This is a genomic window from Phaeodactylibacter xiamenensis, assembly GCF_965229835.1.
In the GTDB taxonomy this organism is placed as follows: domain Bacteria; phylum Bacteroidota; class Bacteroidia; order Chitinophagales; family Saprospiraceae; genus Phaeodactylibacter; species Phaeodactylibacter xiamenensis.
The window spans coordinates 2,018,498-2,076,168 of the sequence record NZ_OZ245931.1 but is presented as its reverse complement, the minus strand read 5'-3'; the positions used below and the strand labels follow the sequence as shown (position 1 = coordinate 2,076,168).

General features: G+C 51.0%; 44 protein-coding genes (1 of these 44 cut by a window edge). 33 read left to right on the top strand and 11 right to left on the bottom strand.

Going from position 1 to position 57,671, the window contains the following annotated elements; translation table 11 throughout:
- The first annotated feature begins 564 nt into the window (after positions 1 to 564).
- From ACO08I_RS07645 to ACO08I_RS07575, 15 genes are all read left to right on the top strand, one after another.
- Complete coding sequence (locus ACO08I_RS07645; protein ID WP_421948970.1) at positions 565 to 990, top strand: hypothetical protein; 426 nt, start codon at positions 565 to 567, stop codon at positions 988 to 990.
- A gap of 25 nt (positions 991 to 1,015) precedes the next feature.
- Positions 1,016 to 1,648, top strand: coding sequence for a hypothetical protein (locus tag ACO08I_RS07640; RefSeq protein ID WP_421948969.1), 633 nt, complete (start codon positions 1,016 to 1,018; stop codon positions 1,646 to 1,648).
- Positions 1,649 to 1,654: 6 nt separating this feature from the next.
- Positions 1,655 to 2,164: a T9SS type A sorting domain-containing protein gene (locus ACO08I_RS07635; RefSeq protein ID WP_421948968.1), complete on the top strand. Its 510-nt coding sequence runs from the start codon at positions 1,655 to 1,657 to the stop codon at positions 2,162 to 2,164.
- Positions 2,165 to 3,092: 928 nt separating this feature from the next.
- Positions 3,093 to 4,244, top strand: coding sequence for a T9SS type A sorting domain-containing protein (locus ACO08I_RS07630; protein WP_282784322.1), 1,152 nt, complete (start codon positions 3,093 to 3,095; stop codon positions 4,242 to 4,244).
- A 76-nt stretch (positions 4,245 to 4,320) separates the two neighbouring features.
- Positions 4,321 to 5,454: a M43 family zinc metalloprotease gene (locus tag ACO08I_RS07625; RefSeq protein ID WP_282784321.1), complete on the top strand. Its 1,134-nt coding sequence runs from the start codon at positions 4,321 to 4,323 to the stop codon at positions 5,452 to 5,454.
- A 12-nt stretch (positions 5,455 to 5,466) separates the two neighbouring features.
- On the top strand, positions 5,467 to 7,560 hold the full coding sequence (locus ACO08I_RS07620; protein WP_282784320.1) for a gliding motility-associated C-terminal domain-containing protein: 2,094 nt from the start codon (positions 5,467 to 5,469) through the stop codon (positions 7,558 to 7,560).
- Positions 7,561 to 7,883: 323 nt separating this feature from the next.
- Positions 7,884 to 8,111, top strand: a complete 228-nt coding sequence (locus ACO08I_RS07615; protein ID WP_044220747.1) for a hypothetical protein — start codon at positions 7,884 to 7,886, stop codon at positions 8,109 to 8,111.
- Positions 8,108 to 9,103 (top strand): UPF0236 family transposase-like protein, encoded by a 996-nt coding sequence (locus tag ACO08I_RS07610; RefSeq protein ID WP_081969018.1) that lies wholly within the window; start codon positions 8,108 to 8,110, stop codon positions 9,101 to 9,103. The genes ACO08I_RS07615 and ACO08I_RS07610 overlap by 4 nt, the downstream gene beginning before the upstream one ends.
- 82 nt (positions 9,104 to 9,185) lie before the next feature.
- Entirely contained in the window at positions 9,186 to 10,763 is a 1,578-nt protein-coding gene (locus tag ACO08I_RS07605) for a T9SS type A sorting domain-containing protein (protein ID WP_421948967.1), read from the top strand.
- Positions 10,764 to 11,099: 336 nt separating this feature from the next.
- Positions 11,100 to 12,392, top strand: coding sequence for a T9SS type A sorting domain-containing protein (locus tag ACO08I_RS07600; RefSeq protein ID WP_421948966.1), 1,293 nt, complete (start codon positions 11,100 to 11,102; stop codon positions 12,390 to 12,392).
- Between the two features lie 256 nt (positions 12,393 to 12,648).
- Positions 12,649 to 13,788: a transposase gene (locus tag ACO08I_RS07595; protein ID WP_421948965.1), complete on the top strand. Its 1,140-nt coding sequence runs from the start codon at positions 12,649 to 12,651 to the stop codon at positions 13,786 to 13,788.
- A gap of 459 nt (positions 13,789 to 14,247) precedes the next feature.
- Complete coding sequence (locus ACO08I_RS07590; RefSeq protein WP_421948964.1) at positions 14,248 to 15,072, top strand: hypothetical protein; 825 nt, start codon at positions 14,248 to 14,250, stop codon at positions 15,070 to 15,072.
- Between the two features lie 96 nt (positions 15,073 to 15,168).
- Positions 15,169 to 16,056 (top strand): hypothetical protein, encoded by an 888-nt coding sequence (locus ACO08I_RS07585; protein ID WP_421948963.1) that lies wholly within the window; start codon positions 15,169 to 15,171, stop codon positions 16,054 to 16,056.
- Complete coding sequence (locus ACO08I_RS07580; protein ID WP_044229623.1) at positions 16,053 to 17,312, top strand: hypothetical protein; 1,260 nt, start codon at positions 16,053 to 16,055, stop codon at positions 17,310 to 17,312. The genes ACO08I_RS07585 and ACO08I_RS07580 overlap by 4 nt, the downstream gene beginning before the upstream one ends.
- Before the next feature lie 103 nt (positions 17,313 to 17,415).
- The gene (locus ACO08I_RS07575; RefSeq protein ID WP_421948962.1) at positions 17,416 to 18,756 is read left to right on the top strand and encodes a hypothetical protein; all 1,341 of its coding nucleotides are present in this window, start codon (positions 17,416 to 17,418) and stop codon (positions 18,754 to 18,756) included.
- Positions 18,757 to 18,806: 50 nt separating this feature from the next.
- Here ACO08I_RS07575 and ACO08I_RS07570 read toward each other — a convergent pair whose 3' ends face one another.
- Positions 18,807 to 19,565: a hypothetical protein gene (locus tag ACO08I_RS07570; protein WP_152605289.1), complete on the bottom strand. Its 759-nt coding sequence runs from the start codon at positions 19,563 to 19,565 to the stop codon at positions 18,807 to 18,809.
- Here ACO08I_RS07570 and ACO08I_RS07565 point away from each other — a divergent pair.
- The gene (locus ACO08I_RS07565) at positions 19,555 to 20,325 is read left to right on the top strand and encodes an SGNH/GDSL hydrolase family protein (protein WP_421948961.1); all 771 of its coding nucleotides are present in this window, start codon (positions 19,555 to 19,557) and stop codon (positions 20,323 to 20,325) included. The genes ACO08I_RS07570 and ACO08I_RS07565 overlap by 11 nt on opposite strands.
- Before the next feature lie 33 nt (positions 20,326 to 20,358).
- On the opposite strand, the gene ACO08I_RS07560 is transcribed toward ACO08I_RS07565, so the two are convergent.
- On the bottom strand, positions 20,359 to 21,432 hold the full coding sequence (locus ACO08I_RS07560; protein WP_421948960.1) for an Rpn family recombination-promoting nuclease/putative transposase: 1,074 nt from the start codon (positions 21,430 to 21,432) through the stop codon (positions 20,359 to 20,361).
- 84 nt (positions 21,433 to 21,516) lie between these two features.
- The gene (locus tag ACO08I_RS07555; protein WP_421948959.1) at positions 21,517 to 22,617 is read right to left on the bottom strand and encodes a Gfo/Idh/MocA family protein; all 1,101 of its coding nucleotides are present in this window, start codon (positions 22,615 to 22,617) and stop codon (positions 21,517 to 21,519) included.
- Between the two features lie 375 nt (positions 22,618 to 22,992).
- On the opposite strand from ACO08I_RS07555, the gene ACO08I_RS07550 reads away from it, so the two are divergent.
- The 5 genes from ACO08I_RS07550 (at position 22,993) to ACO08I_RS07530 (ending at position 28,736) form a co-directional block, all read left to right on the top strand.
- Complete coding sequence (locus tag ACO08I_RS07550; protein WP_421948958.1) at positions 22,993 to 24,426, top strand: sulfatase; 1,434 nt, start codon at positions 22,993 to 22,995, stop codon at positions 24,424 to 24,426.
- An 11-nt stretch (positions 24,427 to 24,437) separates the two neighbouring features.
- A complete protein-coding gene (locus ACO08I_RS07545) occupies positions 24,438 to 26,045 on the top strand; it encodes an alpha-L-fucosidase (protein WP_421948957.1) in 1,608 nt (535 codons plus the stop codon).
- 26 nt (positions 26,046 to 26,071) lie between these two features.
- Positions 26,072 to 27,520 (top strand): sulfatase-like hydrolase/transferase, encoded by a 1,449-nt coding sequence (locus tag ACO08I_RS07540; protein WP_421948956.1) that lies wholly within the window; start codon positions 26,072 to 26,074, stop codon positions 27,518 to 27,520.
- Between the two features lie 163 nt (positions 27,521 to 27,683).
- Positions 27,684 to 28,154, top strand: a complete 471-nt coding sequence (locus ACO08I_RS07535; RefSeq protein ID WP_282782332.1) for a DinB family protein — start codon at positions 27,684 to 27,686, stop codon at positions 28,152 to 28,154.
- Between the two features lie 84 nt (positions 28,155 to 28,238).
- Positions 28,239 to 28,736, top strand: a complete 498-nt coding sequence (locus ACO08I_RS07530; protein ID WP_421948955.1) for a hypothetical protein — start codon at positions 28,239 to 28,241, stop codon at positions 28,734 to 28,736.
- A 9-nt stretch (positions 28,737 to 28,745) separates the two neighbouring features.
- Here ACO08I_RS07530 and ACO08I_RS07525 read toward each other — a convergent pair whose 3' ends face one another.
- From ACO08I_RS07525 to ACO08I_RS07515, 3 genes are all read right to left on the bottom strand, one after another.
- Positions 28,746 to 29,963 carry a serine hydrolase domain-containing protein gene (locus ACO08I_RS07525; RefSeq protein ID WP_282782336.1) on the bottom strand — a complete coding sequence of 406 codons (1,218 nt, stop codon included), beginning with the start codon at positions 29,961 to 29,963 and terminating at the stop codon, positions 28,746 to 28,748.
- Positions 29,964 to 30,035: 72 nt separating this feature from the next.
- The gene (locus tag ACO08I_RS07520; protein WP_421948954.1) at positions 30,036 to 30,890 is read right to left on the bottom strand and encodes an SDR family oxidoreductase; all 855 of its coding nucleotides are present in this window, start codon (positions 30,888 to 30,890) and stop codon (positions 30,036 to 30,038) included.
- 108 nt (positions 30,891 to 30,998) lie between these two features.
- A complete protein-coding gene (locus tag ACO08I_RS07515; RefSeq protein ID WP_421948953.1) occupies positions 30,999 to 32,759 on the bottom strand; it encodes a helix-turn-helix domain-containing protein in 1,761 nt (586 codons plus the stop codon).
- 223 nt (positions 32,760 to 32,982) lie between these two features.
- Between ACO08I_RS07515 and ACO08I_RS07510 the strand changes: the two genes are divergently transcribed.
- A complete protein-coding gene (locus tag ACO08I_RS07510; protein WP_421948952.1) occupies positions 32,983 to 34,866 on the top strand; it encodes a DUF4914 family protein in 1,884 nt (627 codons plus the stop codon).
- Between the two features lie 149 nt (positions 34,867 to 35,015).
- Here the strand turns inward: ACO08I_RS07510 and ACO08I_RS07505 are convergent, their stop codons facing one another.
- Together ACO08I_RS07505 and ACO08I_RS07500 are read right to left on the bottom strand one after the other, a co-directional pair.
- On the bottom strand, positions 35,016 to 36,632 hold the full coding sequence (locus ACO08I_RS07505; RefSeq protein WP_044229595.1) for a family 16 glycosylhydrolase: 1,617 nt from the start codon (positions 36,630 to 36,632) through the stop codon (positions 35,016 to 35,018).
- Between the two features lie 130 nt (positions 36,633 to 36,762).
- On the bottom strand, positions 36,763 to 37,800 hold the full coding sequence (locus ACO08I_RS07500; protein WP_421948951.1) for a hypothetical protein: 1,038 nt from the start codon (positions 37,798 to 37,800) through the stop codon (positions 36,763 to 36,765).
- Positions 37,801 to 38,004: 204 nt separating this feature from the next.
- Between ACO08I_RS07500 and ACO08I_RS07495 the strand changes: the two genes are divergently transcribed.
- Together ACO08I_RS07495 and ACO08I_RS07490 are read left to right on the top strand one after the other, a co-directional pair.
- Positions 38,005 to 39,519, top strand: a complete 1,515-nt coding sequence (locus ACO08I_RS07495; RefSeq protein WP_421948950.1) for a T9SS type A sorting domain-containing protein — start codon at positions 38,005 to 38,007, stop codon at positions 39,517 to 39,519.
- Positions 39,520 to 39,688: 169 nt separating this feature from the next.
- A complete protein-coding gene (locus tag ACO08I_RS07490) occupies positions 39,689 to 40,792 on the top strand; it encodes a DUF6544 family protein (protein WP_421948949.1) in 1,104 nt (367 codons plus the stop codon).
- On the opposite strand, the gene ACO08I_RS07485 is transcribed toward ACO08I_RS07490, so the two are convergent.
- Complete coding sequence (locus ACO08I_RS07485; protein WP_421948948.1) at positions 40,784 to 41,227, bottom strand: energy transducer TonB; 444 nt, start codon at positions 41,225 to 41,227, stop codon at positions 40,784 to 40,786. The two genes, ACO08I_RS07490 and ACO08I_RS07485, sit on opposite strands and share 9 nt — an antisense overlap.
- Positions 41,228 to 41,534: 307 nt before the next feature.
- Here ACO08I_RS07485 and ACO08I_RS07480 point away from each other — a divergent pair, with 307 nt between their 5' ends.
- From ACO08I_RS07480 to ACO08I_RS07445, 8 genes are all read left to right on the top strand, one after another.
- A complete protein-coding gene (locus tag ACO08I_RS07480; RefSeq protein WP_421948947.1) occupies positions 41,535 to 48,578 on the top strand; it encodes an SdrD B-like domain-containing protein in 7,044 nt (2,347 codons plus the stop codon).
- Between the two features lie 470 nt (positions 48,579 to 49,048).
- Positions 49,049 to 49,549 carry a hypothetical protein gene (locus ACO08I_RS07475; RefSeq protein ID WP_282782352.1) on the top strand — a complete coding sequence of 167 codons (501 nt, stop codon included), beginning with the start codon at positions 49,049 to 49,051 and terminating at the stop codon, positions 49,547 to 49,549.
- A 1,731-nt stretch (positions 49,550 to 51,280) separates the two neighbouring features.
- Positions 51,281 to 51,625 carry a hypothetical protein gene (locus ACO08I_RS07470; RefSeq protein WP_421948946.1) on the top strand — a complete coding sequence of 115 codons (345 nt, stop codon included), beginning with the start codon at positions 51,281 to 51,283 and terminating at the stop codon, positions 51,623 to 51,625.
- A 228-nt stretch (positions 51,626 to 51,853) separates the two neighbouring features.
- Positions 51,854 to 54,010, top strand: coding sequence for a T9SS type A sorting domain-containing protein (locus tag ACO08I_RS07465; protein ID WP_421948945.1), 2,157 nt, complete (start codon positions 51,854 to 51,856; stop codon positions 54,008 to 54,010).
- A gap of 40 nt (positions 54,011 to 54,050) precedes the next feature.
- Positions 54,051 to 54,620 (top strand): TetR/AcrR family transcriptional regulator, encoded by a 570-nt coding sequence (locus ACO08I_RS07460; RefSeq protein WP_421948944.1) that lies wholly within the window; start codon positions 54,051 to 54,053, stop codon positions 54,618 to 54,620.
- A 65-nt stretch (positions 54,621 to 54,685) separates the two neighbouring features.
- The gene (locus ACO08I_RS07455; protein WP_421948943.1) at positions 54,686 to 55,132 is read left to right on the top strand and encodes a hypothetical protein; all 447 of its coding nucleotides are present in this window, start codon (positions 54,686 to 54,688) and stop codon (positions 55,130 to 55,132) included.
- A 98-nt stretch (positions 55,133 to 55,230) separates the two neighbouring features.
- Positions 55,231 to 55,821 carry a hypothetical protein gene (locus ACO08I_RS07450; RefSeq protein WP_282779716.1) on the top strand — a complete coding sequence of 197 codons (591 nt, stop codon included), beginning with the start codon at positions 55,231 to 55,233 and terminating at the stop codon, positions 55,819 to 55,821.
- 39 nt (positions 55,822 to 55,860) lie between these two features.
- Complete coding sequence (locus ACO08I_RS07445) at positions 55,861 to 56,208, top strand: hypothetical protein (RefSeq protein WP_421948942.1); 348 nt, start codon at positions 55,861 to 55,863, stop codon at positions 56,206 to 56,208.
- Positions 56,209 to 56,323: 115 nt separating this feature from the next.
- On the opposite strand, the gene ACO08I_RS07440 is transcribed toward ACO08I_RS07445, so the two are convergent.
- Positions 56,324 to 56,674: a hypothetical protein gene (locus ACO08I_RS07440; protein ID WP_421948941.1), complete on the bottom strand. Its 351-nt coding sequence runs from the start codon at positions 56,672 to 56,674 to the stop codon at positions 56,324 to 56,326.
- 89 nt (positions 56,675 to 56,763) lie between these two features.
- Here ACO08I_RS07440 and ACO08I_RS07435 point away from each other — a divergent pair, with 89 nt between their 5' ends.
- Positions 56,764 to 57,315: a hypothetical protein gene (locus ACO08I_RS07435; RefSeq protein ID WP_282779723.1), complete on the top strand. Its 552-nt coding sequence runs from the start codon at positions 56,764 to 56,766 to the stop codon at positions 57,313 to 57,315.
- A gap of 41 nt (positions 57,316 to 57,356) precedes the next feature.
- Here the strand turns inward: ACO08I_RS07435 and ACO08I_RS07430 are convergent, their stop codons facing one another.
- Positions 57,357 to 57,671, bottom strand: the 3' portion of a protein-coding gene (locus ACO08I_RS07430; protein WP_282779725.1) for a hypothetical protein. 363 nt of this gene lie beyond the right edge of the window; 315 of the gene's 678 nt are visible here — the last part of the coding sequence; the start codon falls outside the window, past its right edge; it ends in the stop codon at positions 57,357 to 57,359.

Here is a 57,671-nt window from a genome sequence, read left to right as displayed (position 1 = left end):
TATAAACTGTTGACCTTTAACTGGTTTTGCTCCGATTAGGCCGTTTGGGAAAATATTGCCTGTGGCGGCGATTTTTTTGTGTGCAGAGAGATGGAAAGTCGTATTTCTACCTGATTTCAGGTAGAGCGTTGCCTGAGCAGCCAAGCCCTTTCTGCAACGTTGGGGCAGCCTTGAATTAAAATCGCTTATTCTGTTTTTTAGAGCAGCTTTTCTATTTTCTTTTGCCCGGGAGAGTAAATCTCGTGCAAGTTTTACAAGCTTGATGTTTTGTTACTTGAATCCACGAACCAAAATATCATGTAGTATGAAAAAATCACTGTTGAATTTGCTCTACCTTCGTTTCGCATGCCAAAAGATTTTGTGCGGATTTTGCATGGTAGGTCTCGTGTTGCTGGCCACTTCCCAAAAAGGTTACACTCAGGCAGTGTATACCCTAATCTTTTAACCGCCAATTTGAATAGCGCTAATTCGACTCTATCCATATCCGGGATAAGTTGTGAACCTTGCCGGGTTGGAGTTGGCGAGAACCGCAACAGATGCATCTGCAGGGAGGATTGTAAGCGCATGATTCCCCTGGAAACTGTTATTGATGAAATACAAAATGATTGTATCGAAGATTGTGCAGATGAGTTCCCTAATGATCCTAATTCATATCACCATTGTTTAGGTTATTGTGATGAATTGCCTTTTCAGGATTATTATGACTGTTTATCAGACTGTGGTAACTATAGTCAGTTGAGGCGCCCTGTAGAATATGAATACGCAATAGGTATATGGTACACCACAGGATTTGTACCTTCATTTACTGGGAATCCTGACGAAATATTTCAAAGTGAAAATAACGGCGCTCCTCCGGAAACAATAAGTGTATCTTTGATGAATACCCCATCAGGAAGCTATAGCTATTGTTACTTCACAGACTTAATAGTCTCCTACGACGATGGCACCTGCTGTCGTTTCATCAATGCAGAGTGCGTATCTATTGGTTAATTTGCTAATTTAAAACCCACAAAACATGAAAAAGATAACACTTTTGGCAGCACTCGCCATACTGATGCTTGCCGCTTGTGAAAAGGACACCGTGAGCACTGATGGGAACAGTTCCAACGGTGAACTGGCAAACCTGACGATCGGCATCGTGAGAGATTACCTGCCGTTGGATTTGGTCAGGCAAAACAGCACTGTAGTCTTTAAGAATGCCGATGGAGAAGAAAAAAAGCTTCAGATTCACTTGCTGGAAGAAGAAAAGGAGAAGGCATACGGCAACCGTACTTACGAATCAGAGCATATCGAGATTAGGTATTTGGACGAAAGTGACCGGACCTACCAATTGAAAACCATTGCATCAGCAAACTATACGGAAGGCGGACCTAATGAATTTGTCAATATCTCTTTACTAACGACCGTTAATGAAGGTTATATGCCAACCATACCTATTTTTGCTGATAAGTCTCCAGTTTTTAGTGAGTTGTTATTACCAATGATTGATATTTTAGGCGAGACCTTCGAAAATGTCTACACCAACCTTCCAGGCAACTTGGAAACTGTCACCTCTTTTTCCCGGCTATACTACACGATAGAGCTGGGTGTCGTAGGCTTCGAAGGCTGGGAGGGAGAAATGTGGGTGCTGGACCGTTTTGAGGAATAGAAACTGATGAAAACCCTCAAGGAGGTTGATATCGCCCGGATCAGTCAGGGCAAAGGGTGGCATGAACTGGGCGAAGCAGAGCTGAAAGCCCTGGAAGACATCGCGTATTACGGGAGCACCGGGGCAGGAGTCCGCGCCCAGAACATCCTGAATGCCTTTTACGGGGCGGGGCAATACCACGAGCCCATCCTCCCCACTGGCCTACAAGCCCTATCCAAACCGGGCAGCAACCGGGCTGAAACCACGAAAGCACCCAAAGTGCCGGCTCAGGTACAGGCATTCCCCAACCCGGCCCGGCAGTCGGTCACCTTCCGGTGTACTTTGCCGGAAGGCACGGAGCAGGCGGAGCTTAGCATACAAGACGTAAACGGGCAGACAATAGCCGTGCTGCCCATCGTGCCGGGCCAGGCGACGGCCTCCTGGGACAGCCGGCCTTACCCCGCCGGGCTGTACTTTTATACCCTTCACCTGCCCAATCATCGTTTAGCGACCCAAAAATTGGTTATCTTACGGTAGGTTGAAGCATCCCCCGGCGCACTCTCCGTCCGACGTAGTTTAAACGTAGTCGGGCCCTTCGCCGGGGTGCTATTGCCTGGCAAAGGCAATCAGTTGCAAGGTACTTACTTTGTGCGCTGCCCGAGCTCTTCAAAGCCTTGCTGGTGTAGAGCTTAATCCAGGACCCATGCTAAGGGCTCTGCCCCAGCTTTACCTTGGCAAACCTGCCGGATCCCGAGAAAGACCGGGAGGAAGAGCTCCCCGACAGGAGCTCTTGGCTTGCTGGTGTAGAGCTTCAGCCAGGTCATTTCCAGGAGCTCTGCCCCAGCTTCCTGTTGGAGAACCTGCCGGATCCCGGTAAAACCCGGGACCCGACAGGAGCCCTTGCCCAGAGGTAGCCTACCTGCAAAATGTTAACCAGCCGCTCCCCCGGGCCGTGCTCAGTAGCCCCGCACCTTTTGCGCAGCCACAGCAAACCCATTGTAACCCGCGCCCCTGAATCACCAAGCTTTGTACTACTTACAATGTTTTTTTTGAAAAAGACGCACAAAAATTTGGAAATATCGCGGGGGGGGGTAAATTTGATCATCGCTCAAATATAAAAGCACATAATAAAACGGGAATTGGATTTTTTGCAGTATTTGTGTTGCTTGCAGCACGCTCTGTTGTTCGGGCGCTCCGTTCATTTCGATTAATTGCACCAGGTTTTTTAAATCTTCTCTTGAGTTAAGATTTTGAGACGTAATCCGCATAAGGTACAGGCTTGCTGGACTATCAGTTTTGTTATGCATCTGATGGTGATACCCTAATCCCAATTGGTATTGGTAGGGGGATATCAAAGTGCGGAAACATGATAAGGGCAGCTCTGATGATGGGGGCTTGCCGCTGTCCAGTCAATTCTATTTAGCTTAATTAATCATAATTTTTTAACTTTCTTAACCTCTTTACCATGTCATTTTTCTACAATTTACTCAATTTAATGGGCAAACTTAGAGTGCCCATATTCACTTTAATAGTCTTTACACTAGGCTTCAATCCTGCTGAGGCATACATCTGGGAGTTAAACCATACCTCCTGCAACAGCTTACGGGTGGAATCTTCTTTTGTGTTACCCGCACCCAGGATCATCAACCAGGCTAGTATAGTCAGCTGCGATGGCACTAAATTCAGATCAATTGGGAATCTGCCAAGTATCAACCGGTTTACATATAGATTGTACAAGAAGAATTCTAATGGTGGCTGGAATTTAATAAAGACGACGAGTACTGATGCTGTTGCACAAAATTATACCGGACTGCAAGATGGGACATACTATGTGCGGATTGATGTTAATGGCTCGGACAACGTAGATGTATGGCCTTACAATGATCCCTGTGGAGGTTCTCCTCCTTTAGGGAAAAGGTTCAATAGCAATATCAGTGACTGGTATATTACGTCAGAGGCTACTATTGGAGATCCACAGGTTGGGTATATTTTGGCAGACAACAACTTCAATAATATTTTTTGTAAAGACGATATTTCAAATGCAGGAGGCATCTTCATGCTAACGGATTTATCTCCATCCATTCCAAATGCTGACCTCACTACAGGAGAGACTCATTACAGAATCGATATTTGTAGAATAGGAGTCGGCGGTTGTTCACATTGGACCTCAACTTATTGGCAACAAGGAAAAGTTCCCGATGTTGTTAATCTTCTGACCGATGTTTGGCAACTTCATCATAACTGGACTTTTTGGGGAGGAGATTACAGAGTGACATTAGCAATAAGGCAAGAAAATTGTGTGTCATATAGAAGCTTGACAACTACGTTTTATGTGAGGGATGACAATTGTCGTGAAGGAAAAACTAACTTGGAAAAGTTAGAACTGACTGTTTATCCGAATCCTTCTATGGATGAGATCTTTTTTAAGGGGCTTCCCTCTCATTTAACTGCGATACATTATCGAATTCTAGATATTTCAGGACGAGCAGTTTCATCTGGAATTCTTCCAGCATTCAACGCTTCTGTGAATGTTCATAACCTTCAACCGGGTATGTATGTCATTGGACTGGAAATCGATGGCAAAATGAACACCTTGCGTTTTGTGGTTGCCCAATAAGTAAAAACTTAATTTAAAAGTTCCTGCTCAGGTTCCTCCGGAGTGGGAACTTTGTTTATCTAAAATCTGGATAACTTTGCGTTTCCAATTTTTTTTGTTGATGCTTGTCTTTTTCAACCTGAAGGCTCAGCCAAGACAATGTCTTTATGATGCGTCTTTTGTACCTGTTATCGATTTGCATCGTGAGGCGCTGACTTTCCGTAGCCTTGTTACCGTTCCAGTAGTCGTTCACGTCATTAGTACAACTGAGACTGAAGTAAGTGATTTTCAAATCCATGCTCAAATTCACGCCTTAAACAGAGATTTTAGGAAAAGAGGAAAAGAATGGCTGCTTATGCCGCAGCCATTTAGAGAATTAGCGGCTGATGCTTATATTGAGTTCGAATTAGCCTCAGTAGCCCCCGATGGCTTGCCTACTTTAGGGATTAATCGTAAAAAAATAAATGGAAATAATGCCGTGCTTCATGATGACATCTTTTACGCTGAAAGAGGCGGAATTGATGCATGGGATACGAATCGCTATCTGAATATTTGGGTCGTTGAAATGCATGAAGCTTTACTTGGATATGCCTCCTCACCCAATGATGCCGGGCTGCCAACGGATGGAGTGGTTATCAATATCAACTATTTTGGCACAAGCAGAGCTGAAAGTACTTACCAACTTGGTCGTACTTTGGTGCATGAGGTAGGTCATTATCTTGGGTTGTCCCATCCATGGGGGGATATCAAAAATGAATGCGAGGAAGATGATGGATTGGAAGACACACCGATTTTGAGAGGGCCTCATTACAGTTGTCCTCCGAGAGATGTTCAAAGTTGTAATGGAATACCCTATTATTGGAACTTCATGGATTATACCCCTGACTGCTGCATGGCTATGTTCACCCACGGGCAAGCGGCTCAAATGCAAGCAACATTATCGTATTACAGACCTCAGCTCAGTATAGCTAGTTTTGATGCACCACTTCAGGCAGGTCAGTTTGCCGTAGCACCAAATCCTGCTAAATCCGCAGTAGCAATTTCCTGGGAGGATCCCATCAAATCGATTGAGGTCTACACTTCTGATGGCCGAATGATCAGGACTTTTCATCCGGATTCAAGTGACCGATACTGGAGTTTATGCCTGAGTGACTACCCAAAAGGTATGCTAATATTTGTTTTTCATAGCAATGACGGCCTTCGCACTGTACAAAAATTACTTCATTTGTAAAGCCTTTCAGTCATGAATAGACTTCCTGCCACGCTCTGTAAAAATCCAATCTGCCTCAGGCTACTATTGCCTCTGCTATGTCTTTCTTCGGTTCTATCCGCCCAGTCCATACCCTGTGACGGCCGGTTAATGATAATCAACGGCTATGGCAATGCCAACGTCTATCCCATTGTGATTGACCGGGAAAATGGAGTAAGTGGAGTGGGGCAGCCAATCGTGGAGCGGGAGACGCCATTGCAGACCTGGAATCCGGAATCTTATGGTTATCGCTGGAAGGATAGTACTTTCTATGGTACGATTTTATTTCAAGGAATAGAATATATCGATTTATTCAGTCTCAATATCAATGGGGCATTTTCGAATATTGATGTATCCTCACCTAATTTGGAGGACGGCTCAAAAATATTATCAGGGTGTTTGTCAAATGATCAAAGGTACCTTGTTATCATTGAAAATAGGAGCTTGCCACCTACTCAGGGTGGGGGCTATGACCCCACTCTACCTGCTCTTTTACATAAGATCAATTTGGAAACCGGAAGTTATGCATTTGACGAAACTATAATGCTTTACGGTAGCGCTGATTCTGATACGCTAGGGGTTTTTATCCGAGATATTGCCATGGACCCGGTATCTGGATTGGGATATTCTTATGATAGCTATACCGGAAAAATGATCACTATTGATTTGGAGACAGGTGTCGTAGATAACGTGAGTTATCCCCAATTAGACTTTAGTCCTTATGGAGGGATTACGCCCAATGGATTATTCTTTGATGCCTTCAACCGGCTATATGGCATAGCCCATGATATGTACTATCAATTTGAGGGCAGTTATTTATACGAATTCGACAAGAGCAACGGTACCATTGCCCACGCTTACCCCTTCACTCCGCCCAGCGATACTTCCAAAATTTATGATGGCTGCTCCTGCCCCATGACAGTAGCTATTGAGAAGGCACTCGGCCAGGAGGAACTCAGGCCCTGTCAAACAACAGAGGCCGTGATAAAAATCGCTTTTATGAACCAGGCAGTCTTAGCAAATCCAGCCAGCCTGCGGGACAGTTTCCCAATTGGGGTCGAAATACAGGAAGTACTCTACAACCCCTATGGCGGACAAGTCACCGGAATCGGAACGAATATGCTGGACATTCAGGGCCTTCAGCCCAAATTTGGCGTGGACAGCATCATTGTGCGGCTCTCTGTCGCTGAACAGATGCCCGGTGGAGCATATACCTGTCAGGCCAGCCTCTATGATATCAACCTAAGCGAAATGGGGGACAGCCGTACCTCGATTTACTCTGATTACCTGCCCAGCCCGGCTTACAATGATGCCACACCTTTCTCGGTCACCCCGTTTGAGGAACTTGAGCCCCGGTTATCTTTTCAGAAATGTGAGGGCCTGCCAGTTGTGCTGCGCCTCTTTGAAAATACCAACGGCTTGAGCTTTCATTGGGAAGACGGCTCAACGGCTGATACGCTCTCGGTCAGTGTATCGGGGCTTTATGATGTATCCGTCAATACGGGCTGCGAAGAGCTGAACTACACGATAGAGGTGACAGATAACATCCTGCAGGTCAATCTTGGGCCAGACCAGCAACTGCACTTTGGGGAGGTGCTAACGGTAATGCCGGACTTGCAAAACTCCAGCCCGATTAGTAGCTATTTATGGTCTTCAACCGATACTGCTGCACTCTCCTGCCTTGTTTGTCCCATAGCAGAGGTGCTGCCCATACAAACTACAGCCACCCTATCCCTTCTTGTAACTGATGAAAACGGCTGCACGGTCGAAGACAAGATGGCCATTACGGTAGAGCGTCCAGTTTATGCACCCACTGCCTTCAGCCCAAATGGCGATGGCAGTAATGACTACTTCACCTTGCTCACTCCTGTAGACGTAGAACTGGTTTCCTTCAGGGTGTTTGACCGCTGGGGCGGGCTGTTATGGGAGCAAAAGAATGGGGCGACAAATAGGACATCTCATAGTTGGGATGGCCGGTCGCCAAACGGTGAACAGATACCTTCCGGGCTCTACCTATGGTCGGCCAGGCTGGAATATCCGGATGGTTTTATGCAGGAGTTGTCGGGCGAGGTAAGTTTGATGAGGTAAGGTACGCCAGTCGTCTAACTCGGTTTCCTGTTCGTATTTGCAAGCAGGCACCGGACTTGAAATACAAGGACCTTAGGGCTGTACTTTTATACCCTTCACCTGCCCAATCATCGTTTAGCGACCCAAAAATTGGTTATCTTACGGTAGGTTAGAGCATCCCCCCGGCGCAAGCACTGTCCGACATAGTTATACAACGCCAGTACTGGCCCGTATGGGAAGTCAGTACTTTCGCCGGGGGTACTCTGGTTTGACAAATGCAATCTGCTGTACATATTCATCACATGTGTGTATAACAAATTGCACAAGTTAGCTATCTTTAAAGTATGAAGAAGCCAACCCCCACCCCGAGCGAGCTAGAACAAGTTGCCGACGAGATACTAAGTGGCATGCGTGCCGAGCTACTCGACTTTCTGCAATCTCAAGCCAACGCGACCTCATCGTCAGCTTATGAGAATAGCGTTTTAGATTTAGCCCGCCAATTTGCCCAAAAGGTAGCTACCCAACAAGATGGGCCACTGCCAAAGAGCCGCAACGCTAAAAAAAAGTCTTGACAAGTTTTGGGCAGCTTACGCTGTCTAAAAACCACGTGCTATGCCAAGGCACAAAACGCTTTGCCCTCAGTGAGCGCCTGCGGGAGCTGTGCTGCCTGCTAGGACAGGGCAGTGTTTACGAGCAGGCTAGCGAGACACTGGAAGAACTGCTTAGGCTAGACTTATCTGGTATGCAAATACAGCGTGTCTGTATGCACTATGGCAGTTTAGTAGGCCCATTGGTCAGCGCGGATGCGGAAGGGGCCATACCCAGTTTAGAAATTACTGATGAGCAAGCGCCTACTTATGTGATGATGGATGGCATGATGCTCCCTACACGAGAGGAAAAGAGCTGGAAAGAAATTAAGCTCGGCCGCATATTTCAACACCAAGATGTGGTACAACTGTCGGCCAAGCGCAGACAAATACGCCAATCCGTCTATGTGTCCCATTTTGGCAGTGTCGACCAGTTTTTCCCTAAACTGGAGCGCCATCTAGTACCCTATCAAAAAAAGGTCATTTTGGGAGATGGAGCCCCATGGATATGGCGTTGGGCCGAGGACAACTTCCCTGGGGCTCGTCAAATATTAGACTTCTATCACGCCAAAGAAAAACTGGTGCTCTTTGCAAAACATCAGTTTAGAGTAGATGAAAAACGCAAAGCCTGGGTGGCTGGCCAGTGTGAAGTACTCTCAGCCAATAGAGTGCACGAGGTAGTGGATAACGTAAGCTGCCTCAGAGCGAGAAATCACGAAGCCCGGGAAGCTAAGGCGAAACTGCTATCTTATTACGAAGAGCATGAAGACCGTATGCAGTACAAAACCTACAGGGATGAAGGGCTGCTCATCGGCTCTGGACCAGTAGAGGCCGCTCATCGTAGTGTCTTGCAGCAGCGGCTCAAATTATCCGGCCAACGCTGGACGGTTGATGGGGCGCAAGCCATCGCGGATTTGCGGTGCTATCGTAAAAGTGGAGCGTGGAGTACGATCCAGCAACTTGTCGCAGCGGCATAGCTGTGCAATTTGTTATATACACTCATCACATTGTCAGGCACTCAAAGCCCTCAATGTTCATTATTTTGCTAAAAATTACCCTATGCCACTAAGAATACTCCTGATTTTATTGGTCCTCAGCAGCGCTTCCTTGCTGCCTGCACAGGAGGAGTCTTTCAATAAGCGCTATTACTTTGGTTATGCTGCGGCCATTATCAATGGGGTCTACCCTACAGACAGCTGCATTTACATCACGGGGCTGGCCGCTGATACTATACCGCCCTTTTATCCTTCAGGCTTATTTTTTGCTAAGCTGGACCTGAATGGGGAAGTCGAACATACAGCTTTTGCCCATCCGGAAGGGCAGATTATTACAAATTGGGGAGGAGGTTTAAAGCCATATGGAGATGGCTTCCTCACTAGTGCAATGAAGCGGGATACTGGTGCGAGGGCTTCATTGCTTTTCCTGGATTCGATGGGGTATATTGACCATACGATTGAACTTCACAGTTTTTTCCCACCTCACGAGCAGTCCTTCCTGACTACTTACGAGCCCATCGTCGGGCCAAATGGCATGATATTGCTGCCCACCCGCGACCGGAACGCTCAGGGTATTAACAATACAGAAACTGTACTGCAGTTATTTAGTGCAAGCGGTGAACTACTGTGGCGGAAAAACTTTGGTATCTTTGATTTTTGGGACGCGCCAGAGAGCGTACAATCTGTTGGGGATCATTTCATTATAGGCGGCTCCCGGACCAACTCCAATCGTGTTAGAAAGAACTATACTGGCCAACACCACATCTACGCCATCGACACCCTCGGCAACGTCCAATGGAGCTACCTCAGCCCCATAGACCAACTGCTGAGCAAAGGCGTTTCAATATACGCGGAGCCGGATGGCAGCGTCATTGCCGCTGGCTTTAAAGGCGAAGAGTTCTCCGTAAATGCGGTTTCGGGGGCGATCAACTGGAGCCCGGCCTACATCTACAAGCTCAACCCGCAGCATCAGTTGGAGTGGGAAGTGGAGTTTCATGAGCCTTACCCGACAATGGGCTACAGTGACCTCAATAAGGTTCTAGCCCCGACAGATGGAAGCGGGTATGTAATAGGCGGGCATATTTCGATATTAGAGGAGGGGGAAGCAGATGTCGTTGGTTGGCTCGCCAAAGTGTCCCTAGCTGGAGAAAAGCTTTGGAACCGCAAAATAAGATATCTGGAAGTCCCTGATGTACTTGAGACGCACGAGATATTCGACCTAAAAGAAATGCCCGGCGGCGGCTACCTCATGGGCGGGCAGACCATATACGGCAATGAGCCTACCGGGCCCATACAGCGCGGCTGGCTGCTGCGGCTGGATGAAGAAGGCTGCCTTGTGCCCGGCTGCCACCTGGTCAGTACGGAGGAGGAGGCTGCCCCGGCCCTGTCGCTCCACCTCTATCCCAACCCGGCGCAGGAGTACCTCTATGTGCTGCTGCGGGATGCGGGCATTGCCCGCCGCCGGGGCGCTGCCCTGCAATTGCTGGACCTGCAGGGGCGCATCTTGCAGTCGCACCCCGCCGGCCGCATCGATGAGGTGACCAGCATACTGCCGGTTCGGGGCCTACCTGCCGGTGCCTACGTCCTCCGCTATGTGGCGGACGGGCAGGTTTTGGCGGCGGAGCGGGTGGTGGTGCGGTGAAGTATCCCCCGGCGCACTCTCCGTCCGACGTAGTTTAAACGTAGTCGAGCCCTTCGCCGGGGGTGCTATTGCCTGGCAAAGGCAATCAGTTGCAAGGTACTTACTTTGTGCGCTGCCCGAGCTCTTCAAAGCCTTGCTGGTGTAGAGCTTGCGCCAGGTACTACCGATGGGCTCTGCTCCAGCTTCTTCACAAGAACCTATCGGATCCCGGGAGAAACCGGCCCCCCCGAAAGGGGCAACGCCGCTGCTGCTGGTGCGGTGATGAAAACTACACCTGATGAGTTGGTCGTACGATTGGTTTACAGAATCTATATTTTTATACCATAATGTAAGGAAATGAAAAAGTATATCATCACCCTCTTTTGCGCAACCCTCTTCTTCTCCCCCGCCCACAGCCAATGGGAAGTCAAATACGTGGATACTGATTTCCCGGGTAGCCTCCACGTCATTAAAGCCATCAATGACTCCACGCTCTTTGCTATGGGGGACTCGTCGGCTTGCTTCCGGTCTTTTGATGCCGGGGAGTCCTGGGAGGGATTTGACACCGGCCTGGATATGGATTTTCTGGATATTGAGCGGCTTGGGGATTCGGTGCTCCTTGCTGTGGGAAGGGAGCAGATGGTAAGGTCCACAGACCTTGGAGAGTCATGGTCTGTGGTGTACTCCGATGAAGCCGAAGCGTTTCATGCCATAGCCGCCGTTAGCGACGCTGTCGTTCTGGTCGCGGGCTATGCCGGTATTTACAAATCCCCAGATCAGGGGCAATCCTGGCAAACGGCATGGTCTTTGGAAGGGGCGGGCTACGAAACAGGAGAAATCAGCAGTTTACACTTTGCGGATCAGCAGGTGGGGCTGGCAGCAGGTTATGGATATGCGGAGGACATCCCCGGAGGTTTGGACCGCTTCATTTTGAGAACTACGGATCAGGGGACATCCTGGGTGGCGGGTACCGACCTGGGGGCTGATTTTCTGTTTGCACCCGGCTTGGATTTTACCGACACCCAAACGGGATACCTCCATCTGGACAATGGGCAGTTGTTCAAGACTACAGATCAGGGCATAAGCTGGGACCTGCAGGGCGGAAATTATGGTGATGTTACGGATTTGAATTTTATTTCCCCGGACCGGGCTTTTTCAACCTGTGCGCACCTGGTATTTACAGGCAACTCCGGGCCTGAAGGCACTATTTTGAGTACTGCAGATCAGGGCGTGAGCTGGGAGGTCTTACCTACTCCGGGCATTCCCTTGTTTGATGTTGATTTTCAAAACGATTCGACCGGGTTTGTCGTGGGCAAATATGCCCTGATCATGAAGTACAATGCCGATATTGAAGGCATAGCTGGCGCGTACCCGGACTTTCCTTCCTCCAGTTCTCATCCGGAGGCCAGGGGCTTTAGTATTGAGGTCCTGCAAAACCCGTTTCAGGATTTCATTCAGTTGAGTACGGAGCAGGAAGGCACCCCTGATATCCAGATTGCGCTATTTGATGCGACCGGGCGCAAAGTCATGGCGCAGCAGATGAGCGTGAGGGCCTTGCAAATCCCCGCTGCGCACTTGCCGAAAGGGCCGTATTTCCTGTATGCCCGGAGTGCCGATGGGGCTAAGGTGGTGCCGTTGATCAAAATGTGAGATTAAGATTAAGGAGGGCGTTTAAGCGCCTTTTAATGGAGCTTTAGGTGGAGTAGGTTTCTAAGGGTAAAATATTTATCAGGTCACACCGAACAATAGTCCGTGGGGAAAATGACGCATAGGCATAAAAAAGGGGAAAGTTGTAATTTGGGAGTTCCTACACACTCAAACCAACTTTGCCCCTATGAGCGTCAAAGCACTCACGGAACAAATATTACGAAAAATTTCTACAAATAACCGTTGGCAATACCGATTTATGCTGCACTTGTTTCCATTATGGCTAGCCGTGCGAGGCCGGTACAACTTCACTAACCTTTCACGCTGGGGCGAATACGGGGAAGATACCTACCGGCAGAACTTCGCCCGCCCCTTTAGCTGGCTGGAGTTCAATGCTGAGCTGGCTTCGCAACAGCTTGGGCAGCACTTGGCTATTGCTTTTGACCCTTGCTTTGTACCAAAGAGCGGCAAGCATACAGCGGGTATAGGCTACTTCTACTCTGGCTGCGCCGGCCGCGAGCTGCGCGGCCTGGAGTTTTCGGGTATAGCTGCTGTGGACCTGGCGGACAAAGCAGCCCTCCATCTCGAAGCCGTCCAGACAGTAGGCCTGAAAGAGGGGGAATCGCAGCTTGCTTTCTATGCCCGTATCCTTTGTGAGCGCAAAGAAGCCCTGTTGAGGCTTTCCAAGTATGTCACTGCGGATGCCTATTTCGCCAGGGAGCCTTTCGTGGATACGCTGCTTGGCGAAGGTTTCCAACTGATCACCCGCCTGCGCAAGGATGCAAGGCTGCGCTACCTTTATAATGGGCCAAGGCTGAAAAGAAGAAGGGGGCGCCCTAAAACATATGACGGCCGGATCAATCCTTATGCCCTTCGCGAAGACCATTTCACGCCATGCGCACAAGCAGAAGACGGTTCGTGGGTTGCTTACCAGGCCACTGTAAATGTACAGTCTTGGAAGCGCAACGCTAAAGTTGTCATCGTACATCACTTGGACGATCAGGGGCAAGTAAAATCCGCGAAGATTTATGCCTGCACCGATACGGGCATGGATGGCGCAGAGGTACTGCACGCTTATCAGTGCCGCTTTCAGATTGAGTTCCTGTACAGGGATGGCAAGCAACATGCAGGGCTGGCCCACTGCCAGGCACGCAGTCCGCAAAAGCTGCACTTCCATATCAACACGGCCCTCACAGCCGTATCGCTTGCTAAAGCAGCATACTACCTCAGCGCCCCGCCGCAGGAACGCAAAGCGTTTTCTATGGCAGACGTTAAAACCCAGTATGCCAACGATTTATTGCTGGACCGATTTATTGCCACGTTCGGCATCGGCGCACAGCTTTCAAAAATTAATTCCATCCGCGAGCGCTTCAGGGCTATCGGCAAAATTGCCGCCTGATTTGCCACGGACTATTGACCGAATGATTTGATGTTTTTTACGCTTAGGGGCTCTTCCGTGTCTGGTCTTTAATAATCAGTCGTTTACAGATAAATTTAGTAGCGTGATTCTTGTTCGATCCGTTTCCCTGTTAGAGCGGTGTAAAGTTCTTTTAGGGGCTGTATGTGGGTAATCTTCAATCTGCAAACGTCACTCCCTGCGCCGTAGGTGCAGAATGTGTCTCTTTACAAAGGCTTTAAGCCAAGCCCGATCCGCAAGTGGAAGTTTCGAAGGCGTATCGTCTTAACGAGGTCGGTAGCTTACATTCCGCACCTAACGGCGCGGAACCAGTTCAGTGCTTTAGGGTTACCAATATTTTGCCCCTGACGGGGCAAGGGCTCTGCATCGTTCAGCTCCAGAAAAGCCCCATTTACCAGTTGCCAATTTTTCCTGTACTTTTGCGCCATATTCAATCGAGTTATGGCAGTACCTGAGATCGTTTTCCACGTTGGCCTGGGCAAGGTCGCTTCCACTTATTTGCAGCACCGCTTTTTCCCGAAGCTGCAAAAAATCCACTATATCCCCACTAACCGTTACCGGCAGGTGCCGGACATCATCAAAAAGGGGAAGTACGGGCGGTACTTCGTCTCCCGGGAGTTTGATCAGCAAATGGAGCGGGAGGTCAGCTGGTTTGCATCCTACTATCCGGAGGTAAAGCCTATTATTATTTTCCGGCGGCACGATGGCTGGGCGGCTTCTCAGTACCGGCGTTATGTGAAGAACGGCGGGCACCTGCCCTTTACCGGTTTTTTGGATGTGGAAGGGGACACAGGCCTGTGGAAGGTCAATGATTTCATTTTTTACAACCACATTGAGCAGCTCGAAAAGCACTTTACCCATAAGCCGCTTGTGCTGTTTTATGAAGAGCTTCGTACGACCCCCTGGGCGTTCTTCGATAAGATTGCGGCCTACGCTGATGCAGCATACGATCAAAAAGATATTTCTCTGGCCAAGGTGCACACTTCCTACAAGGAGAAGGAGCTGAAGGTCATGCGTAAGATGGGCAAATACATTTTTGGAGAAGAGCTGACTCCTACCAACTCAAGATCCCTCAGTGGATGGCTGCACCGCCGCGGGCAGATGCTGGCCAGCTATGCAGTGCTCTACCCCTCCAAGCTCTTGCCTAAACGCTTTGTTGACCCTGCCCCGCTCATCCCACCGAAGGAACTGGAAAAGGTGCGCGACTTTTTTGCGGAGGATTGGGCTAAGGTCAAGGCTTATGCAGAGAAATCCGCTACGGTGTAGCACGTTACAGGTGTCGCAGCCCGGACGTCGGGCCCATTTTATGAAAGCTAAAAATGAGGCTTCGACGTTAAAGGCACAGATCAAAACGATAGAACCATGAAGTATTTCCTTACCCCGGTATTGTTGCTGTTTGTGGTGTATGTGGCCTTTGCCCAACCTGAGCAGGGGCAGTCCATCATACAAACCTATACCCCTTCCCGCCTTTTGCCGAAGGGGAGCTGGGAAGCCAAGCTTTTCAATAATTTATACACGGAAACCCGCGGCGCTAATGAGAATGGGGAGGTGAGTGACCGCCCCCGTGCGACCTTCCTGACCAATATCCTGGAGGGCTTCGTGGGAGTGTCGCCCAATGCGCGGGTCAATGCTGGTGTGATTGTCAATTTCCGGTCCTCCCTCATCTCTTCCGCAGAAATGGAGCACCCGGCCCTTGATGCGCTGCGGTACGCCAATAATGAGGAGTTTGCGAGAAGCGGAGTGTCCTATGTTGCTCCTTCTGTGCGGTTCACGCCCTTTAGGAGCCTGCCGCGCCTGTCCTTTCAGTCCTCACTAATGCTGCCTGTGTTTGAGGAGGAGTCTGTTAATGGGGTGTTTTTTGCAGAACGCAGTACCATTTGGGCCAACAAAGTCTACTACGACCACTCCTTTGCGAATGGAGACTGGCAGTTGTTTACGGAGCTGAGTTTTGATTACCTGTTCGGGCCGGATGAAGAGAGCTATGCCAACGACAGCGGCTTTATGCCTGTATCTGTATTTTTAAGCTACTTTCCCAGTTCCAACCTTACCTTTTATGTCAATGCGCAGCATGCCCGGCGAATTGACCTGGGCAACAACTTCAGTCAGCACTTTACGCTGGCCGGGGCGGGCGCGAAGTATCAGCTCACGGATGCCCTGAATCTGGAGATTTCGCATGCACAGTTCCTGTTTGGAAATAGCTCGGGCCTGGGCGCAACCTATAATATCGGCTTCCGTTATGTAAATTTATGATGCGGCTGATTTTTTCTCTTTCATTATTCCTGTTGAGCCTGCCTGCCCTGCGTGCGCAAGGCATGGTTTTGCAATCCGTGGAAACAGAAGGGCTAAAGCGTACCCATCCCGGGTTTTTCTACGGCATTGCCGGGGCCTCGCCCGGAGATACGGTCACCTGGGAAGCCCTGGAGGAAATGCGGCGATGGCTGGTATTGCAACCGGCTTTCAACGCTGTGGCCTACCACCTGGATACCACGGACAGCGGGCTTCACCTGCGTTGGGAGACCGATGAAGCCAAAACGGTGCTGCCTTACGCAGGGTTGTGGTCTTCCAATGACATCACCACGGTCATTGGCGGGCTTTCTGAGTTCAATTTCCTGGGGCGGGGCATTAGTGTGGGGGCTTACTATCAGTACAACCTTCGGCATAGCCTTGGGCTGTTCTACCGGCACCCGTTTTTGGTGGGGAAGTTGGGGGCGGAAGTGTCCTATACGCTTTGGAATTCCTATGAGCCGCTTTATAAAGGGCCCGCTACGGCCTGGTACGACTATTCTAACTCCAGCCTGAATGCGACTGCCTTTTTTACGCCTACCCGGCGGCAGGAGTATCAGGTGGGCATCAGCCTCTTTCAGGAAGGTTATCGGTTGGGTACGGTAGCGGAGGAAGACCGCCCGCTCTTTCCGCGTGAACTGGATATTGGAAAACTCGGTATCCGGGCCAACCACTTCTACCGGGGAGCCGTGCCCCACTATTTCTACTGGTCAGGCCTGTCGGTGGATACCTACTCGCAAGTGGTGCTTGATGAACTGGGCTCCGAGCCGTTCTACATCATCCGGCAAGCCTGGAAGTACTACCGGCGCACTGGAAAGCGTGGGAATTGGGCGCTGCGCTTCATCTGGGGGCTGAGCACCAATGTCAATACGCCCTTTGCCCCCTTCGCACTGGATAATCACATCTCTATACGCGGCGTTGGCGATCGCATCGACCGGGGCACCGGTATGCTGACCCTTAACACAGAGTACCGGTATACCCTTCTGGAAAACAGGCAAATCGGCCTGCAGGCAGTGGGCTTTGTGGATGCCGGAAGCTGGCGCCTGCCCGGTGGTACTTTTAGTGATTTTGCCGACCCGGAAATCATACGGCTGCACGGTGGGGTAGGAGGGCGGTTCATCCTAAAGCAGTTTTACAACACTGTCTTTTCCGCAGACTACGGGCACTCCCTGCTGGGCACCGGGGTGGGAGGGTTTGTGCTGGGGCTGGGGCAGTATTTTTGAATTAGCCCATAACATTTACGGACGGGGTGAGCGCAGTTTGCATCAGGTTTTTCATATCGCAGATTTTTCGTAAAATTAAAGCCTGAATCTAAAAGCTTAACCTTTGGCGCATCAAAACGAGCCTTCCAAGAATAGTCCGGAACAGGAAACACCTGCCTGGCTCCTTCGTGTACAGGAGCAAAGCTGGGAACCGGAAATCCTGGTTTCCGGTATTGTGCTGTATGGGCTTTTCCAGTTGCCGGCATTGCTGGAGCAACTGCAACACTTTCTTAGCCATTTTTCTTTTGAGGTTTTTTCCAGTGGTACGGCCGATGAGAGCATAATTGCCGTGCTCAAGGTCGCTAACGTATGGCTCATCGGAGGTTTTATGGTACACCTGCTACTGCGCAGTATCTGGGTGGCTCTGGTGGGGTTGAGCTATGTATACAAAAATGGCGTGGATGTTTCCAGACTGAAAATGGGCGAATCTTACAATCGTTTGATTTTCAAAGATGCACAGTATACCCGAAATATAGTTCGTCTGGAAGAGATTTGCAGTACCACTTTTGCAGTCAGTTTTTTGCTGTTTATGCTGCTCCTTGGAGGATGTTTTTTTCTCGGTGTAGTAGTGGCTCTACTCGCAGCTTGGTTGTACTTTTTCCCGGATCGGGCAGAGCAGCTAACTACGCTAGACCCTATACTCGGCATCATTGGGGGGATTTACGTACTTGATTTTTTAACCCTGGGGCTGTTGAAGCGTATTCCTTATTTCTCAAAGTTTTATATGCCTATCTACCGGGTCATGAGCTGGCTGACACTCTCTCCTTTGTACCGGAAAATCTACTACGGACTTGTAAGTAACCACGCAAAATGGAAGTCGGTACTGGCTATTCTGATTTTTATGAGTGTTACGGTATTGCTGTACAGTGGGTTCCGATTGAAAAACAATCCGGCTGATGCGCTTACCTTGCGCCTCCCGGATACTGCAGAGCAGCTGATGTATCCGGGCCACTACGCGAATTGGGCGGGTGATAAGCCCTCAGGTTTGATACAGATTCCTTCTGATGTGATCGAGAGCAATGTCCTAAGCGTGTTCGTGGTCCACAAGTCGAGCTACGAAGACCGGTACATCAAACCTTTATGCAACTACAGTGCCCGGCAGGATTCCGTAGATCAGGACAGCCTGGTGATGGATTGCCTCTCCCGCTTTTATAACCTACAGCTTGATGGTGAGCCTGTAGAAGCTGAGTATCTGTTTACACGAAAGCAGGAGCCACTTCAGGTAGGCTTGCAAACGTACCTTGACATTAGTCATTTAGAAAAAGGGCTGCATTACCTTGAGCTATCCTTCCAATTCCAGCGGGAAGATGGATCGGTCCGGCCACAGCAGGTGGCCAAAGTGGAGTTTTATAAAACACAGCATGCAGAGCGGGTTCCTGTATTCACTCCGGAAATGGGGGAATAGCTATCAACGAAGGAATCAAAAGTACTCCATGCCTTATAGGGATACTTAGGTTACTGCCCCACACCAATTCCCAGCCGGAGCCCCAGGGTTAGAGAAGGGCGTAGGCTCCAGCCTTCCCGCTTTGACTCAATACTGATCAGCCACTCCTCAGCCGGGTTGTCGAACCGAAGTATCTGTCCGGAAACATCCTGATACTGAAGGTGCTGCAGTCTTAGGCCCACACCAACAAACAGGTCAATATGCACCTTACTATAAATGCGTTGTGTACCATATTTTAAATGCACAGCCAGTTGCCTTCTGAGGCGGGTGGCCTCGTCAAAGCTGTACTGCTCACCATCGGTAGCTTCATAGGCATCGCCTTCAATACGCAATGGGAAGTGGCTAAGGGCCAGTTCAAGCCCCCAGTAATCGGAAGTATAAAGCCCACCGCTGTTTATCTCCGGGCGGGAGGTAATAAAACGGCGTATTTCCGGACGGATTGCAAGGTAGGAAAACCCTTTTCGATAATTGGAGCCACCCCAAAAAGAAGGAAAGTTGGCGTAGGAAACATCAAGTAGATAGCTATACCGTTCGCTCATATATTGCGTCCCCACTCTAAACCGTGGATAATAATTGACCAGGCTGGTTGGGGTGATATGGACTCCCCACTTTTTAGGGGCAGGCTGGTCTTGCGCACTTAGAACCTGAGCGAAGGTGCAGAAGATCAAAAGGAGCGTCAATCGGGGTTTCATATTGTAAGCGATTTGCGTAGAGGTATAACGTGCGAAGTAGCCAATATGCTGTATCTTCCCCGGAAAAATGGAGGACATAAAGTACATTTTATCTGGTTTACTGGTTGCTCCATTGTTGCCATTGATGGCTATACAGGGGAAACGCATTCGGGCATCGGTGCCAAAGTTGCCTCCTGCAAAAGGCGCTTCAGGTTACATCGGTACCGGTAAAGGACAGGTACTGCGGTTAATCACTATTGGGGAGAGCACGATTGCCGGTATTGGAGTGGAAACCCACGAGGAAGGCTTCAGTGGCACATTAGCCCGTGCTTTGGCCAATCAGTTGGGGAAGCCGGTTGTGTGGAAGGTTTATGCCAGGAGTGGGTATACTGCTAAGCGGGTGACGGAAAAGCTGATCCCGCAAATAGCCGAAACCGATATTGACCTCATCGTCATTGGGCTGGGTGGTAATGATGCTTTTCACCTCAACCCGCCCTGGCGTTGGCGACGCAGTATTCGCGACCTGATTGCTGCCTTACGTGAACGCTTTCCCGAAACGCCCATCGTGTTTACCAATATGCCTCCAATTAAGAGCTTTCCGGCTTTTACCCCGCTGATCAAACGCGTCGTGGGCAGTCATGTCGAACTACTGGGGCGGTCTTTGGATCATGTTACGGAACCGATGCCCAATGTTTTTTACTATGCCCGGGTAATCACCCTGGAGGACTGGCGGGACCGGCTGGGTGTCAGTGCGCCTCCTGCTGACTACTTCAGCGATGGGGTGCACCCTTCGGCACTGACTTATCAGGTTTGGGCGCGGGATGTAGCGGGGTATGTTGGGCGTTTGGGGGTTCTGTAGTTATGCCCCTGAGTTCAGCATGAAGGTAATTCCTTACAACAGCTGTTCGATGAGCTTCGTTAGTTTCTCTTCTTCTACGCTGCTCACAGGAATATCGGTGAGTAAGTCCTCCAGGATATGCTTTTTCAGGGCAGTGGCATCTTTCTGCGTTTTAACAGACAGGAAAGTGGTGACGACTGGCAGGTCCAGCTCTGTGAAATCGGATAGCTCTTCCTTGCTCAATTTTGGAAAACGGATCGCCGCCTTGAGCAGATTGAAAACGCGATTTTTGTAAATGCCTTTGTCCAGGCCCTTTTCCAAGCCCTTTTCCAAGCCTTTCTCCAGACCTTCTTTTCGGCCCATTTCCAGTAATTGCTCTAATGTGCTCATCACATTCGGTTTTGTCTTGAATTCGGTATTTTCCAATTGCTTCAGAAATTGTCTGGGTGATCGCTCTGCCACGCCTAGGATATATGTAATAACGGATAATACCTGATCGCTGTTTTTTGCTCCTTCAAAGATAACCTCAATATGTTCAAAGATCAAGTCTTGCCTATGCCGCAGCGCCATCGATAGCATCGTGGAGCGGAAGTAGCTGAGCCCCAGCTTCAGCAGCTCCTCCGGTGGCAGGCGGTGCGCATCTTCGATTAGGAAACGGAAATCTGGCATATAGGGCTGTAGCACTTCATAGGCGGGGTGGGATTTAAAGAGCTCATGCACGGTCTTTGGCTGCCAAGCCGCCTTCCCATTGTAAAACAGCAAGGGCAACACGGGCTCCAATGGCTGGTTTTTAGCCTTCGCTTGCTCGCGCAGGAGCAGGAAAATATAAAGCCCGATTTGCACTGCCACATACTCATCTGGCTCTGATTTATGCTCGAAAAGAAGGCAAAAATGAAAATGCTGCTCCTGTTCACCTTTCAGCCGGCATCGGAAGACAACATCCGCGCTAAACAGCTTCAGGTTAGGGCGCAGTGCCTGTGCATTTTGCTGTTGCAGCGTGCTGAGGTCCGCAATGGCTGCGATCTTTGGATAAAAATATTGCAGGTAGCTTCTGGCAACCTCCGGGTCACTCATAGCCGATTTGAAAAAGCGGTCGTCTGGTTGATGTATTTGATAGTTTTGGGGCATGATACAGAGATGAATGCCCTGCCAAAATAAATATAAAGTTTTAAAAATGAAATAAAAAACACGATAGTTTTTATAATTCGTCTGTTAATCCTGCGGCAGGTACACTCGTTTACCCGTTTCAGCAGATTGCACAGCCGCCTGCAAAATTTCTACGACGATCATATTATTTTCCAGAGAAGACAAGCTCATTTCGTCATAAGGTATGGTTTTCCGAACCAGGGCTGCTAGAAGTGCAAAAGGGTCATCATAGGGCGCCGGCCGGGCTGTTGCCGTTTGGGGCTCAAAGGTGGCGCTTTCCGGTAGCCGGACTTTCAAACGGGTGGCATCGAGTGCAAAGGCGGCACCGGATTTTCCGTAGACTTCCATGTCTTTACGGCTGTAGGGCCAGTTCCAGGAAGCCTGAATGATGGCCTGGGCTTCGGGGTAGGCGAGCACAATGGTCGCTTCGTCGTCCACTTTGGGGTACAGGTGGGGCTTGATTTGCTGGGTGACCGCAAAAACGGACGTTGGGCGTTCTCCTTTCATCAGCCAGGTTGATAAATTGGCACCGTAGCAGCCAAAATCTATAATGGCGCCGCCACCGTTCCACTTCGGGTCGCAGAGCCAGTCGGTGAACTCTGGGTTGCAGCCAATCTCAATCGGCCCTTCATGCCCGTCGTGGATTACCATTTTACGGATGGGGCCCAGAACGCCTTCATCCGCGAGCGACTTGACTTTATGATTAGAGCCATACCAGGTGGTTTCATAATTGGTCAGCAGTAAAATATTATGTTCCTGTGCCAGGGATACCATCTTCCGCGCATGCTCCAGATTCACGGCCAGCGGCTTTTCCACCATAACGTGAATGCCTCTTGGCGCGCAGGCTTCCACCACCTCCAAATGCCCGTAGATGGTATTGAAAGCGGTAACGGCTTCAGGCTTTGTTGCTTCCAGCATACTTTCCAGATCCGGATAGACCAAGTCCATAGAAAAACCATGCTGTTTGGCATAGCGCTCCGCCAGCTCCCGGTTGGGCTCGGCAATGCCAACGATTTCAATATCCCCGCGTTCTGCCCGCCCGAGTATCCAGTGTACATGGGTATGGACCAGGCCGGCAACTCCTACGCGAACGGGAGGCTTTGGGGAGGGCTGCTGTGCCAGCATGTAGAGTGGTAGTAGCATTAAGGTAAAGGGCAGAGACTTCATAACAGCATTGGTATTGTTTAGGAAAGGCAATGTACAAAGAAGGGCGCGGTTAAAGGAGGGTTGAATAGACTGAAAGGGACGTAATAGCGACTTTCATCGTTGCAGTCCCAACTTCGGCTTGGCCCTTATGGCGATGGGATTGAGTATGTATGTGCAGGGCCTTAATCCGGAATATTACCTGATTATGCTCTGGTCGGTGATTGGTTTGCCGGGCGGCTGGTTGGCCGTATCTTTCTTAAAAAACCTAAGCATCTCTACTGTGCCCTAAAGGGGCAGGGGCTAAAAGTCAGCTATGACCAGGCTTCACCGAACTGCGGTGCCTAATCATTACAGGTCGCTATCATATGCCTCTTTTGGGTAGAATAGCTTGCATTTATGATTGGACACGGTTTTGAAAAGTGGATTTTTCCAGCGTTGCTTGCAGGGCTGCTGGGCTGCAGCCCGGCAAAGGACCAAGGCAAAGAAAGCACTGCACCACCAAATATCATCCTGCTTATGGCTGATGACCTGGGTTGGGGGGATACGGGTTACAATGGGCATCCTGTCTTGCAAACGCCTAATCTGGATAGTATAGCTGCCGAAGGTGTGGCGCTCACCCGCTTCTATGCCGCCGCTCCCGTTTGCTCACCTACCCGTGGCAGTTGCCTGACAGGCCGCCACCCCAATCGCTATGGTATTTTTAGTGCGAACGTTGGCCACCTGCCAGAGGAGGAACTGACGCTGGCAGAGCTGCTCAAAGCACAGGGTTACCTTACCGGGCATTTTGGGAAGTGGCATTTGGGTACGCTTACCCGTGATACGCTTGATGCGAACCGGGGTGGGAAGCCACAGTTTGCCGATGAATATGCGCCACCCTGGCTGCATGGATTTGAAACCTGCTTCTCCACGGAGTCTAAGGTACCCACCTGGGATCCCATGCGTACCCCGGAAAAGGCTGCCGGCGGTGTTGGGAGTCAGGGGCTGGGAAATCATTTTGGCACATTTTACTGGAATGAACAGGGCGAGCGTGTGGAGAACAACCTGAAAGGCGATGACAGCCGTGTCATCATGGACCGGGCTATTGATTTTATCACAGAAGCTGCTGATCAGGAAGAGCCTTTCTTCGCCGTTATTTGGTTTCATGCGCCGCACACGCCGGTGGTTGCCGGGCCGAAGTACCTGGCTCAATACGAAGCGAATGCTGAAAACGAACAACATTATTACGGGTGCATATCGGCTATGGATGAACAAATCGGGCGCCTGAGGTCCACCCTGAAAAACCTCGGTCTGCGCCAGAATACACTCACTTTCTTTACCAGCGATAATGGTCCGGAGAACCGTAAAAGCCGGCCTCGGAGCCTTGGCATTACCAAAGGATTAAGCGAACGAAAGCGTAGCCTGAAGGAAGGTGGCATACGGGTACCTGGCCTGGTCAGTTTCCCTGGAACATTACCCACTGGGCAGACGGTTGACAAGCCTTTTTCCACCAGCGATTACTTACCCACTATTTTGGAACTTACGGGGATTGCCTATCCGGATGACCGCCCCCTGGATGGCAAAAGTATGCTGCCGTGGCTGGCAGGGGAGACCGATAAGCCCGCTCCGCCCCTGTTTTTTGACTATCAGGGGCAGGTGGCCATCATCGATGGGCAGTACAAGTTGTACAAAAGTGAAAAAGATGCTCCATTCGAGTTATACGATTTAACCACAGATCCTGCGGAACTGAAGGATCAGAGTGAAGCTAATCCGAAAATAAAGGCAAAACTGATTGATGCTCACCGATCCTGGAGGGCTTCCGTTAGCCGTAGCCTCAAAGGAACTGATTACTAAAACAGATAACCATGCGAAACATTTACCGGGTAGGAATATTGATAGGCATGCTGGGCACCCTAACCCTGACGGCTCAAAATCAGCCGGAGCGGGAAGCCTGGCTCAGAGATGCGGGGTTTGGCATGTTTATTCACTGGAGCGTGGATGCGCAGTTGGGTACCGTCATCAGTCATTCTCTGGTGGGCGCCTCTGAGGATTACACCCGGCGCTACTTTGAGGAATTGCCCAAAACTTTTGACCCGCAAGATGCCGACCCGGACCGTTGGGCCCGCCTGGCAAAGCTGGCAGGTATGAAGTACATGGTACTGACCGCTAAGCATCATTCCGGATTCTGCCTTTGGCATACGGAGACTACGGACTTTAGTATTGAGCATACGCCCTACCAGCGCGACTTTGTGGCCGAATACGTCAAAGCCTGCCGAAAATACGGGCTGGCAGTTGGGTTGTATTTTTCTCCTGAGGATTTTCATTATTTGCATCAGCAGGGGGAGTTAATTAAGCGCGGGGAAAAAGGTGACCGCCCGGCAGCAGCCAACGAGCGCTATATTGCTTTTGTAAAAGCTCAAATGAAAGAGCTGCTCGCTCAGTATGGGCCCATTGACGTATTGTTTTTTGATGGGAAGAAGAACTTCCTCATTGATGCGCTAAAGCCCTATTGCTGGTCGCTCAAACCGGATGTGCTCATCACTCGCGGGGAAATTGAAACCCCGGAACAGCACCTGCTTGGCGTAGCTTCGGACCGGGTTTGGGAGGCCTGTATGACGATGGGCACGCAGTGGCAATTTAAGCCAACCAATGAATCCTACAAACCGGCCTCGCAGGTCATTCAGCTCCTTGCCGAAACCCGGGCGCAGGGTGGGGCGCTATTGCTCAATATTGGGCCGGATGGCCTTGGGGAGCTCCCGTTCGAGCAGGAACGCAATCTTACAGAACTGGCCGCCTGGTACTTTATCAACCATGAAGCCATTGATGGGGTGGAACCCTGGCCGGTTACGCACGAAGGGGATATTTGGTATACCAAAGCCAGGGATGAGGATGTAGTGTATGCCATTCTGGGCGGGCAAGGGGAGTGGCCGCGGGGCGAACGGAGAGAATTCCTGCTGCACGCGGTAGCGCCTACTGAGAAAACGAAAATTAGCGTACTGGGGCAATCCGATAAATGGGTGGAGTATATGCCCGAAGTGGACGCCACCTCCCGCTTCCGAAAAGCAGAAAAAGGGATAGAAGTTTCCGTTGTCCGGGCACAGCGTATCTACAATAACCACCGCTGGCCGAATCCAGTTGTCATTAAGTTAGAACATGTTAGACCCGCATTTATTCCACCGGCTATTCGCACCCTTCCAGTAGCCGCAGATGGGCATTTACAGGGTGAGTTACTATCACTGGGCGATGAAAAAAGCGTACAGGCAGGTTTTCAGTACCGGCTCAAGCCTAAAGGGCTGAATGATATCACAAAGCATACGGATTGGAAGGAGTTGCCGGCAGGTGAGTTCAGCAAAACGGGAGCTTTTAGCCTGTCCATTCCAGATTGGTCGCCAGGTCGTTATCAAATAAGAGCTTTTGTTAAACACGATTATATCTCTATTGAAGGAGCGGTTGAAGAGCTGCTCATTCCCTAAATTTATTTCAACCCAACAGAATAACCATGACGAGATTGAGCTGCTCAATAATTTTGATGGCCTTTTGTGCCCTTTTCTGCCAGCCTCAGCTTTCCGCTCAATCGGAACAGCAGGTCGTGGCTTCTCCCAATATTCTGTTTTTGTTTGCTGATGATATGCGGGCCAGCGCCCTTACCAATCCGGCAATCAAAACCCCCAACCTGGACCGCCTGAGGTCCAGCGGGATGCTATTTACGGAAGCCCATATTATGGGTGCAGATAATGGTGCGGTCTGTGCACCAAGCCGGGCTATGCTTATGACAGGGAGGCACTTGAGCCGCCTTTTGCCGGCCGGCTTCAATATTCCGGATGATCATGCGCTCCTCGGAGAAACCCTGCAGGATAACGGCTATGATGCCTTTGGGACTGGTAAATGGCACAACAGCCGCCATACCTTCAACCGGAATTTCAATACTGGGGAGCATATTTTTATGGGCGGTATGCATGACCCCTGGAATACGCCATTATACCATTATCAACCCGATGCGGTTTATACAGATCGCCGCCCGGTTGTTCAGGATGACCGGCACAGCAATAAAGTGGATACGCTTCCCGGTGAGTATGTATTTGGAGGCATTCATGCTTCCGAAGTGTTTGCCAATGCAGCGATAGGCTTCATTGAAAGCCGCAGCCCGGGCGACAATCCCTTTTTTCTGTACACGGCATTCACGGCTCCCCATGATCCCCGGAGTATGCCCCCGGAGTACCTGGAATGGTACCACCCCGACAGCATAGCTCTGCCACCCAATTTTATGCCTGAGCATCCATTCAATAACGGGCAGTTGATTATCCGGGATGAGCAGCTGGCGGATACCCCCCGGCAACCCGAAGAAATCAGGCAGCATATCCTGGAATACTATGCCATGATCAGCCATCTGGATGCTCAGGTAGGGCGCATTCTGGAGGCGTTGGAAAAGTCCGGGCAGCTGGACCATACCATCATCGTCTTTGCGGGGGACAACGGGCTGGCAGTAGGGCAGCATGGGCTGATGGGTAAGCAAAATCTTTATCAACATTCGGTCAATGTGCCTTTGCTCATCGCCGGGCCGGGTATTCCCCGGGGAGATTCAACCCCTGCTTTATGCTACCTTATAGACTTATTCCCCACTTTGTGTGACCTGGCAGGGGCAGAGGTGCCTGCCGGGCTAGATGGCAGAAGCCTGGTCCCGGTGATCAGAGGGGAGCAGAAAACCGTCCGAAGCGTCCTTCATCTTCAGTACAAAGGCATACAGGGAGCGATTCGAAAAGACAATACCAAGCTCATCCGGTACTGGGTTGATGGAGTGGAGACACTACAACTTTTTGACCTGGAGCAGGATCCCTGGGAGGTTCGGAATCTGGCTGGGCAATTTCCTGAAAAGGCCAGTGCTTTGAAACGGGAACTCCTGGAATGGGATAAGCAACACGGTCTGGCTAGCCGGAAAAGTCAAAAATAACAGAAGAATGAAAAGTATAAACACGTGGATTTGGGCAGCCTTCGCCCCGTGGCTGACCAGCTTTTCCAACCGCCGCAAAGGGCAGGCGCTAAACCTGTACAGCCGGGACGCCGGTTATTAACCGGTAAATGGCTAAATTGCAGGACATTAACCCTTATACGCTATGGCACTGCCAAAAAATCTCTCCAAGCACTTTAAAGGCGTCCTCTTCGGCGGAAACTGGTCGGATTCCAACTACAAGGATCAGCTGTCGGATGTCGACTGGCAGATGGCGACCTCAAAAGTAGCCGGACTTAACACCATTGCACAATTGGTCTATCACGCCACTTACTACCTGCCCCATATTGCCAGTGTACTCGAAGGTGGACCTTTGCAAGCCAGGGACAAATACAGCTGGGAAACTCCGGACATCAAGTCCGAAGCCGACTGGCAGGCCCTTCTTGATGCGGTTTGGGCAGATGCAGAACGGCTGATTGCGGTGACCGCCAAACTCCCTGAAGAGCAGATGTGGGCGGACTTTTCGGCCCCCAAATACGGCCACTGCTTCAGTAACCTAAACGGGATTATCGAGCATTTGCACTATCATCTGGGGCAGATTGTGCTGTTGAAAAAACTACTCAGGGAGCAGTCCTGACATTCCTCTCAAAACAACGCTTAGCAGGTAGCCGGGAACAAGATTTTGGCAGTTTTGTTGTTATCATAACCAATACCTAAGGCTATGAAAAATTATCTCTCTTTGATTGCGCTCTTCGCTCTTGTGCAGGTGCTGGCTGCCCAGCCCATTGACCAGCAGCCTGAAGTACTTTACCATCAGACCGGCTTCTTAGTCCACAACTACTTTACCGTTGGTGACAGTATCGTCTCAGAAGAGGAGTTGGCCTTCTATTTCAAAACCACTGACCTGCAAGCCTACGAAGCTTTTAACTATGGGCTGAAGCTGGACCGAAAAAGAAGAGTAGTGGAAGGTTTTGGCCTGGCGGGTATAGCTTCAGCGTTGCTAACCAATAGCAGAAGCGTGGATATAGTGGGTTACGGAGGATTTGCACTTTCCGGGCTGGTTGCACTGGGCCTGGAAATGTGGTCGGCGCGCAAGAAAGGGACCGGGGTTTACCTTTATAACAGCAAGCGCAGCTGGAAAGCCCCTGATCCATGGCAACCTCCCGCTCCAAAAGAGTTTGAGCAGGTCCAACCGTACAAGGTAATTGATGGTCAATAGTAAGGGAAATCAGAGCTTCTCACTCAATGCCCAAAACAACTGCCGGTACCCCACTTTATCATCCTTGCCCAGGCGGACCATGATGATGTTTTTCTCCGGGTGCACATAAATGTACTGGCCCAGGATGCCAATCGCCAAAAACTCCGGCCCGCACATCCGGTAAGCGTACTCGCCATCGCGGAACGGCGCCACACTCACCCCTTCCGGAGCGGCAGCTACCGCAGATGCTGAGTCGGGCGCAACACCCCGGTACGACCGGCTGTACCACTGGTACTGGTAGCAATCGTTGGTGTAATCTGGTGTGGTGCTGCGTTCGACCCACTCCTGATCCAGCAATTGCTGGCCTTCCCACGCTCCGCCGTTCAGGTACAAACGGCCGAACTTCGCATAGTCCCGGGCCTGTGCATTCAGGCAGCAGAAAGCTTTCGTTGTGCCACTTTTTTTGCTGTCAAAGCTCCAGCTCGCCTGAAATTCCATGCCAAGGGGCTGCCAGATTTTTTCCTGTAGATACAGAGGCAGGTCTTTTCCGGTCGCCCGCTCCACAATGAGCGCGAGGAGTTGGGTGTTGATGCTTTGGTATTCCCGGTAGCTATCGGGCTCGGCGGCGAATTTGGACCGTTCCAGGGTATACTTTTCCAGTTGCCGTCCGTAGTAGTCCCGGGCTACAGGTGCAAAGGGGTTGAAATAGCTATTCTCATTGTAGTCCAGCCCGCTACGCATGTTGAGCAGGTGCTCGATAGTCAGGCGGCTGAACCGTTCGTCCCTGTCCTTCAGTTCGGGCAGGTACTGCGTTACGGGGTCGTCTACACTTGCTATGGCGCCCTCCTGAACGGCAAAGCCCACAAGGGAGGAGACAAAGGACTTGGCCACGGAAAAGGAAGGGTGAAGCGGACCATCCTCGGCATATCCATCGAAGTAATTTTCGTAAAGAATGGTATCATTCCGGATGATGAGAAACGCCAGCGTTTTACCATAATCGCTTATGTATTCCGGCAGGGTGTATTTTTTACCATCTGCGGTCAGTTCTGTTTCGGCAAGCTTCTGCTGAATACTGTCTGGCGCATAGGCAAAAGTGAAAGGCGTTTCCGGAGCGTTGATGGTCGTAGCCGGGAACTTTTTGTAATCATTGACATCCGCGAAGTTCCAAAGGAAAAAACGGCCGATGTGGCAGCCGGAAGCCAGTAAAATTAAGGCGGTCAGGATAAGTATTCGGAACAGATTTGGCATAGCAGTAGGTTTTGACGGTAAATCTAAGCAAAAAGCACTACGTTATGCCCACTCAAATCCGTTAGCAGGCACCTATAGGCTATCTGCTTCCTTTCTGAAGAAATGCTCAAGGCGCTCCACCCCGTAGCGGGGGGCGACATTATCCTGCGCCATCATGGTGAGAAAAAATTCATAGGGCCCGTAGTTTTTGGAGGAGGTAAATGCGCGCATCAGCCAGATGAGCAAACGGCGGCTCCAGTCGGGCAGGTGCAGGATATTCGGCGGACTTCCCACGGCTTTCAGGGCAAGCGCGGCGATCTCATTTTGGGTGAGAATGTCGGGGCCGCCTACTTCCAGATCGGTAGCAGATGAGCCCATCTCGTCGATGATGGTTTTAGCCAGGTCCCGCCCGTGGATGGGGTTGAGCTTGTAGTCGCCATTCCCAAACAGGTAGACTCTGCTGCTCTTCGCCATATCCAGGAAGTCGGTCATGTCTGAGAAAAACCCATTGGGGCGGACGATTTGATACTCCAGCCCGGAAGCCATGAGCGCATCCACAAACCGCTCTTTGGCTGCCATAATTTTGAGGTGGCGCATCTGCCGGCCATTGATGGCGGAGATATAGATGAACCTACGAGCGCCTGCCCGTTTGGCCTCTTCCAACAGGTTGAGGTTGGCCTGATAGTCCACATCCATATAGGTGAGCCCGTCTTTTTGTCGGGTGATCCCCACGGTAGAGATTAAGGTGTCGATGCCTTTTAGTTGCCCGCGCAGGCTTTCCGGTTGGGTAACTTCCGCCCGGATGAGCGTATCAGGAGGCAGTTGGAAGTGCTTAAGCTTCTGCGGGCTGCGGGCCAAAGCCTGGAATGGGAGCTGTCGTTCCTGCAATTCTGCGATGAGGTGCCTGCCAAGGTAGCCGGTTGCACCGGCGATCAGTATCTTTTTCATAGGAGTATTGTTGATTCTATGCAAAGATGCAGGCCCGGGCCGCGAAGATCGTCCGGGAATAAGAATCAGTACAAGCTTGCCCTCCGTATGAAATTTCGGACGCTCAGTTTACCGGTTGGCCTTGAGCCAGGCACTCGGGGTTTGCCCGGTGGACTTTTTGAAGAAATCATTAAAGACCGACTTGGAATTAAATCCGCAATCATAGGCCAGCCCCAGGATGGTGTAGTGGCTGAATTCCGGCAGCACGGCCTTTTGCTGGAAAGCGCCCAACCGCCAGGTGTTGATATACTCGTTGAAGTTTTGCCCGAGCGTTTCATTCAGCAGGCAGGACAATTTATTGGGGTGGAGGTCAATCCGGGCGGCGAGCTCCCGCAGGTTGAGCTCGGGGCTGAGGTAAGCTTGCTCGTTTTCCATAATGCCCTGCAGGGCGGCTTTGTAGTCTCCTGCTTCTTCCGGCGATAGCTTGGTGCCGGCTTTTTCTTTTTGAACAGAAGCGGTAACCCGCCCTGCCGCTGAAGTGAAGGTGGTTTGAACCAGTTGCTGGAATTCGGTTAGCGGGCGCAGGGGGCGCAGCAGCGGGTCATTGCCAAAGTTGATGTACTGCCCGTTGCGTTGTTGAATACCCTGTTTTAAGGCCGCCAACGCTTGTGCCTGGTCACCGGTGTAGAGGGGAGCGTAGATGGCCCAGGGCAGATAAATAGTGGTATCGGTTACGAAATCGGAAGAGGAGAGGCTGTTTTCCGTATGTATGGCTTCGTAGAGCCGCAAGAAATTACTGTTGATACCCCCCTTCGGTGTGCGGTTGAGCCAGCTGTGCAGTTCCTGCTGCTGGCCTTTGAGGATATAGCAGCAAGCTTTCGTCCGAATTGCCAGTTCCCAGTTCAGGTCGATGGCCAGCGCTTTATCCATCCATTGCATAGCGGTATCGTATTGCTCCTGCAAATAGTAGATATTGCCTTTGGTGTAGTGGTGGTTGGGGGATAGGGGGTTGTACTCCAGGGCCTTGTTGATGTACTCCAGCGCCTGGTCAAATTGCCCGAGTGCGGTATGGCATTCTGCGGCGGACTCCAGCGACTCTGTATCCTGAGGCGAGATCACCAGTCCCTTGTGCAGTGCCTGAAGTGCGCTGTGCGGGTCCCAGTTTATCCAGAGTGCCTGAGTGGCTTTCGCAAAATAGGCCTCTGTAGATTCCGGTTGTAGGGCAATGCCCTGCGTAAGGTAGAAATCGGCCGCAGTCAGGGCATCCAGTTTATTCATAAAACCCCAGGACCCAAGAATACCATAGCACTGTACGAGCCCAAAGTAGGGCTGATAATAAGCGGGGTCAAGTGCTATGCTTTGTTTGTAGGAATGTATAGCCCGCTCGAAATCTTCGCTTTTCCATTGGAGTTGAAAAAAGCGGCCTTTCAGGAACATCTGATAGGCTTTGATGTCCCGCGTTTTGGAGGTCACGAGGTGGTCGTCAATATCAAGGTGCCCGTAGTTTTCCCTGATTTTCTCGGCAATCAGCAGGCTGATTTCATCCTGCAGCTCAAAGATATCTGTCAGTTCGCGGTCGAAGCGTTCGGACCAGAGGTGGAAGCCGTTGTCCGTGCGCACGAGCTGTGCATGGATGCGGATGCGCTTGCCCACTTTCCGGATACTCCCGTCGAGTACTGTAGCCACGCCCAGTTGGTTGCCAATGATCCGGACATCGGTTTTCCGGTCGCGGTAGGCAAAGCTGGACGTTCTGGCTGTCACTTTGAGCCCTTCCACCCGGCTGAGGGCGAGAATGATCTCTTCCGACATGCCGTCGGCAAAGTAAGTGTGCTCCTGATCAGCGCTTAGGCTTTCAAAGGGGAGGACGGCTATGGACTTCGTTCGTATCAAGGTTGTTTAGGTGTTTTGACCGCTTAGGGTTAAAAATAGGAAATTATCAGATGACGGGTAAGCCAATTAAGGATCAGGAAATTATTCCGGCTGAAACAGGAACGGTAAACGACCCTTTTAACTTATGACAAAAGTCACCCGTCTGTAATGATATAGTTACTTTCAATGTGGATAGCATCCCCCTAATTTGTGGTCAGATTCAAACCTAAAAGATAAAACAGACATGGTTAGTAAAACTGCAGCTGAATTTACCGTAGGGAATATTACTGAGCTTCAAGAGCTTATGGCCGTCGCACCAAGTTTCACTGTTGTAAGAAATATAGAGGAACTGGTGGAGCTGGCAGCGGGCGGAAAAGGTAGTGATTATCAGGAAGTTCGCTATGATCTTCCTGATGGGCAAAGTTACCTGGAAGCTGAAGTGCTCCGCACCAAAAACGGGATTGCCGCGAATTATACGGAAGTATACATGCGCCGGCGCGATCCAAATTGCATGGTCATTGCTGATAGCTTTCCTACCGATAAGCCCACCTTTGAAGACCGGTTCGGTCATTCTTTCGACGAATTGAGAGCCGAAACCTTTGACTGGTTAAAGACCCAGCACCTGGGGATGTTTTATTACCATGCCGGGCAGCCGGGTATGGGGTATAATGCCGTAGCTGTTATTCCCGCCAACGCAGGTTTTTTTGGCTTGGGCCTGGCACTGCTGCAGGGGATTATTGACCCCATGGAATTGCCCGAAGACTTCTCACCGGAAGCGGTTATTTATACTGCCCCGCCTTTCCGTCATACCCACTTTGAGGGTAAGCAGGTAGTGGTCCACAACCGTCAGCCGGGCAAATACGAAATGTTTTCCTACAACCTCTATCCCGGGCCAAGTGCCAAAAAAGGCGTTTACGGGATGCTGATCGGGCAGGGGGAAGAAGAAGGCTGGGTAACCGCGCACTGCTCTACTGTCCGGGTAGTGACGCCTTACGATAACGTTATCACGCTCATGCACGAGGGAGCCAGTGGCGGCGGCAAAAGTGAGATGTTGCAGCAGCCCCACCGGTCACCGGAAGGCAGCCTGTTGTTAGGCAAGAATATCCTGACCGGCGAAAAAAGGATGCTGGACCTTCCCCGGACCTGCGACCTGGAACCGGTAACCGACGATATGGCGCTCTGCCATCCCAAACTCCAGAAGAACGACGGCAAGCTTTGGCTGGAAGATGCGGAAGACGCCTGGTTTATCAGAGTGGATCACATCGAAGACTACGGTACCGATATGGTGCTGGAAAAAATAACAGCCAAACCGGAGAAGCCGCTCCTCTTCCTGAATATCGAAGCTGTGCCTGGTGGAAGGGCTATGATATGGGACCACAAGCAAGATGCCCCCGGCGTGCCCTGCCCCAATCCAAGAGTCATACTGCCACGGGATATCGTACCCGGCATATACTCTGATCCAGTGCGGGTGGATATCCGGAGCATAGGTCTGCGGACGCCACCTTGTACTCAGGAAAACCCAAATTACGGCATAGTAGGCATTATGCACATTTTACCGCCTGCCCTGGCGTGGCTTTGGAGGTTAGTCGCGCCCCGTGGGCACGCCAATCCAAGTATCATTCAGACCAAAGGGATAAGCAGTGAAGGTGTGGGCAGCTATTGGCCATTTGCTACCGGTAAGAAGGTCAAACAGGCCAACCTGCTGCTGGAGCAAATCGTAGAGACACCTGATGTGAAGTACATCCTTACGCCCAACCAGCACATTGGAGCCTGGAAGACCAGCTTCATGCCGCAGTGGCTTAGCCGGGAATACCTGGCACGAAAGGGCAACGCCGAATTCCTGCCAGAGCAACTGAGCCCTTCCCGCTGTAGCCTGCTGGGGTACGCGATGAATAAAATGAAGCTGGAGCGCATCGAAATCCCTAAGTGGATGCTCAAGGTGGAGTACCAGGAAGAGGTCGGTAAAGAAGCCTATGACCAGGGTGCAAAGATTTTGTATGATTTCTTTGAGAAGACACTTGCCCAGTTCCAGGAAGATAGCCTCAGCCCTCTTGGCCAACAAATTATCGAATGCTGCCTGGACCACGGTAGTGTGACGGATTATGAAAGCCTCTTTAAAAAAGGGTAATCTCCCACTGCCTCCGGGGTTACACAAAGCTACGATTTAAAAAAACTGTTGTTGATTACATCATTCACCCTGAAGTCATTTCCGGCTTCAGGGTGTTTGTTTTTGCCTTTGCGCTCTACAAGCTGGGGCATCTCTTTGACCGGAGGCTGTTATCGCTTTACTACAGAAAAAGCAGACCGCTTTTGCCCCCATTGCACTTGTACCTGATAGGTACCCGAAGGAAGGTGGTCCCAGCCCCGGAGCATGACAGTGCCCTGGTTGGCTGTTTCAGAAACAGACTTTAGGACTCTTCCACTGCTGTCAAATATTCGGATGTGCACCGGGTCAGCTACTGTTGTACCCAATTCGATCGTCAGCGTGTCCTCTACCGGATTGGGGAAATAGCGCACTGTCGATTTCTGTGGAGAGGTGACTGCCACAGGCGATTCCTGGTAGATGCGTACGTAGTCCACTTCCATGGCGCTGCTGGTAAAGTCAGGCGCAATACTGGGCAGGATGGCGACATTAAATAACAGGTACTGCTCCGCATCAAAAGGCCAGGTCTCCGGGTTTTTATCAGCAGGGTTGTAGGTAAAATGCTCCACGCCATCTACCGCAAAAACCAGCTTCTCAGCGGTCCACTCCAGGGAATACACATGGAAGTCTGTGGCGTAGGTTGGCAGGTTTTGTCCGCCTACATTAACCGTGCCCCCAAAGCTGGAGGGCGTATGCGTGGCGCTGGAAACATAGCCGGGGTTGGTGCCCCAGTGCTCCATGATATCGATTTCTCCGCAGGCGGGCCAGGGCGTGGTGCCAAAACCTTCGTTATCCCAGTAGCCGCCATCTTCGTCAATGTTTTTGCCCAGCATCCAAAGGGCAGGCCAGGTACCGGGTCCGGTGGGCAGCTTAGCGCGGATTTCCACCCGGCCGTACTGAAAGGTGAACTTGGAATTCAGGCGGGCCGAAGTAAACTCCTTGGTATGCCCCTGATCGGTGAAGGTCTCCCGGCGGGCTTCGATTTTTAGTACGCCGTTTTCCACCCGGGTGTTTTCCAAACGGTCCGTGTAGTGTTGAATTTCACCATTAAACCAGCTGTTGCCCAGTGGGAGCAGGGTTTGGTGAAACCACTTGGTATCATCTGCAGCGCCGTCAACGTCAAATTCATCAGCCCAGATCAGCTGATTGAAAACCGGGCCAGGAGTGGAGGTGCTTTCAAATTGGACATTATCGATATAGGCTATCACCTGATCGTTGTTATTTTCCCCGTTGACCTGCAGGAGGACCCGGTCGAAGTCATTACGCTGAGTGGGCGGGGGAGAATCCGGAGACAGGTTGATGTAATTGTCATTCGCAAAGTCAAAGGTGACCGTTTGCCATTCATCCGTTACGATAGGCTTGATGATCTCGCTCTGTGTAGACCAGGGTGCTGGCAGATTGCCATCCTGCAGTTTCAGCGAAATTTGGTTGGGCTGTACTCCGGTCAGCCCGCTGGATGGCACGTAGATTTGAAGTGAGAACAGGTGCTCGCCTGAAATATCAAACGGCATATCTGCATCGAAACGCACATTGGCATACTGCCCGCCCGTATCACCGTACCTGAGCACGGTAGCAGAGGTATTGCTGCCCTGAGGGAATGGATTGGGAAAGCTGGTATCAATCTGACAGTCATCACCCGCCCACGTGCTGATGTTGCCGTTGCCTTCGAAGTCATCGCCGATAGCAATCGTCTGGCAATAGGACCACGGCGTTAGGAAGAAGCTAAAAAGCAGAAGGGAGAGCCTGATCATCGTGCAGTTTAATTTTAGTGAGAAAAAAAGTAATATACGGGCAGGAGTTTAAAAACCAGCCTTTCGCAGGTGAAAGATCGGATTTAAGACTTGGGAGTGACAAAGTATTCAACAGAAATCCATGTATCTCTCAAAACTTAAATCCCGCTTCCACCTGAAAGCCAAAATCACTTTGGTACACTTCTGAAGTGAGCAGCCGCTGGTACAGCCCGAACCCGATGACCGGGCCAAACCGGCTGTTTGGAATGAAATACAGGCTTTGCTTTGGCGCCAGCCCCAGCAACAGGTTAGTCGATTGCCTGGCAAGCCGGTCGGTAAGGCTTTCTGCGCCAACGAGCAGCATGAAATCCAAATTGATGTAAACCCGGTCGGTGATTTCCCGGAACGGGCATATACCAAACATACCGTAGTTGAGCCGGGCTTTCACGATACCAGACCGGGCAAAGGGTTGGTCTTCAATCTGCAAAAACTCTCCACCAAGCCGCCAGGGGAAAAACCAGCCTTTATGGGAAGATTTAGAGCTGCGGTAATAGCTGAACTTCCAGCCTTCGGCATTGTCGCCTGCAGCGTAGCCAGCCAGCAGCAGGTTTAAAGGGACGATCTTTTGTTGGTCCAGGCGTTGTTTGAGTTGATCCTCTGTTACAGGGGTGCCAGCCTCCGGATTATCCCAGTCAGTATTACTGAACTCATCTAGGACCTGGTTTAGGGCCCGCCGTATTAAAGCCTCTGACGGCTCCTTCCCGGAAACAGAAACCCGGGTTTTGAAAAGTAAGACTTTATACCGTTCCCGTTGCTGGTAAAAAGAGGCTTGCAGTACGACTTCCAACTCCTGATCTGCACCGGAGGGTGCAGGGGTAAGCCACAGCTCGTCCACACCCATGATAACAGGCAGGTCCCCTGCATCTCTGGGCACGGCTCTATCCAGGTAGTTACTGAAAGCATTCGTCAGCCCTCTTGCCAGGTCCACGGGGACTTTCCTGGATTGTGCCCCAATGAAGAGATAGCCAATGCTATCCGTTGCAGGGCGGCTGTCCACTACCTTTTTTATGAAAAAACCGGCGATCGTCGAGTCCGGTGGCGTATCCCGGAGTGCGATGAACTTTTTTTGCCCGAAGGCTGCCGCGCCAAAAAGGAAACAGAGCGCAAATAGTAACAAGTGCTTTTTCATGATTGATTATCCGTTGACTCTATCTTACAGAGGTTTAAATACCTTAATGTACCATTTTTTCACCGGAATAGCCTTAACTTACTGTGGCCTAAAGCCGCTCTGTTACACCCTTCCTGAGCCTTCTGAACCATGACTTTAGCTTACTGTTAGAGTTATTGTTCTGTAAATCAGTTTGTTGTATTTTTTTGGTGAAAATCATTTGTTATGCGTGCACCTGTCATATTAGGATTTGTTTTCTGCTTCCTGCTTAATTCGATTGCAGCTCAGGAGTACGATACCTGGAGCGGGCTGCACAACCGGCCCGCCAGATTGGGAACAGACGCCAGTATGGTGGTTGTAGGGGAGGAGGTGTTCCTGGAGCAGCGTGATGAAATGAGCGAGGTTTTCCTGTACAAACTCAACCTGGAAGGGGAAATACTGGATTCGCTGGTTCGCGGGGATTTTGGCCCCTATTCCTTCTACGAGCAACTGCACGCAGACCCTGTAGACAGTACCCTGTGGATGATTGGCTTTGCCTACCTGCTGGAGGATGGAAACAGCGCTGCGCCCAACTTGTCTGTATTGCACTTTGACCGCGATCTGGAGCTGATCAGCTATCATACTAATGATGCGTTGGCGGACTTTTTCTCACCCAATATGGCTATGGTTAGCAATGAATCCAGCTTTGTCCGAAAAGGCGACCGGATATATGGCCGGTACTATGGCCGCCGCCTGAATACTTCGAATATTTTGCCTTACGATATTGTCATGGATACCGCCTGCAATGTTTTGAATAGCACTCCTGCAGATTTTTCCCAGCCTTATGCCGTTATGGCTATGGTGGAGGATCGGCTGTTTGGTTGTTTTGGATCCCTGTTCTCGGAGCTCAGTCTGGTCAGTTTGGAGCCCATTCAGGAAAACGCCCACGACTGGCTTGGTACCGCTTATAATTTTGATGGTTTTGGATTTACGAACATCGGGAATTTCTACCCCTACTTCAAGCCGAATGACGGTAATCAGGTCTTTGCCAACAGGATTTTTGAGCTCAATAGTGCAGACAGCATCTATCAGTCTATTGAGATTAGGACGCCTGATTTTGAGTTAATCCGCCGGGCGGTAGTGCATGGGCTGGCTATCGAAGGGCCAGGCCTGGAAGACGGTGATCTGCGCCCGGCATACCGATATCCATTAGACTTCAATTCGGATGACGAGTATTTTTTATTAGGCTTTGATTTTGCGAATGGCAACCGCTGGCGCCTGAGTAAGGCAGATGCTAACCTGGAGCGTATGTGGGATGTGCATCTGTTGCTACCCTTTGATAACAGCCGGGCTACGGGGGTGGTAGCGACTCCGGATGGGGGGTGCCTGGCGCATGGTCAGGTCATCCGCGACGACCTTTTCCCGGAGGAAAGCCGTCACATCATCTACAAGTTCGACTCGGAAGGAGAGATGACCAATGCGGAATTACTGGGCCCAACTCAGGCACCTGAACCTTCTGTTTTTCCTAATCCCTGCACCGAGCGGGCGCAGTTGTCCTTTCCCGAAGTATGGTCAGGCAGGCAAATGGAGGTGGAAATCCTTAGTAGCAACGGGCGCCCGGTGTATCAACAGTCTGTGGTTGCCGGTAACGAGATGAATGTTTCCACTACCAACTGGGCCACCGGTATTTATTGGGTCCGCTGCCTGGATGCCGCCACGGGGCAGCTGTTGGGGGCGGTTCCGCTCAAAGTGAGCCGTTAGTGCTGCAGCGGTTTGGGTACGCCTGCCTGTAAGCCGCTCACTGATCTATTGCCTGGGCGTAAAGTATGATACCTATCATCCATTTTCCGGCTATTCGCGGTTTTTCGATGATTAAGATCAGCGCGAGGCACAGCGCAGAAGGGTACCTTAGGGATCAAAATATTCTGAGATGCGATTCTTACTGGCCTTTATCCTGCTGTTACACGGGATCATCCACTTTTTCGGATTTTTAAAAGCGTACAATTTCCATCAGTTTGAGCAGCTTACCCAGCCTATTGCGCGGCCTCAGGGTTTGCTGTGGCTCCTGACCGGCCTCTTGTTTATCGGAGCGGTGGTACTTTATTTGAGCGGCGTCCAGTTTTGGTATGGAGTGGCTATGGCTGCAGTCGTGCTTTCACAGTTTTTGATATTCCACAATTGGGGGGATGCCCGCTTTGGCACAGCCGCCAATTTGCTTATTTTGATTCCAGCCCTGCTCAGCTGGCAAAGCTACCGGTTTGAGCGTCGGTACCGGGCGGATGTACAAGCCGGCATAGAGCGGACACAGGCTATTCAGCAGGATTTGCTCACAGAAGAAGACCTTGAGTATCTGCCGGCTCCGGTGCAGCGCTATCTCCGGTACGCCGGAGTGGTTGGGCAGCCCAAGGTACACAGCTTCCGCGCCCGGTTTAAGGCAGAGATGAGGGGGAAAGGACAGGATTGGATGCGGATGGACTGTGAGCAGTACAATTTTTTTGATACCGATGAACGGCTGTTCTTTTTGAGCGCTAAAGTCAAAGGGCTGCCCGCTCAGGGCTACCACCGGTATCAGGGGCATGAAGCCAGCATGGATGTGCGCCTCTTCTCTTTACTGCCAGTGGCTCAGGCCGACGGGGCGGAGATGTTTATTGCGGAGACCGTTACCCTGTTCAATGACATGTGCTTTCTGGCGCCCGCCACACTGATTGATCAACGGATTAAATGGGAGACGATCGACCGGCAAACGGTACAGGCTCATTTTACCAATAAAGGCACCACCATCGGCGCCAGGCTCTTTTTCAATGACTATGGGCAGCTGATCAACTTCGAGTCCTTTGACCGCTACGATATCAATGCCATGCGACAGTACCGGTTTACAACTCCATTGAGCAATTACAAGCGATTCGGCAACCACCGGTTGGCATCCTACGGAGAGGCCACCTGGCATTATCCCGATGGCCCCTTCGTGTATGGCAAGTTTACGCTAAAGAAAGTGGATTACAATCCCAAACACGGAGTCTTAGGATTACCGTAATGAAAAGTCGATGGGGATGTTCAGTTTGCGGGCCCCGAGGTAAGCCTGATTGCTGACGACCGCCGGAGCGCTATCTATAACCCGCTTTACTTCGCGGCTGAAAGCAGGGTCGGGGCTCTGAAGAATTTCGTAAGCCTGTACTTGCCCGAATGGGTTGAGTGTGACTTTTACAGTAACCCGGCCTTCAACCATTTTTTCCCGCAGCAATTCCGGGTAGGTGACCCGTGTAGCAATGTGCTCTAGCAGGGTCCGCTGTGCCAATTGGTTGTGCTGCTTGATTAAAGCATTTCGGCGGGCAATTTTCTCATTGAGGGAGAGGGTTTCTGCTTTAGCCTCCTTAGGTGTTTCTTCATTAAAGGAAAAGTTGGCGGCATACTGCGCGCTGGCAAAGGAAAAAATGCAAAGGGTGAATAAAGCTACACAAATCGTTTTCATGATGGACAAGTTTTGATGTTTGCAGCTTTATTTATCCATTTTGAAAAAGGTTACCCTCCGTGTGAGCAATAAATTCAGCCTGCAGGTAAATACCCAAAGAGTTGAAAAATCCCCCCCCTTGCTATAACCAGTCAATTAACGTATCTTTGCGTTGCTGGATAAGCTCCCCCCTCCAGCGCCCAAATCCATCAATCCTGCCGATTTTACTCCCCTCATTCGGTGTAATGCACCTTTTTGATCATAAAATGCCTGTGCTGTAATATTGCAGTACGAAAGCGAACAACAAGTAAGCACAAAAACAGCTCCTATGAATAAACGGTATGCACAATCCGTTTCCCTGGCATCTACTGGCGCAGCCAGATTTTTTCTTAAGCCATTCTTAGCCACCCTTTTTTTGCTGGGCGGGCTGCTGAGCAGTCAGGCCCAGGTGTCCGTTACCTATCCAGAGCAGGCAGAAGACGTAGTGACCTGCAACCAGGATGGAGATCTCCGGGTGCGCCTGCGCTTTACGTCCAATAACGCTGATGCTCCCGTGGTAACCATCAACTTGCCGCCCGGACTGCAGTATAAAGCCGGTAGCCTGCAAACCTTTGATGGCAACCTAAATATCACCGAAGGTGATCTCTCTGATCCGGAATCGCCGCAGTTCCTGATTAGCCCTTCGGACGTTTCTGCAAATGACGCAGTGGACTTTTCCATTACCCGCTCCGGCGGATGTGATGCCCGGGATTTTGCCGTTGAGGGAGGCTTGTTTAAGGATACTGTAGTAGTGCAAACGGCGGCCGGCACGGTCATCGAAGATAACCCTAACCTCAATACCTATAACCTCCTGTTTGCCTCCCTGAGCCATCAGTATCCCAATGGGCCAAACAGTCAGGATACGATCATCAGCGACGTGCCGCAGACCATTGACCGGCCGGTGCGCCTGACACAGGGGGGGCTGGGTTTTGTTGACTCGGTCACCTATTTCGTTGTGCTGGGTGATGTCCAAAACTATGAGTTAAGGTACGATGGCGAAGCCCTGGTGCCCATATCTGCCAGTGGCGACACCCTTTTTTATACGTTGAGTGAAAGCTTGCATCCTGGTGTTTTTGGAGGGGACGGCCGCTTTTCCAACGGCGAGCAGATTGACTTCCGGGAGCGGTTTGAGGTGCAGACCTGCACACAGGCGCTGAATCAGGTCAGCCATCATGCCTACTGGGGGTGCGGTGCCGAAGTATGCCAGCGCACCATCCCGGCAACGGGTACGGTAGCGGTCATTGTACCTCAGCCTTCCATTTCTACCGGCACTTTATTCGAAAGAGCATTACCGGCCTGCCTGGATGGAGCGACCCCCGATCAGTTTGGTTTCTTTATCGAAAATACCGGGGCTACTACTGCTCAGATCGGCTTTCAGCTTGGTTTCGAAGGAAATACCACACTGCCGGCATTTGGGGACTACAGTGCCAACAATGCCTCTATTGACACAGCTTCTATACAGCTGCTTTTGAATGGGCAGGATATCTCCCGGTCACCGGATGAAGTGTATGGCTCCGTAAATTTCTGTACTTCAGGGTTGCCCAAAGGGGAAGTCAGTGCCGCCCGGTATTTCAACTTAACGCTTCTGCCCGGAGAGCGCCTGGAAATCCATGGCGACTATGTCTACTGTTGCCGGGAGTCCTGTAATATTAGCTACAGCTGGCCAACGCCGATTGCGCGCTTTCAGGTGCGGGACGCCTGTGGGAATATCCCACGCCTTGAATTAGCCAGCCATGATTTTGCCGATGCCCGCCTGGGAACCACGCCCACCATTATCTCGGGGCCGGCCACCATTTTTGACGGTCAGACGGTTTCCTACTGCTTTCAGTTTCCAACGCTGGACGGTTATCCGGATGTAAGCGGTGAAAATACCTATGCTGTGGAGTTGGGGATGCCCATTGATTTTGACTTGTTGTTTACAGGCAATGCTTACGCCCTTGATGTCAATGGCGATACTATTCCGTATGAGCTGGCAGGTGCAGATTCTGACCGGCCGACTATTATCATTAAGCAATCGGATTACAACGGAGGGGCCGTAGAATTCTGCTTTGACCTTTCATGGGGCTGCGGTGGGGCCGGGCTGGTTGAATTGCCCGTTGTGCTCTACCAAACAGTGGGAGCAGGGTGCGAAGAGGACTGCTACCTGGGAATCAGCTGCAGCAGTTTTCCGGTTTTATTGTTTTGTCCCGGCGGAGATTGCAACGGCGGCGGAGGTACGGTCCTTCTTAGCGAAACCAAGCGGGTGAACGTGGGCATGGCAGATCCCGGCAACGAGCGAATCTGGCAGTCCAACGCCCCGGCGGATGCGGCGCAGGCTCGCCTGGACCGGGTGGCACCTTCAGATACCATTCTGACCAAAGCTGGCCTTGGTGTGCTTGCCGGCCCCAATGCCCCATGGGTGCAGGGGCGGTTCCGGCAGACGATGCTTTATCCCTATTTCAAAGCCCTTGGTGCCAAAGCCCGGGTATATGATAACGGTGCTTTCATCGGGGAAGTCAGCACTATCCCGGTGGCCAATGTAGTTGGAGATTCCCTGTTTGAATATAGCCTTTCGGCAGCAGACTTGCATCAGCTCAATCCGGCTTTTCCGGAAAATTTCGTTTTCACGGAAGGTGACAGTGTGTACATCGAAACCCTCTATGCTTTTGATGCAGGCCTGGCACAGGGCGAATTCTATGATTATGCGCTGGAAGGCTTTAGCCCCATTACTACCTTCTGCGTAGACAATCAGGATATTCGCAACGCATTCCAGCTTTCCAATGATAACTTCCAGAGCCGGGATGCCTGCGGCGTGACTATAGACCGTGTGCAGATGGTTGCCGCAGCCGTTAGTTTTGCTTCAGGTGGATCCGGGAGCTTCACCGGGTGCGAGGAATTGACATGGGAAGTTTTCACCCGCACACAGCGGGGTTGCGTTACCAATGATGATATCGACTTCTTCCCTAATGAATTCCGGCCCGTTTTTGCTTTTGATACCCTGGCCCTTGCCAAAATACCCGGCTATACCTTCCGGCGGCTTCAATACCGGCGAAGCCCCGGGGTTTTCACTATTGACGTAGCGCCTTTCGCTGAAGATGCCGACAGCCTTTACTTTGATATCCGGAACCTGTACAGCGACCGCGGTGGTCCCATTCCGCTATGGGAAGAGCAGGCCCGTGACGAAATTCTAAAATCTTTCTGGCAGCCTTCCTGTGCTTCAGAGCAAGGCGCCGTATACGGGCGGGCCCGTGTGCAATATCAGGACCCTACTGCCAATTTGCATTACAACCAGGACCGCAGCCGCCTGCTCAATTACACCCCTATCGGTCAGTTCAGCTTTGTCCTGAACCCCCTCGTCAACAACGCCTTTACCGAAGAAAATTGCTATACCCTCTCCGTAGCCAATACCGGGGTGGGCAGTGGCTTTGATGTGCCTTATACCTGGCTGGAACTGATTAGTGAAGATGGCCTGGTATCCGTGGAGCAGGTGCGTGAAAATGGTGGCAGTCCCATAGGGCTTGATGCTGCAGGCGTGTACCGGCTTGGAGAACACCCTAGCAATACCACAGAGCAAATTGAAATCTGCGTCAGTCAAACCGGATGCCTCCCCGACAGTTTCCTGGTGGTTTATGGTTGGAATTGCGAAGGGTTTCCCGGTATGGATAATCCCATAGAGTCCTGCTTTCTCGATACGCTGGTGGCCTATATCAATCCGCAGCTTGCAGAAGTACAACTGCAAATTACCAATCAGCCCAGCCCTTCGGAGTCGCTGGAGTTATGTGCCACTGACACCATTGAAGTCCTCGTAAACAGTGCGCAGCAGGCCGACCTGGTCAATCCGGTCCTTGATGTCATTTTGCCCCCCGGTGTGGAGGTGAACTCTATGAGCGCGGGCTACCCTAACGATGCCAGTATTGTCTTTGAGCCTCTATCCGGTGCGGTGAATGGGGATACCGTGACCTTTGACCTGACCACGCACTCCCGTGTAGTGGGCGACAGCCTGCCCGGTACCTTCAGCAACCCCGGAATTGCCAACCGGCAGATGCGGGTGGTTTTTGAAATTGAGACTGGTTGTGGTTTTGATCCGACCAAGACTGTTGCGTTCTACCGGGCCCGAGGTTTCAGCCCCTGCAGCGACCCTGCTATTGGTTCTGATATTCTGGTGGCTTCCAATCCGGTCAATGTGGTAGGCACGGAGCCGCCCTATGAGACTGATCCGATGTCTTCGGTATCTGGTGCGTTACAGGGCTGTGGCAGTACGGTGCGTGTGCAGGCTGCTTTTGAACTGATGGGTGGCGGCACCACCGCTCGGGATACTTCAGTATTGATTGTCCCCCCAGGTATTGCCTATGTACCCGGCAGCCTGATTTGCGAAAGCCCCGATGCTGGCAGTTGCCCCGCCTATTCCACCACCCGGACCAATGCCGACGGGCTGGCAGAGATCCGTTTTGCCCTTCCGGAAAATTTGCCGGACGGCACAGAGATTGCCTTCAGTTTTGAAATCGAAGAGCAAGGGGCAGCCTGTGCCGCTCCGGCAGTGGCTATTTTCCGCAATACCGTCACCCGGGACCCCCTCAGTTGCGGTGGTATTCCCTGTCTGACGGAGCTGGAAGTCGCTACCGGGCAGGATACCATTGCTATACCTATTCAAAAGCCCATCTATACCTTTACGGATATCAACCTCTGCCTGAGTGAGGACAGTACATTCCAGTTGGAGGCAAAGCTGGCACTCAGTGGTTTGGGGCAGTCAGAAACCGATAGGGTGACTGTTAATGCCTATTGTATAGATGCTGACGGACAGCTGGGCGGAGTACTTTTGAGTACTCTGGAATTTGAGGGCAGCCTGTCAGCAGGCAATCTCATGCCCATTGACTTAAGTGGGGCACTCTGTGCTGGTGCCACAGGTATATGGCTGGAAGCAGTGCCCACTTGCGGGTGCGATACAACTACCCTGGCCCTGTACCCGCAAGCACCGTTGGAGCTTACCTGCCCTCAGGACTTCACCGTTTGTGAGGATGCCGGACTTGTTTCTTTGGAAGGAGGGGCGCCATCAGGAGGGGCATTTGAAGGCCCCGGCATTATGGCCGATGGTTTTCACCCGGATATAGCCGGACCGGGTTTGCACACGATCACTTACACTTACACTGATGCCCTGGGCTGCCAGAGCAGTTGCAGTTTCGAAGTGACGGTCAACGCTGTCCCCGAAGTGGCCTGTCCTGATCCGGCGACTGTCTGTATCGATACTCCCGCTTTTCTGCTTGAAGGCGCAACACCCGAAGGCGGCATGTACAGCGGGGCAGGAGTGGAGAACGGACTTTTTTACCCGGAGCTTGGGGGGATAGGGGTTCATGTTATCACATACGAGTTCTTCGATAGCAATATGTGCAGTTCGGTATGTACCTTCACTATAGAAGTGGTACCATTGCCACAGGTAAGTTGTACGGACCTGCCTGCCGTATGTGCTGAAGGGGCCCCTGTTCCGCTGGCAGGTGGGCTGCCGGCCGGAGGCAACTATACCGGACCCGGCGTAGCGAATGGTGTTTTTGACCCTGCCGCCGCAGGCCCCGGCGCACATCTGCTTACTTATACTTACACCAGCGATGAAGGCTGTGCCAGCACTTGTACCTTCGATGTCTCAGTAAATCCGGTTCCTGTCGTTACCTGCCCGCCGGATCAAGAAGTAAACCTGGCCGATGGCGGGATTACGCTGAATGGGGGCGAGCCTGCAGGTGGGGTTTACAGCGGGCCCGGCGTGAGCAGCGGGCTTTTTGTTCCTGCCACAGCAGGCCCGGGCGAGCACGTCATTACCTATACCTATACCGATGTATCGGGCTGCACCGCTAATTGTACTTTTACCATTACCGTTATTGCCGCAGCACTGGCAGAACTGGGAGACTTCGTCTGGCTGGACGAGAACCAGAATGGCTTACAGGATACAGGTGAGCCGGGGCTGGGAGGTGTGCAGGTTATTTTGGAACAAGCAACAGGCAATACCTTCATACCTGTAGATACCACCACTACAGCTGCGGATGGCTATTACCAATTCAGTACGGTGCCCGGCACGTACCGGGTCAGATTTGTGCCCACGAATGGATTGGAAGTCACCCTGCCACAACAAGGCGATGATCCGGAGATGGATAGTGACGTGCAGCCCGATGGGCGTCTCACGAGCTCTTTTTTGCTCGAAGAGGGGGCTGCTAACTTCTCCATTGACGCTGGTTTCTATTCAGTATGCGATAACGTGACTAGCCCCGGTCAGGTCGGTCCGGATCAGTATCTTTGTGGCGCCGGGAATATCCCCGCGCCGATTGTGAGTGTGGCTGCGCCTGAAGGTGGAAGCGGGGCTATTGAATACCTTTGGATGAGCAGTACGGTAGCGGGGCCTTTCAACCTTCAGACCTGGCAGCTCGTCCCGAACAGCAATACGCCGGACTACGCCCCCGGCCCGCTTGAAGAGACCACCTATTTTGCCCGTTGTGCCCGCCGGTCCGGTTGCACTGTTTATCTGGAAAGCAACATCGTGACTATTGAAGTAGGTGCCGAATCGGTGGCTGAAATTACCGGCCCTGCCATTCTTTGTGTCGGCGAGCCTGCCACCTTCACCGCTACAGATGCTGGCCCCGGTGCAATCTATGAATGGGAAATGGGGCTTGGGCTTACCCCTTCCTCCGCTACGGGGCAGGAGGTAACGCTGTCTGCACCCTATTCCCACGGGCGTTTCCGCTTTACCCTTTCCGTTACAGCCAATGGCTGCACGGCCACGCAAACCCGGCAGATCACTGCTACACAGAGCCCCTTTTACTGCGGGGTGCCCATGCCGCTTAGCGCCAGTCCGATGGATGTGCAGGGAGTCAGCTGTGTGAAAGTAGACTGGATGCGGGAGGAACTGCAGGCGGGCTATACCTACACGGTGATGCATGCTGTGGCAGGGGATAAGGTATATGAGCCGATCGCCCGGTACGATCAGCCCAAGGTTTACATTGGTAGTCAGTGTTTTTACGAGCACTTGCACGAAGACCCGGGGCCCGGCGTACACCACTACCGGGTGGCCATTCATACCCCGGAAGGAGAGGAGGTCTACTCAGAGGAAGCCGTTGTAGCCCTGCTGGACGAGGTGTTGCTGTTCCCCAACCCCGCACGGGAGCAGGTCACGGTGTCTCTGGCCAGCCCCTTTGAGGCAGGCGACCGGCTGGAGCTGTTCAATGCGCAGGGGCAGCTATTACAAGTCCTCAGTGTGCGCACCGGCGACCGTCAGCTGGATATTGACGTGTCGGGGCTGCCTTCCGGGCCCTACTTTGTCCGCCTGCGCCGGGGACAGACGCGGTGGGAGATGCTGCCATTTGTGAAGGAGTAGGGGAGGCATGTGTATAAAGAAGAGTAGCGGTTTTTAATGGTGAACAGGGGGCATCAGGAGTCGCGATGGCGCCCCGGAGTTTTAGCCCTGGCAGAGCACTAGCGGATTAAGCCATAAATCCTTGACACCCCAAGTTTCGTTCTTTTGTAGCTACTTGTCGTTGGGTCCCGGATAAATCCGGGATTACATAGCGCTGCTATGCGCGGGAACCTCGGCCTCAATTAGCTGCAAAATAACTTCAACTTAGGTATCAGAGACTTAAAACCCGAGGCACTAGCCCCAAAATCAGCGGCGTCCTATTGTCATACAATGCGGTAGGCACGAAGTAAAATCCTGGTTTGTCAGACTGTGCAGAGACACCCTTGTTAGACTTATGGTATTAGAGTCATAGGCCATGAACAACTTTTTGCCCGTATTGTTACAGTTGATGCTCTGGCATGAAGCATAGTTTAATAACAACACAAGAACTTATGAGCAAAGCTATTTTTGTGGTCGCCTTACTGTGCGGCGCTCTGCACTTGCAGGCCCAGTCATCCGAACAAAAAGCCATCATGCAAGCCATAGAAGGGGAGAGCCGGGCCTTTTACCAGAAAGACCATACGGCCTGGAGTGAGTACTACGTGCAGGGTCCTGAAGTATTCTGGGCCTGTGTGGAAGAAGCAGTGACCCTTCGGGCCAGTGGTTGGGCCGACCTCTCCCAATTTGTGAGTGCCTGGATGAAGGATAACCCAGAGCCTGTAGACTACGATGCAGCGGAATTCCGGCACACGGATATCCACATGACGATACATGGTAGCCTGGCTTTTGTATCCATGCGCAGCTCCAATATTCAACCTGATGGCAAGCTTCGTACCCTCAACAACAGCCGGACGATGCAAAATGTGGATGGAAGATGGAAGATACTGTCAATGGTCTCTTATCCGAATGATGTGCCGCAAGGGAGTACGCCTAATGTTTATGTGCATCAGTGATTTGTTGCAGTTAGTTGCGACCACAGAGAACACGGAATACACGGACTGTGGTTTGAATTCTAATGAGTTGCGATCAGGCATTTTTCCGTGTGTTCTGTGTGTTCCGTGGTATGGAAGTGTCAAATGCAGTTAGTTGCGGCCACAGAAAACACGGAATACACGGACTGTGGTTTGAATTCTGATGAGTTGCGATCAGGCATTTTTCCGTGTGTTCTGTGTGTTCCGTGGTATGGAAGTGTCAAATGCAGTTAGTTGCGGCCACAGAGAACACGGAATACACGGACTGTGGTTTGAATTCTGATGAGTTGCGATCAGGCATTTTTCCGTGTGTTCTGTGTGTTCCGTGGTATGGAAGTGTCAAATGCAGTTAGTTGCGACCACAGAGAACACGGAATACACGGACTGTGGTTTGAATTCTAATGAGTTGCGACCAGGCATTTTTCCGTGTGTTCTGTGTGTTCCGTGGTATGGAAGTGTCAAATGCAGTTAGTTGCGACCACAGAGAACACGGAATACACGGACTGTGGTTTGAATTCTGATGAGTTGCGATCAGGCATTTTTCCGTGTGTTCTGTGTGTTCCGTGGTATGGAAGTGTCAAATGCAGTTAGTTGCGGCCACAGAGAACACGGAATACACGGACTGTGGTTTAAATTCTAATGAGTTGCGATCAGGCATTTTTCCGTGTGTTCTGTGTGTTCCGTGGTATGGAAGTGTCAAATGCAGTTAGTTGCGGCCACAGAGAACACGGAATACACGGACTGTGGTTTGAATTCTGATGAGTTGCGATCAGGCATTTTTCCGTGTGTTCTGTGTGTTCCGTGGTATGGAAGTGTCAAATGCAGTTAGTTGCGACCACAGAGAACACGGAATACACGGACTGTGGTTTGAATTCTAATGAGTTGCGATCAGGCATTTTTCCGTGTGTTCTGTGTGTTCCGTGGTATGGAAGTGTCAAATGCAGTTAGTTGCGACCACAGAGAACACGGAATACACGGACTGTGGTTTGAATTCTAATGAGTTGCGACCAGGTATTTTTCCGTGTGTTCTGTGTGTTCCGTGGTATGGAAGTGTCAAATGCAGTTAGTTGCGACCACAGAGAACACGGAATACACGGACTGTGGTTTGAATTCTAATGAGTTGCGATCAGGCATTTTTCCGTGTGTTCTGTGTGTTCCGTGGTATGGAAGTGTCAAATGCAGTTAGTTGCGACCACAGAGAACACGGAATACACGGACTGTGGTTTGAATTCTGATGAGTTGCGATCAGGCATTTTTCCGTGGCACCTCCATGTGCAGCATCCAACATTAACCTCCATGATTCAGTTACAAAAGCCCCTTTAGGTCATCAAAAGGCTGGTCCGTAACAAAACCATACTGGTAAGCTTCATCATATTTCAATTGACAAAGCTGCCTATTCCTCTCATCAAAATCTCCTTAGATGGCATCCTTGCTGATTTCGTACTTATCGGCCAATTCCTTTCGGTATAGTGGTAAGGTTGCTCCTGAATGGCTCTGAGCACCCAAGTCAGCCGCGTTTTGGTCCCGTATTCATGATCTTTGGATGGCATAGTGACTTAGATTAGGGCGTAAGTTAAGCCGTATGACATTGGGAATTTAGGTCAACGTGGATATTTTGCCAAAGCAGCCAGCTCTTTTCCTTACCTTAGCTTGTATAGGCTACAAATAAATACATATTTGGTTCCTTTCTTATTCAAAGCAACCCCGATAATTATGGCATATCAAATGGTCAAGCCCTATAGTTGGTTACTGTATCTGCTAGCTGTTTTAGCCTCCTTTTTTGCCGGATTGTCCTATGCCGGCTTTATTGATGCCGGTAAGGATCAGGGGCTTGCGGCCGCTGCCATCGTTTTGGGCTATGGGGTAATCGCCGCAGCAATCGGTTTGATCGTTGCGCTGTTTGTGGCCTGGCAGACACAGCGTAGAACGATAGTGCGGTTGAATATCATTCTGGCCTTATGTATAGCCGCCTTTGCCGGGTACTTTTATATGACTTACCTGGAGCGGCAAAAAGCTAAAGCGGAAAGCCTGGAGGCAACGGAGCAAATGGTGGATTAGCCGGGACAGAGCCCTCAACCTGATACGGGGGGGCGAAGCTGGAAGCGCCAATGTCTATTCGTAGGGACGGACTTGTCCATACGGGCATATACAGGAAGGCGGCAAACTCTACAACACGATCTAAAGGAGCAGTTCTTTTGCAGTCGGTGTTACAAGCGATAGGATCAGTTAGCAGGAACGCTTGACATAAATGGTTGAGAGGACTATCTTACTTCAAAATTTATGTGTATGAAACTCCAGTACCAAGCGCTTTTTCTCCTCCTATTCTGCTTCGCGGGGCATTCCTCAGCCCAAACCCTGTCAGATTACTTATCGGCACCCGGGCTTCAGATCAATTGTCAGAGGGCTCATTATCTCTCTGGTCATTCCTTTTCCACGGGCTATAGCTTCCTCAAAAAAGAAACCCGATGTGAAGGTATGGAGGTGCTGGTTTTTGTCCACAATAACTATGGAGACTTGGTTTATTTACAGGCAGAGCAGCAAAGGTTGTACCTCATCCAAAGCGATTGTTCCCGGATTTTAGTATTCGATTACGGGCTGCAGCCCGGAGATCAGATAGGCGAAGGAGTTTACGCTCAGGCGGAGGTGCTGGCAAAGTATCCGGTAACCTTACTAAATGGTGAAGAACGAATTCGCTTTGATCTGAATTGGCGAGGTCATAGGGTATCGCGCATAGAGGGGATAGGGGACCTTAATGGGAGTTTGTTCCCTTATGACCCTGGGCATTATCTTGAGGAGTTGATTTGTGCAAAAACGGAAGATGGGCTCCTGTGGCTAAAGGAGGGGGAGTCAGTGTTGTGTGAAACCCTGAGCTGTGTCGGGCCGGTCCTTGATTTTGAAGTGAACGCCAATGGAAGGTACTTAAATATTGACAATAATAGCCGGTATACATCTGATTTTGAGTGGCAATTCGGCGATGGGCAGGGTGGGTCTGAAAGGGCTCCGCGTTATCTATATGAAGAGCCGGGCTGTTACACCCTGTCGGTAAAGGCAACTAACCACTGCTATGAAGGTGAACGGATATGGAAAACTAAAGTACCAGTTTGTATCGGTGATTCATGGGAAACTGATTTTTCAACTGATCTTTTACGCATTAACGGTTACCATTGTTTCGATGATGAATTGGAATTTATCTATGATAATAGTCCATGGGCACCCAAACTTTTCCGGACAACAGATGGTGGAGTAACCTGGAACTTAGTAACCATAGAGGAGCCCGTTGAGGGCTACCGGGGGAAAATAAAGGATTTAGAAATGATGGACGCAACACATGGTGTGTTGACTTGTGTAAGCGAAGCCCCTCCCTTTGGAGAACACCCGATCTCCGGAGTACTAGTGACCCACGATGGCGGACTAACCTGGGAAGAAGTGGAAGGCTTACCAGTTTGGGGGTATGTAATTGAAACTGGCTCTGAAGGAGAAGTATGGGTTACAACATCTGACGGGTTTTACAGGAGCCTGGACTATGGCTTTAATTGGGAAAGGCTTTCTTCTGCGTCAGGGTTCAGTTTTCTTGGTGTTCAATATGTCCACGACTCCTTGTTGGTAAGAAGTAATTATCGTCAGGCAGATGAAGATGGTAATGAATTTCGCTATTTGAGTAAGTCCTATGATAAAGGATTGACCTGGGAGGATACCGTTGCGGTTTCCAATGTTTCAGACTGGTATTTTTTTGACGCGTTATCGGCTTTGGCCCTACACCCTGAAGGCATGGCTTCGACTGATGACGGAGGAGCATCCTGGACTGTTATTCCTCTTGATTTTACGGTTGAGGAATTTACCTTTTTTAACCGGGAAGCAGGTTGGCTGAAAGATCAATCAGGTATCGTCTATTATACTTCAGATGGTCTGCAAATGGTACAAGTCACGCTTTGCAATAAAGAATCCATTTATAGCCTGGAGGCTATTTCAGATTCAGAAGCCATTTTGACGTCCAGAATTCAAGGTCGATTCCACAAAAAATCCTTTGAACTTAACCTGGAGCCACCGGATTGCAACACCGATAATGATCGGGATGGCTACCCAGCTGGCATAGACTGCGATGACAGCAATCCCCAGGTCAACCCCGGCGCTCAGGAAATCCCCAACAACGGTATGGATGAAGACTGCGACGGTTCTGATACCAAACTGACAGCCTGTGCAGACCCCGCCGTTGCCATTACGGTTTATCCCAATCCGGTAGAAGATCAGCTCAGGGTGGACCTGAGGCATCAGCCGGCTTCAATTACGCTGTATGATATGCTGGGGCGGGAACTGCAGGCTGGTAATTATGATGGGAAAGGCATCGTGGAATTAGACTGTACCCGGCTACAGTCCGGCGTTTATCTGCTGATGGTCTCCGGTGAAGGCCGGGGAGATTGTGTTGCGAGGGTGGTCAAATGCTAAAAGGGTACTACCGTATTAAAGCTTCTAAATTAGTGATCCAATGCCTGAAACCACAAAAGAAACTGCAACGCTCCAATTAGATTGGCTGCAACAAGGTTATACCACATTTGCCCATCACGGCCCGGAAGCCCTGAAGGTCGAGCGTCTGGCCCGGGCAGTAGGCAAAAGTAAGTCCTCTTTTTACCATCATTTTGCTGACCCGGAGGGTTTTCAAGAGTCTCTTTTACGCCACCACCTTGAAAAGGCCCGGCTGATTGCCAAAAAGGAAGCGGCCTGCCAGTCGCTGGACGACCTGATTGAGGTGCTGCTGGAGCACAAAACAGACCTGCTCTTCAACCGGCAGTTGCGGGTCCACCGCAGCCATCCGGTGTTTGAGCGATGCTTTGAGGGCACCACCGAACTGACTGTACCGGCGATACTGCCAGTTTGGAAGAAAATTATTGGGCTGGAAGACCAATCTTACCTGGCGGGGCTCGTCCTGCAACTCAGCTTGGAAAACTTCTACATTCAGCTCACCCCGGACACCCTCAACCGGGCCTGGCTGTTGGATTATTTTGTGGGGCTTCAACATCTTGTTCGCTCTTTTCAGGCTCAGAAAACCAACGTTTAGACGGTACCGTCTAAACGGGCTCCGGCGGACCCGCTAACTTGCCGTGGAATCAAAATACGATGTCCATGTCAGTTACTCCAACACCCCGTTACCGTTCCCTTGCTTTCCAAAAGCGTTACCTGAAGTTCACTGCCCTCGTGGTGGGAGCTTTCGGGCCCGTTTTCTTCCTGGGGAGTATGCTTCCTACAGCAGAACCAGCCCGGTGGACGCTCGACCTCCTCAGTTGGCCGCTCGATGGGGACCAAAGCTACGCAGCCGCCACTACCCGTTTCCTTTCCGCCCTGACCGGCGGGTTTCTTCTGGGCTGGGGCGTTACGATCTGGGGGATGTCCGGCCGGCTGTTTGATGCTGCTCCGGAGCCAGTACGGCGGGTGGTGTTGTCCGGAATTTTATCTTGGTTTGTGCTGGACAGTGCCGGCTCTGCGGCTTCCGGGAACGCCTCCAATGTTTTGTTCAATATTTTAGTTTTGCTGTTGGCAGTGGGGCCGTTATGGTGGCGGGCGGAGTCTTGATTGTTTTTCTGATTGAAGAAGAGTCGCTATCAGATTGTTAAATAAAGGATAATGGAAAATTAGGCTGAATACGAGAGGGTTTATAAATAAACCTCCGTATGATGGTAAAGAATCTGTTTGTACTACTGTTACTGGTCTGTTCACTAATGGCACTTCGCAGTCAATCCAGGACCTTCGATGCGGGCCTGGTCGCCGGGCTAAACTTTGCAGAACTCGAGGGAGATGGCATTATGGACTATTTTGGTCCTAACGCCGGGCTGTTGGGTCGTGCCAGGTTGTCTGATCACTTTGAGCTGGGAGTCGAAATACTCTACAGTCAAAATGGGGAGTATGTACTACCTGAGTTTTATCCGCAGGTCCGCTTCGGCAGGGTTCGGTTGCATCATCTTGAGGTGCCCGTTTACCTCAGCAAAACCATAAGCCTGTCAAGGGAGCATAATTACGTTGACCTTCGCTGTGGTTTGGGGCTTGCCTATGCCCGGCTTTTGGGTTTTCATGCTGAAGACTTGTACCGGAATGAACTAAATCCTTATATCCGTTACGAAAATACGGAGGCATTGCTCCTGCAGGCTCATCTGACCTTTCAGCTAAGTCGGCACCTGGGCGTAAACCTCAAGGCTACTTTGCCGGCACGCAGGGAAAGATTGGATTGGACCCTTGCCAGCCGGTTGGTTTATACGCTGGGCTGATGTTCATCGGTCCCGGTTCCGTCACCTCAACCTGCTCCAATGGCCCGCAAGCAACGTTTTTCCCGGTTTTTGTTTTTGCTGAATGGCAGCTTATTTTTCCTCGGTGCCCTGACGGTCTGGCCCTCCGGGCGGTTTTGGCTGACCCTTGTGCATGGGCTGGCGGCCGTTTTTAACGGGGTGGCATTCCTGCAATTCAACCATCCCCGGCGCAAACCCATGCTAAACCTGCTCGTACTCGTCATGAACGTGGCCGTAGCCGGAGCAGTGGCGCTGGACTATCACTGGTCAGGAGCTCAGTACATACAGTACGCCTGGGCTATCGCTGCGATTGTGTCGGTCATAGCCCTGTTTGTTCAGGCCCGGAAAGCGCAAGTCCTGCCGGGGTGACAAACCACTTAAGGGGTTAACCGATACCGAATACCGAATTTTAATCCAATACAATGGTAACGCTCAAGGGCTGCAGCATCGGCATTGGTGTAAGATTGTGGTTCGATGACCGCACTCACGCCGCCCAGTATACTGGTCCGTTGTCCAATGGGTAATACCGCCATCGCCTGCGCCTGAAGGGTGTAGCTGAAGGAAGATTTGTAGCCATCAATATTGGGCCAGATTTGAGGCTCCTGCGCTCCATTGAGCACCATGCCGCTTCTTGACCGCTGCAGTCGTAAGGAGTCCCGGTTGGATTGTTATCGTAGCGCGACAAATAGACAAAGGTCATGGTAATGCCATCCTCAATATCGGCATTCATGGTCAGAACTTCTGCCTGGGCATCACAGGTAGTCAGTGTGCCGATATCCAAATCATCGGCCAGTAAGAGCGCAAGGGTCAGGGCGATAATGGGAAATAGCTTCATTGCTTCATTTTTTACCGTGATTAAGGCGTGCTTCACGCTTAGAGTAGGATTAGTGCGGCAGGTGCTGCATCTTCAACAAAAATATTTTTATGAAAATATTCACCGTTTTCTTTTACGTTGTAAGCTTTATCGCAATCATTGCGGAAGCCTTTCAATATTTTACAGTAGGGTTGGGGCTGGAGTATGTTTTTATGATCCCGCTCATTTTTGTTTCCGGATTATTAAGTGCTTTTTTACCGGCTCTGATTCGCCTGCCAGTGATAGCTACTGCATTGCAGGGGCTGGCCAACTGGTTCATTCTGATGGCAATAGGGATAGGAATGGTTTATGCTTACGTCTATATCCGGGATCAACCTGAAACAATACTGCGGGCTTCTTTTTATATGGAGTCTGGGCTGGATATTGAATTTAGAGCCAATGGAACTTACAAAGCCATAAACAATGGAATGGGGGGCGCGAGTGCCCATTACGGAAGCTATGCCCAATCAGGAGCGTACTTTATTACGGACAACCGTTTGTACCTGGGGCGGTCCCGGCTCAGGGATACACTGATACGGGACTCAAATCAGCTGCACTTCCGGCTGGGGCAACCGTTCAGAGGGATCAATGCTGGAATAATGTGGATTTCGGCAGAAGAGTAATGTTAGAAATGCTGACATAGCATCTCTTAAAGGAGGCCGACTTATTCCAAATTCTGGAACCGCCACTGCCGCCCCGAGCCATCCGTAAAGGAGACGATGCCATACTGACGGTTGAACCAAACCTCACCGGGCCCACTGGCGACCTGATGCATCCATACCTCCTGGAAAATTCGGTTAAAGAGGGTGATTTCCTCAACTGGTGGCGTGAGCTCATCCCGGGGCCAGCTGCGCTGATTGAAAACGGTTTCAAATGTTTTCCGGAATGCGGTTTCGCCCGGGGTTTTGGACCACACTTCCACCCAGTCGCCTACATCCCGGCTGCCCGGGTTAGCCAGGTTGGGCCTCGCCCGCAGGCG

What these genes read in the sequence shown, in the direction of transcription:
- ACO08I_RS07480 (WP_421948947.1), top strand. Translation starts at nt 41,535, where the DNA reads ATGAATAAACGGTATGCACAATCCGTTTCCCTGGCATCTACTGGCGCA.
- ACO08I_RS07525 (WP_282782336.1), bottom strand. Translation starts at nt 29,963, where the DNA reads ATGCCAAATCTGTTCCGAATACTTATCCTGACCGCCTTAATTTTACTG.
- ACO08I_RS07555 (WP_421948959.1), bottom strand. Translation starts at nt 22,617, where the DNA reads ATGAAGTCTCTGCCCTTTACCTTAATGCTACTACCACTCTACATGCTG.
- ACO08I_RS07595 (WP_421948965.1), top strand. Translation starts at nt 12,649, where the DNA reads ATGCTGCACTTGTTTCCATTATGGCTAGCCGTGCGAGGCCGGTACAAC.
- ACO08I_RS07540 (WP_421948956.1), top strand. Translation starts at nt 26,072, where the DNA reads ATGACGAGATTGAGCTGCTCAATAATTTTGATGGCCTTTTGTGCCCTT.
- ACO08I_RS07560 (WP_421948960.1), bottom strand. Translation starts at nt 21,432, where the DNA reads ATGCCCCAAAACTATCAAATACATCAACCAGACGACCGCTTTTTCAAA.
- ACO08I_RS07455 (WP_421948943.1), top strand. Translation starts at nt 54,686, where the DNA reads ATGTCAGTTACTCCAACACCCCGTTACCGTTCCCTTGCTTTCCAAAAG.
- ACO08I_RS07640 (WP_421948969.1), top strand. Translation starts at nt 1,016, where the DNA reads ATGAAAAAGATAACACTTTTGGCAGCACTCGCCATACTGATGCTTGCC.
- ACO08I_RS07620 (WP_282784320.1), top strand. Translation starts at nt 5,467, where the DNA reads ATGAATAGACTTCCTGCCACGCTCTGTAAAAATCCAATCTGCCTCAGG.
- ACO08I_RS07505 (WP_044229595.1), bottom strand. Translation starts at nt 36,632, where the DNA reads ATGATCAGGCTCTCCCTTCTGCTTTTTAGCTTCTTCCTAACGCCGTGG.
- ACO08I_RS07465 (WP_421948945.1), top strand. Translation starts at nt 51,854, where the DNA reads ATGAAACTCCAGTACCAAGCGCTTTTTCTCCTCCTATTCTGCTTCGCG.
- ACO08I_RS07450 (WP_282779716.1), top strand. Translation starts at nt 55,231, where the DNA reads ATGATGGTAAAGAATCTGTTTGTACTACTGTTACTGGTCTGTTCACTA.
- ACO08I_RS07600 (WP_421948966.1), top strand. Translation starts at nt 11,100, where the DNA reads ATGAAAAAGTATATCATCACCCTCTTTTGCGCAACCCTCTTCTTCTCC.
- ACO08I_RS07535 (WP_282782332.1), top strand. Translation starts at nt 27,684, where the DNA reads ATGGCACTGCCAAAAAATCTCTCCAAGCACTTTAAAGGCGTCCTCTTC.
- ACO08I_RS07460 (WP_421948944.1), top strand. Translation starts at nt 54,051, where the DNA reads ATGCCTGAAACCACAAAAGAAACTGCAACGCTCCAATTAGATTGGCTG.
- ACO08I_RS07435 (WP_282779723.1), top strand. Translation starts at nt 56,764, where the DNA reads ATGAAAATATTCACCGTTTTCTTTTACGTTGTAAGCTTTATCGCAATC.
- ACO08I_RS07440 (WP_421948941.1), bottom strand. Translation starts at nt 56,674, where the DNA reads ATGAAGCTATTTCCCATTATCGCCCTGACCCTTGCGCTCTTACTGGCC.
- ACO08I_RS07580 (WP_044229623.1), top strand. Translation starts at nt 16,053, where the DNA reads ATGATGCGGCTGATTTTTTCTCTTTCATTATTCCTGTTGAGCCTGCCT.
- ACO08I_RS07645 (WP_421948970.1), top strand. Translation starts at nt 565, where the DNA reads ATGATTCCCCTGGAAACTGTTATTGATGAAATACAAAATGATTGTATC.
- ACO08I_RS07445 (WP_421948942.1), top strand. Translation starts at nt 55,861, where the DNA reads ATGGCCCGCAAGCAACGTTTTTCCCGGTTTTTGTTTTTGCTGAATGGC.
- ACO08I_RS07615 (WP_044220747.1), top strand. Translation starts at nt 7,884, where the DNA reads ATGAAGAAGCCAACCCCCACCCCGAGCGAGCTAGAACAAGTTGCCGAC.
- ACO08I_RS07545 (WP_421948957.1), top strand. Translation starts at nt 24,438, where the DNA reads ATGCGAAACATTTACCGGGTAGGAATATTGATAGGCATGCTGGGCACC.
- ACO08I_RS07500 (WP_421948951.1), bottom strand. Translation starts at nt 37,800, where the DNA reads ATGAAAAAGCACTTGTTACTATTTGCGCTCTGTTTCCTTTTTGGCGCG.
- ACO08I_RS07475 (WP_282782352.1), top strand. Translation starts at nt 49,049, where the DNA reads ATGAGCAAAGCTATTTTTGTGGTCGCCTTACTGTGCGGCGCTCTGCAC.
- ACO08I_RS07590 (WP_421948964.1), top strand. Translation starts at nt 14,248, where the DNA reads ATGGCAGTACCTGAGATCGTTTTCCACGTTGGCCTGGGCAAGGTCGCT.
- ACO08I_RS07570 (WP_152605289.1), bottom strand. Translation starts at nt 19,565, where the DNA reads ATGTCCTCCATTTTTCCGGGGAAGATACAGCATATTGGCTACTTCGCA.
- ACO08I_RS07490 (WP_421948949.1), top strand. Translation starts at nt 39,689, where the DNA reads ATGCGATTCTTACTGGCCTTTATCCTGCTGTTACACGGGATCATCCAC.
- ACO08I_RS07495 (WP_421948950.1), top strand. Translation starts at nt 38,005, where the DNA reads ATGCGTGCACCTGTCATATTAGGATTTGTTTTCTGCTTCCTGCTTAAT.
- ACO08I_RS07605 (WP_421948967.1), top strand. Translation starts at nt 9,186, where the DNA reads ATGCCACTAAGAATACTCCTGATTTTATTGGTCCTCAGCAGCGCTTCC.
- ACO08I_RS07585 (WP_421948963.1), top strand. Translation starts at nt 15,169, where the DNA reads ATGAAGTATTTCCTTACCCCGGTATTGTTGCTGTTTGTGGTGTATGTG.
- ACO08I_RS07565 (WP_421948961.1), top strand. Translation starts at nt 19,555, where the DNA reads ATGGAGGACATAAAGTACATTTTATCTGGTTTACTGGTTGCTCCATTG.
- ACO08I_RS07470 (WP_421948946.1), top strand. Translation starts at nt 51,281, where the DNA reads ATGGCATATCAAATGGTCAAGCCCTATAGTTGGTTACTGTATCTGCTA.
- ACO08I_RS07520 (WP_421948954.1), bottom strand. Translation starts at nt 30,890, where the DNA reads ATGAAAAAGATACTGATCGCCGGTGCAACCGGCTACCTTGGCAGGCAC.
- ACO08I_RS07550 (WP_421948958.1), top strand. Translation starts at nt 22,993, where the DNA reads ATGATTGGACACGGTTTTGAAAAGTGGATTTTTCCAGCGTTGCTTGCA.
- ACO08I_RS07630 (WP_282784322.1), top strand. Translation starts at nt 3,093, where the DNA reads ATGTCATTTTTCTACAATTTACTCAATTTAATGGGCAAACTTAGAGTG.
- ACO08I_RS07510 (WP_421948952.1), top strand. Translation starts at nt 32,983, where the DNA reads ATGGTTAGTAAAACTGCAGCTGAATTTACCGTAGGGAATATTACTGAG.
- ACO08I_RS07485 (WP_421948948.1), bottom strand. Translation starts at nt 41,227, where the DNA reads ATGAAAACGATTTGTGTAGCTTTATTCACCCTTTGCATTTTTTCCTTT.
- ACO08I_RS07635 (WP_421948968.1), top strand. Translation starts at nt 1,655, where the DNA reads ATGAAAACCCTCAAGGAGGTTGATATCGCCCGGATCAGTCAGGGCAAA.
- ACO08I_RS07530 (WP_421948955.1), top strand. Translation starts at nt 28,239, where the DNA reads ATGAAAAATTATCTCTCTTTGATTGCGCTCTTCGCTCTTGTGCAGGTG.